General features: G+C 67.1%; 57 protein-coding genes and 2 pseudogenes (1 of these 59 only partly in view). 28 read left to right on the top strand and 31 right to left on the bottom strand.

Going from position 1 to position 55164, the window contains the following annotated elements:
* Positions 1 to 791, bottom strand: the 5' portion of a protein-coding gene (locus tag AB0L70_RS38050; RefSeq protein WP_363691734.1) for a methyltransferase. 232 nt of this gene lie to the left of the window's left edge; only the first 791 of its 1023 coding nucleotides appear in the window; its start codon is at positions 789 to 791; its stop codon lies beyond the left edge, outside the window.
* Positions 792 to 880: 89 nt separating this feature from the next.
* On the opposite strand from AB0L70_RS38050, the gene AB0L70_RS38045 reads away from it, so the two are divergent.
* On the top strand, positions 881 to 2023 hold the full coding sequence (locus AB0L70_RS38045) for a helix-turn-helix transcriptional regulator (protein ID WP_363691733.1): 1143 nt from the start codon (positions 881 to 883) through the stop codon (positions 2021 to 2023).
* Between the two features lie 679 nt (positions 2024 to 2702).
* Here AB0L70_RS38045 and AB0L70_RS38040 read toward each other — a convergent pair.
* Entirely contained in the window at positions 2703 to 3284 is a 582-nt protein-coding gene (locus AB0L70_RS38040) for a dihydrofolate reductase family protein (RefSeq protein WP_363691732.1), read from the bottom strand.
* Positions 3266 to 3400 (bottom strand): annotated as a pseudogene (locus AB0L70_RS38035) (hypothetical protein); the annotation flags it as partial. The pseudogene AB0L70_RS38035 and the gene AB0L70_RS38040, both read right to left, overlap by 19 nt.
* 50 nt (positions 3401 to 3450) lie before the next feature.
* On the opposite strand from AB0L70_RS38035, the pseudogene AB0L70_RS38030 reads away from it, so the two are divergent.
* Together AB0L70_RS38030 and ppgK are read left to right on the top strand one after the other, a co-directional pair.
* A pseudogene (locus tag AB0L70_RS38030) lies at positions 3451 to 4427 on the top strand (transposase).
* A gap of 578 nt (positions 4428 to 5005) precedes the next feature.
* Positions 5006 to 5758, top strand: coding sequence for a polyphosphate--glucose phosphotransferase (gene ppgK, locus AB0L70_RS38025; RefSeq protein WP_363691731.1), 753 nt, complete (start codon positions 5006 to 5008; stop codon positions 5756 to 5758).
* A 138-nt stretch (positions 5759 to 5896) separates the two neighbouring features.
* Here ppgK and AB0L70_RS38020 read toward each other — a convergent pair whose 3' ends face one another.
* From AB0L70_RS38020 to AB0L70_RS38005, 4 genes are all read right to left on the bottom strand, one after another.
* Complete coding sequence (locus AB0L70_RS38020; protein ID WP_363691730.1) at positions 5897 to 6700, bottom strand: alpha/beta hydrolase; 804 nt, start codon at positions 6698 to 6700, stop codon at positions 5897 to 5899.
* A gap of 29 nt (positions 6701 to 6729) precedes the next feature.
* Complete coding sequence (locus AB0L70_RS38015) at positions 6730 to 7887, bottom strand: enolase C-terminal domain-like protein (protein ID WP_363691729.1); 1158 nt, start codon at positions 7885 to 7887, stop codon at positions 6730 to 6732.
* Positions 7888 to 7891: 4 nt separating this feature from the next.
* A complete protein-coding gene (locus AB0L70_RS38010; protein ID WP_363691728.1) occupies positions 7892 to 9214 on the bottom strand; it encodes a hypothetical protein in 1323 nt (440 codons plus the stop codon).
* Between the two features lie 105 nt (positions 9215 to 9319).
* Positions 9320 to 9883, bottom strand: a complete 564-nt coding sequence (locus AB0L70_RS38005) for a TetR/AcrR family transcriptional regulator (protein ID WP_363691727.1) — start codon at positions 9881 to 9883, stop codon at positions 9320 to 9322.
* A gap of 123 nt (positions 9884 to 10006) precedes the next feature.
* On the opposite strand from AB0L70_RS38005, the gene AB0L70_RS38000 reads away from it, so the two are divergent.
* Together AB0L70_RS38000 and AB0L70_RS37995 are read left to right on the top strand one after the other, a co-directional pair.
* Positions 10007 to 10576, top strand: coding sequence for a hypothetical protein (locus tag AB0L70_RS38000; protein WP_363691726.1), 570 nt, complete (start codon positions 10007 to 10009; stop codon positions 10574 to 10576).
* A 1-nt stretch (position 10577) separates the two neighbouring features.
* A complete protein-coding gene (locus AB0L70_RS37995; protein WP_363691724.1) occupies positions 10578 to 12020 on the top strand; it encodes an NAD(P)/FAD-dependent oxidoreductase in 1443 nt (480 codons plus the stop codon).
* Position 12021: 1 nt separating this feature from the next.
* Here the strand turns inward: AB0L70_RS37995 and AB0L70_RS37990 are convergent, their stop codons facing one another.
* A complete protein-coding gene (locus AB0L70_RS37990) occupies positions 12022 to 12981 on the bottom strand; it encodes a pyridoxal-phosphate dependent enzyme (protein WP_363691722.1) in 960 nt (319 codons plus the stop codon).
* Positions 12982 to 13137: 156 nt separating this feature from the next.
* On the opposite strand from AB0L70_RS37990, the gene AB0L70_RS37985 reads away from it, so the two are divergent.
* The 6 genes from AB0L70_RS37985 (at position 13138) to AB0L70_RS37960 (ending at position 20331) form a co-directional block, all read left to right on the top strand.
* Positions 13138 to 14604 (top strand): MFS transporter, encoded by a 1467-nt coding sequence (locus tag AB0L70_RS37985; protein ID WP_363691721.1) that lies wholly within the window; start codon positions 13138 to 13140, stop codon positions 14602 to 14604.
* A 2-nt stretch (positions 14605 to 14606) separates the two neighbouring features.
* On the top strand, positions 14607 to 15509 hold the full coding sequence (locus tag AB0L70_RS37980) for an ABC transporter substrate-binding protein (RefSeq protein ID WP_363691720.1): 903 nt from the start codon (positions 14607 to 14609) through the stop codon (positions 15507 to 15509).
* Positions 15506 to 16516 (top strand): ornithine cyclodeaminase family protein, encoded by a 1011-nt coding sequence (locus tag AB0L70_RS37975; RefSeq protein ID WP_363691719.1) that lies wholly within the window; start codon positions 15506 to 15508, stop codon positions 16514 to 16516. Before AB0L70_RS37980 ends, AB0L70_RS37975 begins: the two co-directional genes overlap by 4 nt.
* A 90-nt stretch (positions 16517 to 16606) precedes the next feature.
* Positions 16607 to 17989 (top strand): NAD-dependent malic enzyme, encoded by a 1383-nt coding sequence (locus AB0L70_RS37970; protein ID WP_363691718.1) that lies wholly within the window; start codon positions 16607 to 16609, stop codon positions 17987 to 17989.
* A gap of 21 nt (positions 17990 to 18010) precedes the next feature.
* On the top strand, positions 18011 to 19582 hold the full coding sequence (gene aceB, locus AB0L70_RS37965; RefSeq protein ID WP_363691717.1) for a malate synthase A: 1572 nt from the start codon (positions 18011 to 18013) through the stop codon (positions 19580 to 19582).
* Positions 19579 to 20331, top strand: coding sequence for an aspartate/glutamate racemase family protein (locus tag AB0L70_RS37960; protein WP_363691716.1), 753 nt, complete (start codon positions 19579 to 19581; stop codon positions 20329 to 20331). The genes aceB and AB0L70_RS37960 overlap by 4 nt, the downstream gene beginning before the upstream one ends.
* A 7-nt stretch (positions 20332 to 20338) precedes the next feature.
* Here the strand turns inward: AB0L70_RS37960 and AB0L70_RS37955 are convergent, their stop codons facing one another.
* Positions 20339 to 20995, bottom strand: coding sequence for a FadR/GntR family transcriptional regulator (locus tag AB0L70_RS37955; RefSeq protein ID WP_363691715.1), 657 nt, complete (start codon positions 20993 to 20995; stop codon positions 20339 to 20341).
* 101 nt (positions 20996 to 21096) lie between these two features.
* On the opposite strand from AB0L70_RS37955, the gene AB0L70_RS37950 reads away from it, so the two are divergent.
* From AB0L70_RS37950 to AB0L70_RS37940, 3 genes are all read left to right on the top strand, one after another.
* Positions 21097 to 22551, top strand: a complete 1455-nt coding sequence (locus AB0L70_RS37950) for an MFS transporter (RefSeq protein ID WP_363691714.1) — start codon at positions 21097 to 21099, stop codon at positions 22549 to 22551.
* Between the two features lie 73 nt (positions 22552 to 22624).
* Positions 22625 to 24004, top strand: a complete 1380-nt coding sequence (locus tag AB0L70_RS37945; RefSeq protein ID WP_363691713.1) for a Xaa-Pro peptidase family protein — start codon at positions 22625 to 22627, stop codon at positions 24002 to 24004.
* Between the two features lie 29 nt (positions 24005 to 24033).
* Entirely contained in the window at positions 24034 to 24933 is a 900-nt protein-coding gene (locus AB0L70_RS37940; protein ID WP_363691712.1) for an ABC transporter substrate-binding protein, read from the top strand.
* Here the strand turns inward: AB0L70_RS37940 and AB0L70_RS37935 are convergent.
* The 3 genes from AB0L70_RS37935 to AB0L70_RS37925 are packed head-to-tail and all read right to left on the bottom strand — an operon-like array spanning position 24904 to position 28261.
* Positions 24904 to 26454, bottom strand: a complete 1551-nt coding sequence (locus tag AB0L70_RS37935; protein ID WP_363691711.1) for a nitric oxide synthase oxygenase — start codon at positions 26452 to 26454, stop codon at positions 24904 to 24906. The two genes, AB0L70_RS37940 and AB0L70_RS37935, sit on opposite strands and share 30 nt — an antisense overlap.
* 3 nt (positions 26455 to 26457) lie before the next feature.
* Entirely contained in the window at positions 26458 to 27015 is a 558-nt protein-coding gene (locus tag AB0L70_RS37930; protein ID WP_363691710.1) for a hypothetical protein, read from the bottom strand.
* The gene (locus AB0L70_RS37925) at positions 26963 to 28261 is read right to left on the bottom strand and encodes a globin domain-containing protein (RefSeq protein WP_363691708.1); all 1299 of its coding nucleotides are present in this window, start codon (positions 28259 to 28261) and stop codon (positions 26963 to 26965) included. Before AB0L70_RS37925 ends, AB0L70_RS37930 begins: the two co-directional genes overlap by 53 nt.
* Positions 28262 to 28669: 408 nt before the next feature.
* Here AB0L70_RS37925 and AB0L70_RS37920 point away from each other — a divergent pair, with 408 nt between their 5' ends.
* Positions 28670 to 29098 carry an RNHCP domain-containing protein gene (locus AB0L70_RS37920; protein ID WP_363691707.1) on the top strand — a complete coding sequence of 143 codons (429 nt, stop codon included), beginning with the start codon at positions 28670 to 28672 and terminating at the stop codon, positions 29096 to 29098.
* Positions 29099 to 29103: 5 nt separating this feature from the next.
* On the opposite strand, the gene AB0L70_RS37915 is transcribed toward AB0L70_RS37920, so the two are convergent.
* From AB0L70_RS37915 to AB0L70_RS37900, 4 genes are read right to left on the bottom strand one after another with little or no spacing between them, the layout of a single operon-like run.
* Complete coding sequence (locus AB0L70_RS37915) at positions 29104 to 29940, bottom strand: AraC family transcriptional regulator (protein ID WP_363691706.1); 837 nt, start codon at positions 29938 to 29940, stop codon at positions 29104 to 29106.
* Between the two features lie 9 nt (positions 29941 to 29949).
* Positions 29950 to 30747, bottom strand: a complete 798-nt coding sequence (locus tag AB0L70_RS37910; RefSeq protein ID WP_363691705.1) for an alpha/beta hydrolase — start codon at positions 30745 to 30747, stop codon at positions 29950 to 29952.
* A 51-nt stretch (positions 30748 to 30798) separates the two neighbouring features.
* Complete coding sequence (locus tag AB0L70_RS37905; protein WP_363691704.1) at positions 30799 to 31908, bottom strand: HAMP domain-containing sensor histidine kinase; 1110 nt, start codon at positions 31906 to 31908, stop codon at positions 30799 to 30801.
* 10 nt (positions 31909 to 31918) lie between these two features.
* Positions 31919 to 32593 (bottom strand): response regulator transcription factor, encoded by a 675-nt coding sequence (locus tag AB0L70_RS37900; protein WP_363691703.1) that lies wholly within the window; start codon positions 32591 to 32593, stop codon positions 31919 to 31921.
* Positions 32594 to 32680: 87 nt separating this feature from the next.
* Here AB0L70_RS37900 and AB0L70_RS37895 point away from each other — a divergent pair, with 87 nt between their 5' ends.
* Both AB0L70_RS37895 and AB0L70_RS37890 read left to right on the top strand, forming a co-directional pair.
* Positions 32681 to 33283 (top strand): M15 family metallopeptidase, encoded by a 603-nt coding sequence (locus AB0L70_RS37895; protein WP_363691702.1) that lies wholly within the window; start codon positions 32681 to 32683, stop codon positions 33281 to 33283.
* Positions 33280 to 34422 (top strand): peptidoglycan bridge formation glycyltransferase FemA/FemB family protein, encoded by a 1143-nt coding sequence (locus AB0L70_RS37890; RefSeq protein WP_363691701.1) that lies wholly within the window; start codon positions 33280 to 33282, stop codon positions 34420 to 34422. The genes AB0L70_RS37895 and AB0L70_RS37890 overlap by 4 nt, the downstream gene beginning before the upstream one ends.
* On the opposite strand, the gene murF is transcribed toward AB0L70_RS37890, so the two are convergent.
* Positions 34423 to 35766: a UDP-N-acetylmuramoyl-tripeptide--D-alanyl-D-alanine ligase gene (gene murF, locus AB0L70_RS37885; protein ID WP_363691700.1), complete on the bottom strand. Its 1344-nt coding sequence runs from the start codon at positions 35764 to 35766 to the stop codon at positions 34423 to 34425.
* Positions 35767 to 35852: 86 nt separating this feature from the next.
* Between murF and AB0L70_RS37880 the strand changes: the two genes are divergently transcribed.
* The 3 genes from AB0L70_RS37880 to AB0L70_RS37870 are packed head-to-tail and all read left to right on the top strand — an operon-like array spanning position 35853 to position 38406.
* Positions 35853 to 36875, top strand: coding sequence for a D-isomer specific 2-hydroxyacid dehydrogenase family protein (locus AB0L70_RS37880; RefSeq protein WP_363691699.1), 1023 nt, complete (start codon positions 35853 to 35855; stop codon positions 36873 to 36875).
* Positions 36872 to 37897 (top strand): D-alanine--(R)-lactate ligase, encoded by a 1026-nt coding sequence (gene vanA, locus AB0L70_RS37875; protein WP_363691698.1) that lies wholly within the window; start codon positions 36872 to 36874, stop codon positions 37895 to 37897. Before AB0L70_RS37880 ends, vanA begins: the two co-directional genes overlap by 4 nt.
* Positions 37894 to 38406, top strand: coding sequence for a GNAT family N-acetyltransferase (locus AB0L70_RS37870; protein ID WP_363691697.1), 513 nt, complete (start codon positions 37894 to 37896; stop codon positions 38404 to 38406). Before vanA ends, AB0L70_RS37870 begins: the two co-directional genes overlap by 4 nt.
* Here the strand turns inward: AB0L70_RS37870 and AB0L70_RS37865 are convergent.
* A complete protein-coding gene (locus tag AB0L70_RS37865) occupies positions 38302 to 38856 on the bottom strand; it encodes a TetR/AcrR family transcriptional regulator (protein WP_363691696.1) in 555 nt (184 codons plus the stop codon). The genes AB0L70_RS37870 and AB0L70_RS37865 overlap by 105 nt on opposite strands.
* An 83-nt stretch (positions 38857 to 38939) precedes the next feature.
* Between AB0L70_RS37865 and AB0L70_RS37860 the strand changes: the two genes are divergently transcribed.
* The 5 genes from AB0L70_RS37860 to AB0L70_RS37840 are packed head-to-tail and all read left to right on the top strand — an operon-like array spanning position 38940 to position 43766.
* Complete coding sequence (locus AB0L70_RS37860) at positions 38940 to 39314, top strand: nuclear transport factor 2 family protein (protein ID WP_363691695.1); 375 nt, start codon at positions 38940 to 38942, stop codon at positions 39312 to 39314.
* Positions 39315 to 39353: 39 nt separating this feature from the next.
* Positions 39354 to 39677 (top strand): hypothetical protein, encoded by a 324-nt coding sequence (locus AB0L70_RS37855; protein ID WP_363691694.1) that lies wholly within the window; start codon positions 39354 to 39356, stop codon positions 39675 to 39677.
* 32 nt (positions 39678 to 39709) lie between these two features.
* Positions 39710 to 41131: an alpha-amylase family protein gene (locus AB0L70_RS37850; RefSeq protein ID WP_363691692.1), complete on the top strand. Its 1422-nt coding sequence runs from the start codon at positions 39710 to 39712 to the stop codon at positions 41129 to 41131.
* 21 nt (positions 41132 to 41152) lie between these two features.
* Positions 41153 to 42868 carry a sodium:proton antiporter gene (locus AB0L70_RS37845; protein WP_363691691.1) on the top strand — a complete coding sequence of 572 codons (1716 nt, stop codon included), beginning with the start codon at positions 41153 to 41155 and terminating at the stop codon, positions 42866 to 42868.
* Positions 42869 to 42926: 58 nt separating this feature from the next.
* Entirely contained in the window at positions 42927 to 43766 is an 840-nt protein-coding gene (locus AB0L70_RS37840) for a nuclear transport factor 2 family protein (protein WP_363691690.1), read from the top strand.
* On the opposite strand, the gene AB0L70_RS37835 is transcribed toward AB0L70_RS37840, so the two are convergent.
* The 5 genes from AB0L70_RS37835 to AB0L70_RS37815 form a co-directional block, all read right to left on the bottom strand.
* Positions 43767 to 44510: an SDR family oxidoreductase gene (locus tag AB0L70_RS37835; protein ID WP_363691689.1), complete on the bottom strand. Its 744-nt coding sequence runs from the start codon at positions 44508 to 44510 to the stop codon at positions 43767 to 43769.
* Positions 44511 to 44578: 68 nt separating this feature from the next.
* Positions 44579 to 45148 (bottom strand): redoxin domain-containing protein, encoded by a 570-nt coding sequence (locus tag AB0L70_RS37830; RefSeq protein WP_363691688.1) that lies wholly within the window; start codon positions 45146 to 45148, stop codon positions 44579 to 44581.
* 43 nt (positions 45149 to 45191) lie between these two features.
* The gene (locus tag AB0L70_RS37825) at positions 45192 to 45881 is read right to left on the bottom strand and encodes a GAF and ANTAR domain-containing protein (RefSeq protein ID WP_363691687.1); all 690 of its coding nucleotides are present in this window, start codon (positions 45879 to 45881) and stop codon (positions 45192 to 45194) included.
* Between the two features lie 113 nt (positions 45882 to 45994).
* Complete coding sequence (locus tag AB0L70_RS37820; RefSeq protein WP_363691686.1) at positions 45995 to 46330, bottom strand: YnfA family protein; 336 nt, start codon at positions 46328 to 46330, stop codon at positions 45995 to 45997.
* A 2-nt stretch (positions 46331 to 46332) separates the two neighbouring features.
* A complete protein-coding gene (locus tag AB0L70_RS37815; protein ID WP_363691685.1) occupies positions 46333 to 46662 on the bottom strand; it encodes a hypothetical protein in 330 nt (109 codons plus the stop codon).
* A gap of 87 nt (positions 46663 to 46749) precedes the next feature.
* Here AB0L70_RS37815 and AB0L70_RS37810 point away from each other — a divergent pair, with 87 nt between their 5' ends.
* Together AB0L70_RS37810 and AB0L70_RS37805 are read left to right on the top strand one after the other, a co-directional pair.
* Positions 46750 to 47112 carry a metalloregulator ArsR/SmtB family transcription factor gene (locus AB0L70_RS37810; protein WP_363691741.1) on the top strand — a complete coding sequence of 121 codons (363 nt, stop codon included), beginning with the start codon at positions 46750 to 46752 and terminating at the stop codon, positions 47110 to 47112.
* Positions 47109 to 47825: a cation transporter gene (locus tag AB0L70_RS37805; protein ID WP_363691684.1), complete on the top strand. Its 717-nt coding sequence runs from the start codon at positions 47109 to 47111 to the stop codon at positions 47823 to 47825. Before AB0L70_RS37810 ends, AB0L70_RS37805 begins: the two co-directional genes overlap by 4 nt.
* A gap of 17 nt (positions 47826 to 47842) precedes the next feature.
* Here AB0L70_RS37805 and AB0L70_RS37800 read toward each other — a convergent pair whose 3' ends face one another.
* Both AB0L70_RS37800 and AB0L70_RS37795 read right to left on the bottom strand, forming a co-directional pair.
* Positions 47843 to 48700 carry a GNAT family N-acetyltransferase gene (locus AB0L70_RS37800; RefSeq protein ID WP_363691683.1) on the bottom strand — a complete coding sequence of 286 codons (858 nt, stop codon included), beginning with the start codon at positions 48698 to 48700 and terminating at the stop codon, positions 47843 to 47845.
* Between the two features lie 57 nt (positions 48701 to 48757).
* Entirely contained in the window at positions 48758 to 49321 is a 564-nt protein-coding gene (locus AB0L70_RS37795; RefSeq protein ID WP_363691682.1) for an alpha/beta hydrolase, read from the bottom strand.
* A gap of 112 nt (positions 49322 to 49433) precedes the next feature.
* Between AB0L70_RS37795 and AB0L70_RS37790 the strand changes: the two genes are divergently transcribed.
* Positions 49434 to 49889, top strand: coding sequence for an Lrp/AsnC family transcriptional regulator (locus AB0L70_RS37790; protein ID WP_363691681.1), 456 nt, complete (start codon positions 49434 to 49436; stop codon positions 49887 to 49889).
* A gap of 34 nt (positions 49890 to 49923) precedes the next feature.
* On the opposite strand, the gene AB0L70_RS37785 is transcribed toward AB0L70_RS37790, so the two are convergent.
* The 6 genes from AB0L70_RS37785 to AB0L70_RS37760 form a co-directional block, all read right to left on the bottom strand.
* Positions 49924 to 52062: an MMPL family transporter gene (locus AB0L70_RS37785; RefSeq protein WP_363691680.1), complete on the bottom strand. Its 2139-nt coding sequence runs from the start codon at positions 52060 to 52062 to the stop codon at positions 49924 to 49926.
* 102 nt (positions 52063 to 52164) lie between these two features.
* Complete coding sequence (locus AB0L70_RS37780) at positions 52165 to 52926, bottom strand: ABC transporter permease (protein ID WP_363691679.1); 762 nt, start codon at positions 52924 to 52926, stop codon at positions 52165 to 52167.
* Positions 52923 to 53696 carry an ATP-binding cassette domain-containing protein gene (locus AB0L70_RS37775; protein WP_363691678.1) on the bottom strand — a complete coding sequence of 258 codons (774 nt, stop codon included), beginning with the start codon at positions 53694 to 53696 and terminating at the stop codon, positions 52923 to 52925. Before AB0L70_RS37775 ends, AB0L70_RS37780 begins: the two co-directional genes overlap by 4 nt.
* Positions 53689 to 54063, bottom strand: coding sequence for a DUF1048 domain-containing protein (locus AB0L70_RS37770; protein WP_363691677.1), 375 nt, complete (start codon positions 54061 to 54063; stop codon positions 53689 to 53691). Before AB0L70_RS37770 ends, AB0L70_RS37775 begins: the two co-directional genes overlap by 8 nt.
* A gap of 2 nt (positions 54064 to 54065) precedes the next feature.
* On the bottom strand, positions 54066 to 54395 hold the full coding sequence (locus tag AB0L70_RS37765) for a PadR family transcriptional regulator (RefSeq protein WP_363691676.1): 330 nt from the start codon (positions 54393 to 54395) through the stop codon (positions 54066 to 54068).
* 122 nt (positions 54396 to 54517) lie between these two features.
* Positions 54518 to 55072, bottom strand: a complete 555-nt coding sequence (locus AB0L70_RS37760) for an ABC transporter ATP-binding protein (RefSeq protein ID WP_363691675.1) — start codon at positions 55070 to 55072, stop codon at positions 54518 to 54520.
* Positions 55073 to 55164: the final 92 nt, after the last annotated feature.

Here is a 55164-nt window from a genome sequence, read left to right as displayed (position 1 = left end):
GCGCGGATCCGGTGCAGGATCGACTGGTTGGTCTCCGGAGCGAAGCAGTGCACCAGGTTGGCAAGCAGGAAGGCGTCGTACCCCCGCGGCAGGTCGTCGGCCACGAGGATGTCACCGACGTGGACGTCAAGGCGGTCTGAGTACGCCGTCGCGCGCAGCTGTTCCCGTGCGACAGGCGCAACGAAGGGGAGTTCGAGGACGGTTGCGGTGAGGGCCGGGTCGGCCGCGGCCAGGGCGATCGACCAGGAACCGGTGCCGCCGCCGACGTCCAGCAGCCGGCTTCCTGCAGGCAGGGCGGCCGCCTCGGGAAGGGCATCGCAGGCCGCGGCGGTGGCGGCGGCGATGCCGGCAGACATGATCGGAACCAGGTCGTCGTCGATCTCGAAGATCTCATGGGCCGGTCGGCCGCGGCCGAGGGCGCCGGCGAGGTCCTCCCAGGCGGGGTAGCTGAGCCGGTCCCAGAACCTGAGCAGCGGCCGGAAGTCGGCCGGGGTCGCTCCGGACAGGAAGGTGGCCGCCACCGAGCTGTTCGCGTAGCGGTCGCCATGCCGCTCGAGCAGGCCGATCGCGACCATGGCGTCCGCGCTGATGCGTGCCGTACGCCGGGAGAGACCGGTGCGGGCGGCGAGACCGGCGAGATCCACCGGCCCTTCGCCCAGCGCCTCGAACACGCCGAGCTCGGACGCCGCGAACAAGTGCTTGCTGGCCATGAAGCCCTGCGCGATCTCGAAGATCCGGTTCGGCGTCATGTCGCGGAGATTCCCCGTGGAGGGTGTGTCTGTGGTCGTCATGCCCTCAGCGTGCTGAGCGGCTTCAGATGGCCGCAATCCCACGATTCTGGGGGTGCCGCCGGACATGGGCCGCGCCGTACTCTGCAGAGGTGACCGGGACTTTGGCACCGCGGATCCGCGACGAGATCCACCGGCTGGGTGGCGGCGGAATGACGTGGGTGGACTTCGGCTCCGCTGTAGCCGATGTGCTCGCGACCGCCATCCCCTTCCACGCCTGGTGCTGCCACACGGTCGACCCGGGAACGATCCTGTTCACCGGCAGCGTCAACCGGAACGTCGGCTGCTCCGGCTCATGGCTGGCCCATCACGAGTACGTCATCGAGGACGTCAACAAGTGGTCCTTCCTCGCCCGCAGCGGCCGGATCGCCGGTGCGACCAGCATCGACACCCACGGCGAGTTGTCCCGCTCGATTCGGCACCGGTCCCAGGAGAACCACGGATTCGGCGACGAGCTGCGCGTGTCGCTCGTTGCCGATGGCATCTACTGGGGCGCGGCGGCCTTCCTGCGTCGAGCCGGCGAAGCCTGGTTCACCGAGGGCGAGGTGCAGACGCTGGCCACGTTGGCTCCCGTGATCGCGACTGGTCTGCGCCGCGCCATGCTGGCGCGGCCGATCTCGCCGTACGTCGGAGGGCCGGTGGACCACGGCCCAGGGGTGGTCGTATTCGACGAGCACGGCGAGCCGGAGTCGATCTCCGGTGCCGCGGAGCGGTGGATCGGCGAGCTTGTCGAAGAGCCTCCACCGAGTTCACCGAGCGAGTCGAAGACCGTGCAGGCGATCGCTGCCCGCGCCCGCGCGATCACGCCCGGCACCGACCCCCTCGAGCTGGCCGCCCGAGCCAGGGTCCGGACCCGCTCCGGCGCCTGGCTCCTCCTGTACGGCACCCGGCTCAGCGGAGGCTCCGGCGACAGGACCGCGGTGATCATTCATCCCGCTACCCCGCAGGATGTCGCGCCGGTCATCGCCCTCTCGTACGGCCTGACCGACCGGGAGTGCCAGGTGGCCGTGCAGTGCGTTCAGGGTCGGGTAACCAAGGAGATCGCCCGCGCCTTGACCATGTCGCCGTACACCGTGCAGGACCACCTCAAGTCGATCTTCGACAAGACCGGCGTGCGCAGCCGGGGCGAGCTGGTCGGGCAGATCTTCCTCGACCATTACGCGACCCGCTGGGAGGCCCCGGCCGGCGCGACACCTGGCCTGCTGGTGCGCGGCATCTCACCCGACGAACCTTGACGCCGACCGTCCAGTGTGCCGTCCCGTGCTACAGCCCAGGCTGTGCCGGGTTCTCCCTGCATGGCGGGCGCAGGCCGATCAAAGTGAGCACACTGCGCGGATATGCACAGAGATACGCGAAATTGATCTGGATGTAGATCAAGTAACAACTTGTGGAGAGATTAAGCGCGATCCTCGACCGAATCGACCAACAGCGAATGGTCGACGTTCCCGCGCGCTCGGTCCTGTCGTCCAGCCTTCGGTGACAGCGCTGGTGGCCTGAGGGTCGAGCGCAAGGACCCAGCTGCTCGTGCCGGGGTTCCTTCCGGCCAGGGAACATGTGTCCCGAGGCCACCCCGCTCGCGGACGCTTCCGCGCCCGCATGACTGCCAACACGAAGGACCTCGGCCGTCTTTCTAATGGTCGAGGTTCGAAGCAGATGTCTGTGGGTGCCCCCGGCAGGATTCGACGTTCAGAGTTGCGGTCTGCAATGGACTGGGGTGGGTCGTGCCGCTTGACGCCGCAGAGCACCCGGTCCGAACGCTCGCCGGACCTCAGAACTCACTCCCGCGCTCTGGCGGCTCGGGGCTTGCTTTCCCTGGTACCCACGCAGTCGGCCTCGGGCGTGTAAGGGCCGTAGCCGTCGAGCGTGAAGAAGACACCAAAGGTGTAGGTCGCAGCCATCTCGTCACCTGATCTGTCAGGTGTCTTGTGTTGTGGCGTTGGGTGGACCATCGAGGACTCGTGGCGCGTATTCGAGCAGCTGGATGCGGCCGTCGAACGTACGGCTGCTGATCATGTCCAAAGCGACATCGGGATAGCCGTCGTAGATGCGCTCTCGACCGGTGCTGCCGGTGATGACTGGAAACACGCACACTCGGAAGCGGTCCACCAGTCCGGCGCGCAACAGCGAGCGGCACAGGGTCAGGCTGCCTATGGTGCGCATCGACACCGCGCCGTTGGCCTTCATGTCTGCCACTGCGGCGACCGCATCGCCCGTGACCAGCCGCGTGTTCGGCCACGACAGCGGTTCCTCGAGGGAGCTCGAAAACACGACCTTCGACAAGCCGGCGAGTCCCTCGGTTCCCGGCGCCCCGTCCGCAGCGACACCCGATATCAGCCGGTACGTGTTCGGACCCATCAGGACCAGGTAGCCGGCCGACGGGTCCTCCTCCAGCGAGGCGAGATACTCGGGTCCGGCGAGCCCCCAATGGCCCGGCCAGCCCTCGCCGGCGCCGTAACCGTCAAGCGAGGTGATGAAATCTACGAGTAGTTCTGGCACGAGTGCTCTCTCCTTGTTCGCGTCCTGTTTACGAGCTCTCCCATTTGAGGGTGTAGGGCCGGTTGGCGCGTCGGTTGGCGCGTCGGTTGGCGCGTCGGTTGGCGGGTAGGGATCGAGGTCTTCCGAGGATGGAAGCTCTCACACTGCCCATCCGGAAGACCTCGACGTGTCTGACGCTACCTTCGCCTGCCCTGATCTGACCACGTTCTGCCGGCTCGACGAGCTTGGCCTTGAAGTGGCCGGACAGCGACTCGATCGGGATCGTGCAGGCCTGGCCTGTCGGGTCATCGCCCCGGATCGGTGGTGTCGCCGCCGCGGGTGTGAGGGAGCGCCTCGGGACCCGGTGACGCGCCCTCTGGCGCACGAGCCGCTGGGGTACGTGACCGTGATCATCGACCTCACCCGTTCCGGGACCGGACCGGTCCGGCGAGGTTGCTGGACATGGTCGAAGGCGGCTCCAAGCAAGCGTTCCAACAGTGGCTCGCCGAACGCGCGGCGTTCTGGCGCGACGGCGTGGAATTCGTGGCGATGGACGGGTTCACCGGGTTCAAGACCGCCACCACCCAAGAGCTGCCGACGCGGTCGCTGTGATGGACCCCTTCCACGTCGTCCGCCTCGCCGGCGACATGCTGAACCGCTCCCGCCGCCGCGTCCAGCAAGGCCGTGGAACCCGACCGCGTCCAGACCAAGGCCGATGATGGAGCAGCTCATCGCCTCGATCAGCCGAGGCGTCCCGGCCCTCCTGAGCGAGGTCGCCCCCTCGGCCGGACGCTGGCTAAGCGCGCCGCCGACGTCGTGGCCTACTTCGACCGGCCAGGCACCTCCAACGGACCCACCGAAGCCATCAACGGCGGCCTCGAACACCTCCGCGGCTCCACCCTCGGGTTCCGCAACCTCACCAACTACATCGCCCGATCACTCCTGGAGACTGGCGACTTCAGACCCCGACACACCCTTGATCGTGAAGAGCCAGTTTCTGGCGTCGTACGGCAGTGCTACGTCCGGAAGGGCTGGGGAGGGCTACTCCCAGAAGCCGCCGTGGGTGGAGCACAGTTTGCCGGTGGATCGGCAGGTGCTGCAGGTGAGTTTGTCTCCGAGGATGGTTGTGTTCGTTTGACCATTGCAGTCGGAACATTCGTGTAGCGAGCTGTGGCACTTCCGGCATTCGTCCATTTGCGGTCTCCTCTAGCTGTCAGGAATTCTGGCGCGGGGCAGCATGGGTCACGCATGGTTATGTCAGAGTCAGCGATGTGAAACCGCTGGGCCTTAGCGGCCGATCAACCCCCTGCGAGAACGCAGAACCTGGCATTGTCTCCGATCGGCGACAACGTCCCCCCAAACTCTGCAACCAAGACCATGCTCCTCTGAACTAAAGATCACAAGTATCGGTATGAATTACCGGGGACTAGAAGAGTTTCGTCAACGACATTCAGGGGTTTGTTAGGCCCCGAATGGTAGAGCGTTCGGGGGAGATGCTTCTGTGTCAACAAACAGAGAGTGTGGACCCGACGAGGTGGGGCCGGCGGGCTGGAGGCGGGGCTGGTGCAAACGTGGGGCGTCGAGAAGGATTCCGGCGGGCGTCGCTGACGGGGTGGGAGGTTCGTGGCAGGGTGGGGAGTGTGTCTGGTCGATGCGCGTCGGTGTGCTGATGTGGTCGACGGCTGCGCGGGCGCTGAGCTGGTGCGGCAACTGCAGGTGACGGGAGAGAACGGGTGGCCAGGATGACGAAGTCGATGGCTTTTGGGGTTGATATTGGCGGTAGCGGGATCAAGGGCGCCATCGTTGACCTGGAGAAGGGTGACCTGGCGACGGAGCGGGTGAAGTATCTGACGCCTGATCCGTCGACCCCGGAGCCCGTTGCCGCGGTCGTGGCGCGGCTGGTGAAAGAGGCCGGGTGGAGCGGGGAGTTGGGTGCGACGTTCCCGGCTGTCATCAAGAACGGGGTGGCGAGGAGCGCCGCGAATGTCGACAAGAGCTGGATCGGGACGGACGTCGACAAGGTCCTCACCGACAGCACCCATTGCGACGTGACCGTGCTCAACGATGCCGACGCGGCAGGCATCGCTGAGGCTCGATTCGGCGCGGCCAAGGGCGTCGGCGGCGTGGTTATTCTGCTCACGTTCGGCACTGGTATCGGCAGTGCGCTGCTGCTCGACGGCCAGCTCGTGCCCAACACCGAGCTCGGGCACCTCGAGCTGGACGGAGAGGACGCGGAGAAGAAGGCATCCTCGGCGGCGAAGGACGATGAGGGCCTGTCTTACAAACAGTGGGTCAAGCGCGTACAGCGATACCTTCGGCACGTGGAGAACCTGTTCACACCCGACCTGTTCGTGGTCGGCGGTGGCATCAGCAAGCACGCCGACAAGTGGGTGCCGCTGCTTGAGATCTCCACTCCGGTCAAACCGGCCCAGCTGCTCAACAACGCCGGAATCGTCGGCGCCGCGATGGCCGCGCACGAGAAATTCACCGAGTAAGCGACTACAGCCTGGCGACGGCTGGCCCGCCGTACCGCGAGCGTCCGCGGCCGCCGGTGGCTCGAGAGCGTTTCCTCCGCGGCTGCAGATTGGCCGAGGTGAGGGCAGCGATCGTCCACCGACCAGGTTCGGGGACGGTTAGTGGTGGTGGTTGAGGAACGAGGTTAGTTCGGCGAGGTATTGGGGGCGGTTGTCTCGGCGGACTGAGTGGCCGGTGTTGGAGATGTGGGCGGCTTGGAAGTCGCCGGCTGCGGCTTGGCCACAGCGTTCTGCGTATTCGGTGGAGATCAAAGCGCCGCGAGCAGGGTCGCCGTGGATCAGCAGGACTGGGCACGTTGTTTCGGCCAGTAGGTCGGTCAGCGGGGTCGGGTCGGGGGATGGCAGGTCGAACAGGTGCGGGTTGAGTTGTGCCTTCGAGACTGCCCAGGACTCGAGCTCGTCCTCGGGCCAGTCGGGGTCCGCGGAGTGGCCGCGTGCGATGCGTGCCGGCAGATCGAGTTCTCGGAGCTCTGCAAGCCAATCGGGCATTGACGACGGGCCCCTTCGTCGGGCGGCAGACGGCTCTCCAGTCGGCGGGTCCTCAAGGACAACGGCACGAACGAGGTCTGGCCTCGACGCGGCCAGATAGGCGGCCGACAGCGCGCCCATCGAATGGCCGACAACCACCACTCCGCCGTCGCGAGGCTGGCTCGAGAGGACGAGGGCGGCATCGTCGCGGTGTGCCGCGTAGCCGAAAGGTTCCTCTGGCAGGCCGGACTCGCCATGGCCGCGCGCATCGATCGCAAGCGCCCGAATCCCAGGCATCGCGCCGATCAGTGGCTCCCAGCACTGCGCAGAGTCGGAGAACCCGTGCAGGAAGACGACCTCAGCCTCCGCCTCATCGGTCCGGTACCACGCCAGATGTTCCGTCGTACCTCGCACACCGAACATAGCTGCGGACATTAGCGCACCTCGCGGGAGATCGACCTCGGCTAGTGGAATGTGGTGTGGTCTGCGTTCAGGGTTGCGATGCGGTCCCAGGCGTAGGTGACGCCTAGGCCGGGGCCGGGTGGGATGCCGACGCAGCCGTCGGGTCCGGCTGCGGATAGGTCGTCGGTGTAGGTGTCTGCGAAGACGTTGGGGAGTAGGGGGTTGCCGGTGGTGGGGTCGAGGAGGCCTAGTTCGTAGTAGTTGGTGTTGCGGATTGCGGCCATGCAGTGGCGTTGGGCTGGGCCGGCTGCGTGGACTTCCAGGTCTAGGCCGAGGGCCTCGGCTGCGTGGGCGGTCTTCATGACGCCGGTGATGCCAAGGTCCAGTTCAGGGTCCGCGCGGAGGAAGTCGGTTGCTCCGTCCAGGGCTAACGCGGTCCGCAGTTCGAGGCCACGGACGAACTCGGTGATGAGCAGCGGCGTACGGACGCGTTCGCGGAGAATGCGGTGCGCGAGCGGGGCGTCGCCGCGCATCGGGTCCTCCCACCAGAATGCGCCGACCTCGTCGCAGAAGCGGCCGAGCTTGAGGGCCGCGGCCAGAGTGGGCAGGCTCTTGCCCGGGTCGGTCATGATGTCGCTGCGACCGGCCGACCCCTCCGCGGTGACGCCGAAGATCTCGATCTCGTCTTGCGCGGTCCCGGCCGATCGACCGTGGATCTTGAAGCCAGGCACGCCCCTGCGCGCACACTCGTCGGCGAAGTCGCGGTAGCTGTCCGCCGTCGCGAGGGTGCCCAGCCCGTGCCCGCCGCCGACAGTACTGACGTACGCCGGAAGCCGATCACGGAATCGCCCGAGCAACTGGGACACCCCGAGCCCGGCCAGTTTGCCGGCGACATCCCACAGCGCGATGTCGAGTGCGCCGGCGCCGATCCGGTCCGTCTTGGCGAACCCACCGTTGAAGCTGTCCCAGATCGCCTCCCGATCGTGCACGTCCCGCCCGACGAGGCTCGCCGCCATGGCTTTGACCTGCCCGATCGCGTACGGCGGTGCGCTCCACAAGACGACGTACTCGCCAACCGCGCCCTCGTCGGTGCGGATCCTGACCCCGAAACGACGCGTCGTCCGGCTCGTCGCTGCACTGAGGGGCTCACCCATCCGGTCGTACCCGTGCACGACTGTGTGGTCGAACTCGATCAGCTCAACCTCAGAGACGATGGACATGCCGCTACTCCGTCGGCGAATCGGACAGCGGCTGCCAGTCGCGCTCCCGCGCCTCCCACCGACGCAGACCGATCCGGACCGCCTCGAGCCGCTCCATCGTCGCGCCGTCGTAATGCCCCAACGAAAGGCCGTCAGCACCGGCCTCGACGGCCGCCTTGATGCTGTCGGTCAACGTTTGCGTTGTCGCATTCGGACGTACGCCGAGAGCCGCGATCAACTGCTGATCCTCACGCAACGCGCGTCGGCACTTCATCAACTTCGCCCGCTTCGTCGCCACCCCCTCGGCCGTGCCGAGCTGATCGGAGTAGTCGGACTCACGGACTGAATCGACATGAGCGAACGCCGAGGCGAAATCGAGCCCGGCACGCTCCGGCGAGGCCATGTAGGTGTTGTACCGGAACTCGACCTGCCGTCCGGAGCTCGCGAGTGCCTCCCGGACCAGCGCGAAGAGCCGGTTGATCGAGCGCTTGCGGAACTGCAGCCACGCGGTGAACGCCTCGTACTCGATCAGCAGCGCCGATTCGGAGTAGTTGGACTCGTCCAGCAATTGGCGCTCGTGCAGCTCCTCCAGCCCGATCCGGCGGGACAGATTGGCCAGATGGGTCACCTCGCGAACGACGGCGTCCCAGTCCAGCCCTTCGTCGATGGCTTTTGCCTTGCAGGCGGCGCAGAAGCAACCGCCGGTCGCCACGGCCAGCAGTTGCTGCCAGGCCGTCGGGCCGAAGCTGTGCGTGCCGCCGTCGTCGCGTCCGGCACCGAAGAGAACCAGGCAGGTCTGCACGTAGTCGACGTCGTGATTGGCCGCGACGTCGGCGAACAAGCCGTAGAGATATTCCTGTACGTCGGGATGGTTCAGGCAGGGGAGTGCGCGCTGTGCCTCGACCGCTTCGAAGGTGCCGACGAGGTTGCCGTAGACATCGCGCTGCAGTACGTCGGACAGATTCTCCCGCGCGTACTGCGCGTCGATGATCGTGTGGGAGATCTCGCACCCGGTGCGCATCCCGCGCTGCCGGGCACCGGCGACCAACTCGTCGAGCCAGTCATGACCGACGAGAAAGTCGCGCTCGGTGGTCAACGGCTTGATCCGCTGGTACTTGCCAGGGTCCGGCGCCCAGTACACCCGGCTGTCCTCCGGCACGTAGTAGCGACGGACGGGATTGTGCGGATAGTGCCGCGCGTGAAGCGGCCGCTTCTCCTTGTGCATAAGGCCGACCAGGTACGCCGAGTTCACCTCCGCGCGGCTACTCAGTACGTCGAGAACGTGCTCCACACCCTCGTCCGCCAGGTCCCACGGGTACAGGCTGGCGGCGATCTCGTTCAGAGGCACAGTGACCCTTCCGCGCGCGTTCGGTGTCGACCAACTCCGCGGAGCAATCCTCAGATCGGAAAACTTGTCTGTCAAGATTGCAGGCTAGACAGGCGTGCAGCGTTGCTAGGACTGGCTGCTGCGGTACTTCAGGAGGCCCTCGACCCCGCGCAGGAAGGTCTCGCAGATGGGTTTCGGATCGGTGAGGCAGCCGGCCGTCATCGCGCCGTCCCGCAGCATGACGAAGTGCTGGGCGGCGAACTCCGCATCGGGTTTCCCGGTGGCGGAGAAGAGTTCGGTGATCGTGTCGAGGAACCACTGGCGGTGGTTGAGGACCGCCTGGTGGACGGGATGGGCCGCGTCGGGGTACTCAGCGGCGGCGTTGAGGAACGCACAGCCCCGGAAGCCGGTGCGCTGGATGTCGTCGGCGATCGACTGAGCGGCAGTTCGGACGATGTCGTCGGGGGAGGCGTCCTGGGTCCGCGCGGTGGTCATTCGCTCGCGGATCGCCTCGTCGGCTTGGATGAGATAGGCGACGAGAAGGTCGTCCTTGCCCGGGAAGTGCCGGTACAGCGTTGACCGCGTCACTCCCGCGGTAGCGATGATGCGATCGATGCCGACCGCATGGAGCCCCTCGGAGTAGAACAGGTCGCTGGCCGTCGTGAGCAGTCTCGCTCGTGGTTCCGACATCCGCCTCTCCCTTTTCGAGATCCTGTGTCGAGATTAGCAGACAGAACGGTCTGTCTTGACATTGGCGAGAACCTGAGCCAAGCTCAGAGAGACCGATCGTTCTGTCTCTCGACAAGGAATCTGATGTCCACCTCTCTCGAAGCCGGCCGTAGCGGCACCACCAACGCGACCACCGGACTGCGCAACCTGTACGGCGCCCGCTTCGGATTCGCCGTTGTCTGGGCCGTCCTGGTCCTGCTCACCGCGTCGACGCTCAACCCGGTGAGCGTCACCCTGCTGGTGATCTACCCGCTGTTCGACCTGGCCGCGGCCGTGGTCGACTTCCGTTCCTCGGGTACGACGCGAGCACGCACCCCGCTGTACCTCAACATGGCACTGAGCCTGCTCGCGGCGATCGGCTTGGCCATCGCCGCGGCCTCCGGCATCCCGAGCGTGCTGCGGGTCTGGGGCGCCTGGGCGATCACGGCCGGCATCGTGCAGTTGGTCGTCGCGATCCAGCGCTACCGGCTCGGTGGGCAGTGGGCGATGATCCTCAGCGGCGGGATCTCCACCCTCGCCGGGACCAGTTTCATCGTCATGGCCGGCGCGGCGAAGCCTTCAGTCACCGGCATCGCCGGATATGCCATTCTTGGCGGCATCTTCTTCCTGATCTCGGCGCTCCGCCTGCGCCGCCTCGTAGGCAAGGCGATCTGACGTGACCTCCACCTTCGATGTCGTAATCATCGGCGCCGGCCCGGTCGGCGAGAACGTCGCCGACCGAGCGGTGCAAGGCGGCCTGAGCGCAGCGATCGTGGAGCGCGAACTCGTCGGCGGCGAGTGCTCCTACTGGGCGTGCATGCCGACCAAAGCCTTGCTCCGCGACGCAGCCGCGGTCCGAGCCGCACGAGCACTTCCGGCCGCCGGCAAGGCGGTCAGCGGTGACCTGGACGCATCCGCTGTACTCGCCCGGCGGGACCGGTTCGCCTCCGACTGGAGTGACGCCGGCCAGGTCGACTGGCTGAATCAGGCAGGGATCACCCTGGTCCGCGGACACGGACGCATCACCGACACCCGGACCGTCACGGTCACCGCCACCGATGGCACGACGACTGTCCTGCAAGCGCGTCATGCGGTTGTCGTCGCCACCGGCAGCAGTGCTCAACTGCCGCCCATCCGAGGTCTCTCGGACGTGACGCCGTGGACGAGTCGGGAAGCTGCGGCCGCGCACGCCATCCCGGATCGGTTGGCGATCATCGGTGGCGGAGTTGTCGGTTCCGAGATGGCCACCGCGTTCAACGCCCTCGGCTCGCAGGTCACGCTGCTCTCCCAGACCCGACTGCTTCCCGGTGTCGAGCCCTTCGCCGGCGAGTACGTCGCTGCCGCTCTCCGAGAGGCAGGTGTCTCGCTCCACCTGGGCACCGACGTCACCGAGGCGCGACGGGACGAGGACGGCGCCGTACACCTCGTCACCTCCGACGGTCGAAGCGTGACGGCCGACGAGGTCCTGGTCGCCACCGGACGTACGCCGAACTCCAAGGACCTCGGCCTCGACAGCCTCGGTCTCACCCCCGGCGACTGGCTCGACGTCGACGACACTCTCACTGTTGTCGACAGCAACGGCAAGCCGGTCGGCGACGGCTGGCTGTATGCCGCGGGCGACGTGAACAAGCGAGCCCTGCTGACCCATCACGGCAAGTACCAAGCCCGTGCCCTGGGCGACTCGATCGCCGCGCGTGCTCGCGGCGAGCAGCTCGACGTGAGGGCGTGGGGACGCCATGCGGTCACCGCCGACGAACGCGCCATCACGCAGGTGATCTTCACCGATCCCGAGGTCGCCGCCGTAGGTCTGTCAGCCGAGGCAGCGTCCGCGGCCGGCTTCAAGACCAGGGTCGTCGACCACGACCTCGGGGCAGTTGCCGGTGCGGCGCTGCACGCGGACGGCTATCGCGGCCAGGCTCGGATGATCGTCGACGAGGACCGCAACATCCTGATCGGCTTCACCGCGGTCGGACCCGATGTCGCCGAACTCCTGCACGCGGCCACGATCGCGGTCACCGCTGAGGTACCGCTCGACCGGCTCTGGCACGCGGTTCCCGCCTACCCGACCATGAGCGAGATCTGGCTCCGTCTGCTCGAGGCCGACGGACGCGACCGTTAGTTCAGCTGACCCACTGGTGGTAGGTGTCCGGGTTTACGTTGCTGCCGCAGATGATGGTTGCCACGTGCCGGCCGGCGAAGCGGGCGCGATCTTCCAAGATCGCTGCGATGCCCAGTGCGGCTGAGGGTTCGACGACGAGGCCGGCGTGGTGGAGGAGCATGCGCATGCCGGTGATGATCGACGTTTCCTGGACGAGTACGGCGTCATCGGCGACCAGGAGGAGGTCGTCCAGGACGGCCGGGATGGGGTAGCGGCCGGCGACGCCGTCGGCGATGGTGTTGGTGGTTGCGGTGGTGACAACGCGTCGTTCGTGCCATGACCGCGACAGCGCAGGTGCGCCAAGAGGCTGAACGCAGATCACCTCGACGTCGGGCGCCAACTCCTTCATCACATGACCGACCCCGGTGGCCAGCGCCCCGCCACCGAGGGCGATCAGCACGGCGTCGAACGCCGGCTTCGTGTCGACGAGTTCCAGTCCGATGGTCGCCGCGCCCTCGCAGGTCTCGAGGTCCAGACTGTCCTCCAGGAGCCGGATGCCGTCGTACGACGCGATCGCGGCCGCTCGCTCGCGCGCCAGCTCGTGGTCGCCGTCGACGAGTTCCAACTTGGCGCCGAGAGCGCGGATGCGATCAAGCTTCGTGGCGGTCGCGAACCGGGATGCCACCACGGTGACGTCGAGCCCTCGGCCGCGACCGGACCACGCGAGTGCCTGGCCGAGATTGCCCGCGCTGGCGCACACGACGGCCTGCGAGCCGTTCTCAGCGAGCTGACTCGCAACCAGCTCGGTGCCGCGGCCTTTGAAGCTGCGGATCGGGTTGGCGGTTTCGAGCTTGATGCTCACCGCACAGCCGAGCTCAGGCTCGAGCGCCTCACAGCAGTACAGCGGACTGTCGAGAAAGACCGGGTCGATGACCTGCCGCGCCGCCCGAATCCGCCCGGTATCGAGCCGCGTCTCCAACACACGACAGCACTGTAGTGCCGGGTCTCGGGTGGCGAGACGAGTCGGGGGTTTTCGGGTCGAGGCCTTTCGCAAAGGTCAGATGACTGATAAGCATATCATCACCCAACCCGAGATCCCGGCTCGGCTCGATCACTGTCCTTGAAGGAGGGCGACCCGATGCACAGTTCGGAAACCCGTAGCGAGGTTGGTCCGGCCGTCGTCGACGAGCGGCCGGCCGGCGATGCTGTCTCGGCGGTCGGCCGGGCGCTCGACGCGATCCCGTTGAACCGTGCGCACAAGCTGATCCTGTTGATGGTGCTGCTCGGCGCCTTCTTCGACGTGATGGAGGAGAACAGCCTCGGTGCGGTCGGGCCGGCGCTCAAGTCCGTCTGGAACATCTCCACGCCCGAGCTGGCGTTCCTGCAGACGGTGACCATCGGCGCGATGATCATCGGCAAGGTGGTCACCGGTGCGCTCGGCGACTACAAGGGCCGGCGTTTCGCGCTGGCGTTCAACCTGGGCGTCTACTGCATCGGCGCGCTGGTCTGTGCGCTCGCGCCGGGGTACACGGTGCTCGCCATCGGCCGCTTCATCGTCGGCGTCGGCCTCGGTGGCGAGATCGCCGCCGGTATGACGATGCTCAGCGAGCTGGTCTCGACCAAGTACCGCGGCGCGGTGGTCGCCTCGCTGAACATCGGCGCCGGTGGGTTCGGCAACGTGGTCTCCTTCGGCTTCGCCGCCGTCGTACTGGGTCCGCTCGGCAACTTCTTCGGCGGCCCCGGCACCAGCTGGCGGTGGATGTTCGGCCTGCTCGTGCTGCCGGCGATCCTGGTCCTGGCCTATCGGCGCTTCCTGCCGGAGACACCGCGCTACCTGGCGTCCCGCGGGCGAATCGACGAGGCCAACCAGGTGCTGACCCGCCTCGCCTCGGGCCGGCTGAAGGACAGCGGCCGTCCGGCCACGCCGTACGTCGAGAATGCGACTACGCGGGCCGTGAAGCCGGAGAAGGTTCGGCTGGGGGAGGTCTTCCAGGGAGTGCTGCTGCGCCGAACCGCCGCGCTCGCGGTTATCTCGTGGATGACGTTCGGTGCGCAGATCACGGTCCTGGTGCTGATGCCGACGATCCTGGTCGAGCAGGGCTACACGATCACCAAGAGCCTCGCGTTCACAATGGTGATGAACCTCGGCAGCCTGTTCGGCGCCGCCGCGGCCACCTACGCCGCGCTGCACCTGCCGCGTCGCCTGGTGATCACCGCCGGAGCCGTGATGGCCTGCGTGGCCGCGCTCGCGTTCGGGTTCCTGGCCAACTCGCCGGCTCTCGTTCTGTTGCTCGGGGCCCTTTTCCAGTTCTTCGTGCTGTTGCTGAACAGCACGATCTTCGCCTGGGCGCCGGAGCTGTACCCGACCCGGGTACGCGCCTTCGGCACCGCGATGGTGGCCGTTCAGGGCAACGTCGCCGGTGCGTTCGTTCCGATCCTCGCCGGCCTGCTGCTCGACCGGGCAGGCATGGTCGCGGTGTTCGTCCTGATCGCCGCCATGTACTCCGTGATGGCCATCGCGAGCCGGTTCGCGCCGGAGACGCACGGCCGCTCACTGGAGGACATCAACAACTCAGATTCGATCCCGACCTCCCAAGGAGTCTGACCATGGACCGTCTACATGTATCCGCCACGTCGCACTGGCCGAACTACTTACCGGAGTACGTCGCCCGCGAGTTCGGCTTCTACGCGGACGAAGGACTCGAGTTCTCGCGGACCGCGCCTGAGGACTGGACCAAGGTGCTGTCCGACCTGGACGGAGGCAGCGCCGACGTCGCGCTCGGCGGCCTCTGGGTTCCGGCGATGTACCACGGCCGCGGCCGTGAGTACCGGGCGTTCGCGCAGTTGAACGCCCGCAACCCGAAAGCGGTCATGACCCGCGAGCGGACGAACGCCTTCGGCTGGAAGGACCTCGAGGGCAAGATCGTGCTCGCCCCGGGGGCAGGCGGAACCGCGCCGTACGTGCACACCGCCGGGCTGATGCGGGCCGCCGGCGTGGACATGTCGAAGGTGCGGTGGGTCCGCGATCTGTCCGGATCGATGCTGACCGAACTGTTCCTCGGCGGCATGGGCGACGCCCTCGTCACCGACCTCGTGAACGCCGCGTTCCTCGAGCACCAGCAGAAGGCGTACGTCGCGGTCCGTGCCGACCGCGCCGGTGGGCTCATGCCCAACAGCGTCTACTACACGAACGAGGCGGTGCTGGCCCGGGAGGATCGTCTGACCGAGCGGTTCTGCCGCGCGCTGCAGCGCAGCCTGGACTGGCTCAAGGCACACGAGGCGGCTGAGCTGTCCGGCCTGCTGGCTCGCGAGTGGCCGGGGCTGGACACCGAGGTGCTGATCGGCGTCGTCGACGACCTTCGCGCGAGCGGGCTCTGGGACGACCTGCGGATCAACGAGGAAGGGTACGACGAGTGGATGCGCATCCTCGCCGAGGACGGGCTGCTCGACGCGCCGGTGCCCTATGCGGAACTCGTTGACCCGCGACCGGCCGCGGCGGTGACGTCGTGAGCGTGGCAGGTACTGCGTCCCGTCCGATCCTCGCGCTCAGCCGGGCCGAGATCGCCAAGACACTTGAGATGTCCGACGTGATCGAGGTCGTCGAGCAGGCGCACGCCGCGCTGAGCACCGGTGACGCGGTGCAGGCCGAGCGATCGGCGATCGAGGTTCCCGGCAGTACGACGCTGCTCGTGCCGATGACCGCCGCGATCGCGCCACAGGGCGTGGCTGGGATCAAGCTGCTCACCGATACCCCCGCCAATGCGGAGCGATCGCTGCCCGTGCAGCAGTCGACGGTCGTCCTGGTCGACGCGGAGACAGGCTCTTGCGAGGCGATCCTTGACGGGCCAGTGCTCACCCTGTTCCGTACCGCCGCGGCCTCCGCGGTAGCCACCCGACACCTGGCTCGCCCGGACTCGCGGACACTGGGCTTGGTCGGTGCGGGGGCTCAGGCCCGGGCACATCTGGACGCTCTCAGTTGTGTGCTCCCGATCGACAAGGTCGTCGTCTGGAGCCGGAGCCGGTCGACCGTCGAGGCCTTCGCCGCGTACGCGCGGGAACGGGTCGCCGAGGTAATCGTTGCCGAAGGCCCCGAAGAGGTGATTCGTACGGCGGATGTGCTGTGCACCCTGACGCCGTCACGTGAACCGTTGGTCCGGGGCGAGTGGTTCGAACCCGGACTGCACGTCAACGCCGTCGGTGCGCCGCCGCGACCCGATCACCGCGAGATCGACACCGAGGGCATCGTCCGCAGCCTGGTCGTGGTCGACAGCTACGACGTGGCGCGACGCGAATCGGGCGAGGTGCTGGTCCCGTTGAGCGAGGGCGCCATCACCGCCGAGCACTTCCGCACCGAGTTGGGCGACGTCATCACGGGTGCGCGCAAAGGACGCCGTACGGACGACGACGTGACGCTCTACGACTCCGTCGGACTGGGTATCCAGGACGTCGCCGCGGCACGACTCGCGGTCGACGCGGCACGACGTACCGGACTCGGCGTGGAGCTCAGACTGCGCTGATCCAACCCGAAGACGTGTGTCTCGTCTGCTCGCCGGGATCGGGCAGGCGAGACACACTCATCACAACGCACCCCAGAGATTGGAACCGCGATGCCGACACCCAGCCCGGGCTATTCGATCACCGCGCGCGTGGAGGCTCCGGCCTCCCCGCGCACTACTGCGTCCCTGACCAGCGCCGTCAGCCAGGCCGGCGGAGCCCTGACCGCGCTCGATGTCGTCGAGTCCCGCGCGGACCGGATCGTCGTCGACGTGACCTGCGATGCGGTCGATGCCGACCACGCGGCCGTCATCGAGAAGGCGCTGGCCGCGACCGCGGGTGTGGTCGTGCGCAAGGTCAGCGACCGGACGTTCCTGCTGCACCTGGGCGGGAAGCTGGAGGTGGTGCCGAAAGTACCGCTGAAGCACCGCGACGACCTGTCCCGCGCCTACACCCCGGGCGTCGCCCGGGTCTGTCAGGCCATCGCGAAGAATCCGGCCGACGCCCGCCGCCTGACGATCAAGCGCAACACGATCGCGGTGGTGACGGACGGTTCGGCCGTGCTCGGCCTCGGCAACATCGGGCCGGCCGCGGCGCTGCCGGTGATGGAGGGCAAGGCCGCACTCTTCAAGCAGTTCGCCGGTGTCGACGCCTGGCCGGTCTGCTTGGACACCCAGGACACCGACGAGATCGTCGAGATCGTGCGCGCGATCGCGCCGGTGTACGGCGGAGTCAACCTGGAGGACATCGCCGCACCACGCTGCTTCGAGATCGAACGCCGGCTGCGCGACCTGCTCGACATCCCGGTGTTCCACGACGACCAGCACGGTACGGCGATCGTCGTACTGGCCGCGCTGACGAACGCGCTGCGCGTGGTGGGCAAGCAGATCGAGGACGTACGCATCGTCGTGTCAGGTGTCGGCGCGGCCGGTCATGCGGTGATCCGGCTGCTGATGGCCCAGGGCGCGGGGGAGATCGTCGCCTGTGGTCGCACCGGCGTGGTGCACTCCGGACAGGAGGGGCTGGACGACTTCCGTGGCTGGATCGCGGCGAACACCAACCCGCGCGGCGAGACCGGTTCGTTGACCGACGTACTCGCCGGAGCGGACGTGTTCATCGGCGTTTCCGGGCCCGACCTGTTGACGGGCGACGACATCGCCACGATGGCCGACGACGCGATCGTGTTCGCGCTCGCCAACCCGGACCCGGAGGTGGATCCGGCGGCTGCCGGCGAGCACGCCGCGGTGGTGGCCACCGGCCGGTCCGACTACCCGAACCAGATCAACAACGTGCTCGCGTTCCCCGGCTTCTTCCGCGGCATGCTCGACGCCGGCGCGCACGAGATCACCGACACGGCGATGGTCGCCGCCGCGGCCGCCATCGCGGACGCGGTCACCGACGCTGAGCTGAACGCCAGCTACATCGTGCCCAGCGTGTTCGACGCCGCCGTCGCGCCGGCCGTCGCCGCTGCGGTGCGCGACGCAGTCACCCACTGACCTACGAGGAGAGTCACCACGATGGCAGACGTTGAAGTGCTGGGCGATCCGGTCGAGCGCGGCGAAGAGATCCTGACCCCGGCGGCGCTCGACTTCGTCGCGGCCCTGCACCGAGAGTTCGTTGCCCGTCGCAACGAACTCCTCAAGGCGCGATCCAGGCGGCGAGCCGAGGTCGCCCGGACCAGCCGGCTGGACTTCCTCGACGAGACCCGCGGGATTCGTACGTCGGAATGGTCGGTGGCACCCGCCCCCGCGGACCTGGTCGACCGCCGCGTCGAGATGACCGGCCCGACCGACCGGAAGATGACGATCAACGCGCTCAACTCCGGCGCTCGCGTCTGGCTCGCGGATCTCGAGGACGCCAGCACCCCGCACTGGCGGAACGTGGTCGGCGGCCAGGTGAACCTGTACGACGCGATCCGCCGGACGATCACCTTCACCTCCGAAGCCGGCAAGACGTACGCGCTGGCGACCGACCAGCGGCTCGCGACGATCGTGATGCGCCCACGCGGCTGGCACTTCGACGAGCGCCACCTGATCATCGACGGCGAGCCCGCGGTCGGCGCACTGGTCGACTTCGGGCTGTACTTCTTCCACAACGCCGCCGAGCTGATCGCCCGGGGGAGTGGACCGTACTTCTACCTGCCGAAGCTGGAGAGCCATCTCGAAGCGCGGTTGTGGAACGACGTGTTCGTCCGTGCCCAGGAGCGGCTCGGCATCCCGTACGGAACCGTCCGCGCCACCGTGCTGATCGAGACGATCCCGGCCGCGTTCGAGATGGACGAGATCCTGTACGAGCTCCGCGATCACGCCTCCGGGCTCAACGCGGGTCGCTGGGACTACCTGTTCAGCATGATCAAGTACTTCCGCGACTCCGGTCCGGACTTCGTCCTGCCGGACCGGAACTCGGTTGGGATGACCGCACCCTTCCTGCGTGCCTATACGCGGCTCCTGGTGAAGACCTGCCATCGTCGTGGCGCGTTTGCCATGGGTGGCATGGCAGCCTTCATTCCGAGCCGGAAGGATCCGGCGGTCAACGAGTCCGCGTTCGCGAAGGTCCGCGCGGACAAGCAACGCGAGGCGGCCGACGGCTTCGACGGGTCCTGGGTCGCTCACCCGGATCTGGTGCCGATCTGCCGCGAGGTCTTCGACCAGGCTCTCGGCCAGAACTCGCGTCAGGTCGGAAAGCCGATCGACCGAACACCTATCTCTGCCGGGGAGCTTCTCGACGTACGGTCGACTCCCGGTGAGGTCACCGAGCTGGGACTACGCAACAACGTTCGGGTCGGTGTGCTGTATCTGGAGGCGTGGTTGCAAGGCAACGGAGCCGTTGCCATCGACAACATGATGGAGGACGCCGCCACGGCCGAGATCGCGCGGTCTCAGATCTGGCAGTGGGTGCACAACCAGGTGAAGCTCGACACCGGTGAGCTGGCGACCGCCGAGCTCGTGCAGCGCATCCTCGACGAGGAGAGTCACGCTTCGGTCGGCGAGGAGGCCCGGCGGATCTTCGCCGAGGTGGCCCTTGCGGACGCGTTCGACGACTTCCTGACGCTGCCGGCGTACGACGCGATCGTGGCGGCCGGCGCATGACCGGGCAGCCGATCCGCATCCTGATCGCGAACGTCAACACGACGGCCTCGATGACGGAGACGATCCGCGCGCAGGCGGCGGCGTACGCGTCGCCAGGTACCGAGGTGATCGGTCTGACTCCCGCGTTCGGAGCTGAATCGGTCGAAGGGAACTTCGAGAGCTACCTCGCAGCGGTCGCCGTGATGGACGCGGTGGTGAGGTACGACGGGCCGTACGACGCGGTGATCCAGGCCGGGTACGGCGAGCACGGCCGCGAAGGACTTCAGGAACTGCTGGACGTGCCGGTCGTCGACATCACCGAGGCGGCTGCACAGATGGCCATGTTGGTCGGGCGCAGCTATTCGGTGGTGACGACGCTGGATCGAGCGGTCCCGCAGATTGAGGACCGGCTGAAGTTGGCGGGGTTGTTGGACCGCTGCGCATCGGTCCGGGCCAGCGGCCTGTCAGTGCTCGAGCTCGAGAAGGATCCGGACCGCGCAGTCGAGGCGATCGTCGAGCAGGCGCTGACGGCCGTCGAAGGTGACCGGGCCGAGGTGATCTGTCTCGGCTGCGGCGGGATGGCCGGCCTGGATCGCCGGATCAAGGAAGCCACCGGGGTTCCGGTGGTCGACGGCGTCGCGGCTGCGGTCACACTCGCGGAGTCGCTCGTACGGCTCGGACTCACCACCAGCAAGGTCCGTACGTACGCCACGCCCCGGCCCAAGGTGATCACCGGATGGCCGATCACCCGTGCGGGCGAGAACAGCTGAGGTCAGGTCAGCTGTTCTCCAGCAGTGCAAGGGATGCCGCCGAGGCGACGCTCGCGTCGCCGGCGTCGATGGCCTTGGCCAGGACGTCGTGCCAGCTGTCCTCGCCGCTCGCGAAGACCTGGAGGCAGCGGTCGTCGCGCACGCTCTCGGCGAGCGCCCGCGCGATGCTCGAGTACAGATCGACGAGCAGGGGGTTGTGGGCCGCGCGAGCGACACACAGGTGGAACTCCACGTCGGCCGCGACGAAGGCTTCCTCGTCGCGAGCCTGGCCGGCCGCTGCCCGCTCCTGCAACGCCGCCTGGAGTGCCGCGACATCGGACTCGGTACGTCGGGTCGCTGCAAGTCCGGCTGCGACGATGTCCAGTCCGCGACGCACCTCGATCACGTGCGAGTCGTCGGCAACCGTGAGCCGCCGACGGATCGCCACGTCAGTCGCATCGCTGGCGGTGACATACGTGCCGTCGCCCTGCCGGGTGGCGAGCAGCCCGGCCTGGACGAGACCGCGGACCGCCTCCCGGATCGAGGCACGGCTGACGCCGAGCCGCTCGGTCAGCTCACCCTCTGAGGGGATCCGGTCACCGAGCGCCCACCGCCCACTGGTGATCTCGTCCCGCAACTGCGCACCGACCGTCTCGACCAGCGAAACCCGCTGCACTTTTCTCACCGGAACCCCCTTCCAAAAACATCTGACGACTGGTAATCATATCATCAAGCATCCGAGATCCCGGCTCGGCTCGACAACGTTCCCTAGGGAAGGTCGGTCCGATGCAATCCTCAGATTCCCTGAACCCGCCACCCGCTCTTGCCGGCAGCGTCGCCGACGAGCCCACGGACACGTCCAGCGGCCGCCTCTCGGTCGTGATGGACCAGATCGGCTGGACCAAGGCCCATTGGGTCATCGTCTCGATGGTCCTGGCCGGCATGTTCTTCGACGCGCTGGAGCAGGACACCACCGGCGCGATCACCGAGGGCCTGAAAGCCAGCTTCGGCATGGACACCTCGGACCTCGCCTTCCTCAACACCGTGATGATCATCGGTGGTCTGGTGGGGCGCTTGACCACCGGCTACCTGGCCGACCGGAAGGGCCGGCGGTACGCGCTGTCGTTCAACCTGCTCCTGTACACACTCGGCGGAATCCTCAGTGCGATCGCGCCGACGCAGTTCCTGCTCGAGTGCTCACGATTCATCGTGGGTGTCGGCCTGGGTGGCGAGTTCACCGTCGGTCTCGCGCTGGTGTCCGAGGTGGTCGCGACCAAGTACCGCGGCACGGTCGCGGCGTCGCTGAACATCGGGTCCGGCGGAGTCGGCAACTTCGTGGCGTTCGGTCTGTTCCTGGTCGTGCTCGGTCCGCTGAACGACGTCCTCGGCGGCACCGACGCGAGCTGGCGCTGGTTGTACGTGCTGCTGGCGATCCCCGCCGTACTGGTCGTCTTCATCCGTCGTTACATGCCCGAGTCGCCCCGGTTCCTGTTGTCGAAGGGACGAGTCGATGAAGCGAATGCCGCGCTGACGGCACTCGCGACCGGGCGCCTGAGCCGGAAGGCCCAGGGGACGCCGACGCCGTATCTCACGGACGCCGACATACCGAACGTGGTCGGGCAGTCCGTGCCACTGAAGTCACTCGTCACCGGCAGGTCGTTGCGACGTACGGCGGCCATCGGCGCCGCGTCGTGGATGTCGTTCGGCGCCCAGATCACGTTGCTGGTGCTGATGCCCAGCATCTTGGTTGCCCAGGGCTACAGCATCAGCGACAGCCTGGCCTTCACGATGACGATGAACTTCGGGAGCCTGCTGGGCGCGTGTGCCGCGGCGCTCGTCGCCCGCAGGGTCGGACGTCGTACGACGGTCATCAGCGCCGCGATCCTCGGCTGCGGTGCTGCTGTCGCGTTCGCCACCTTCGCCTCGGGAACAGCGTTGATCCTGTTGCTCGGAGGCACGTTCCAATTCTTCGCCCTGCTGCTGAACACCACTCTCGCGGCCTGGTCTCCTGAGGTCTATCCCACGGAGGTCCGCGCGCTCGGCTGTTCGATCGTGAACGGCATCGGCAATGTGTCCGGAGCCGTCATGCCGCTGATCGCCGTACCGGTCTTCCATGTCTGGGGGATGGCGGGAGTGTTCCTGATGCTCGCGGTGATGTACGTCTTCCTCGCCTTCGCCGCCGGGTTCGCGCCCGAGACGCAGGGGCTGACGCTCGAGCAGATCAATCGCAGCCAGGTCTGACCAGCCGTTTCGTCCACTACTGAAAGGCCATAGTCCGTTGAGACAATATTCTGCCCCTGTCGATTACCGCCGGATGGAGTCGCTGCTCCACGACTTCGAACCGTCGTTCACCTTCGAGCCCGCAGAGCAGCTCGGCGCGGACGAGTACGCGGACCGGATCGAGCGGATCCGGCGCGATGCCACCGTCGCCGGCTTCGACGCCGTCCTGGTTCATGCCAGTCTGGTCGGCTGGTACCACACGTCGAATCCTTTCCTGCGCTACATCTGCGACTGGATGCGGGAGGGTGTGCTGATCCTGCCGACCGATGCCGACCAGGCTCCCGAGCTGCTGTCGTTCTGGACCGAATCCGCTGTCGTGCCGCCGGGCGGCGAGCCGCTCGAGGTGGGCGAGATCTGGCAGGTCTCCCCGTTCGGTCGCGAGAGCGTCGACCGGCCGGGATCGCCGCTGCGCAAGACCGTCGAGGCGTGCGCGAACATCCTGCGCCGGCTCGGTATCGAGGGCGGCCAGGTCGGGCTCATCGGCGACGAGACGGCCACGACCTGCTGGGCCGGGCTTCGGGACACGATGCCGACGACGGCGTTCAAGGACGCGACCGACATCGTGCTCCGGCTGCAGCGGGTCCGTTCGGAGGCAGAGATCGCGATCATTCGCTCGGCCGGGCAGTTGATCGACATCGCCTACGAGGCCGCGTGTCATGTCACCAGGCCGGGCGTGACCGACTACGAGATCTACGCGGCGTTCTCGTACGCGCAGATGTCGCGGGGTGGGGAGACGGGCGACGGTTACCAGATCGGCGTCAACCGGTACGGCACCCATTGCGGTAAGCCGTACGGGCACATCATTCGCCCGGGCGACCTGCTCAACCTGTACGTCTCCAACGTCACGTACCTGGGCTACAGCGCGCAGGCGGCGCGGATGATGGTGATCGGGTCGGCCACCGACACCCAGAACGAGGTCCTCGAGATGACGGTTGACGCCGTACGACGTGCCGAGGCGCTGATCAAGCCCGGCGTGAAGTTCAGCGAACTGCACGACGCGGCCTTCGAGGCGTACGTCGAGCGCGGTTATCTCAAGTCGAAGGAGACCCGGACGATGCCCTTCAACTGGGAGGCGATGCCGGACGGGTCGCCTCGGCCGGTTCAGCGTCAGTACGTCGAGGATCCGGACTGGGAGGCGCAGGGTCGTCAGCTGATGCACGTCTGGCCGGCGGCGCCCGGCCCACACAACCCGAACCTCGGGCATGCGATCGGGATGCCGAAGTTGCCGCAGTACAACGTGGCGTCGCACAACACCGACCGGATGGAACCCGGGATGGTCTTCGTCCTGCATGCACAGTGGGTCGAACCACTCGTGGCCGGCTCGAACCTCGGCGACCTGTACGTCGTCACCGAGGACGGCTTCGAGAACCTCACCTGCCGTACGTCGGTCGAGCCGCATCGGGTCGTCGTATGAGCAACCCCGCGGTGTTGAGGCTCAGCTCGATGGCGCACGGCGGAAACTACCTGCCCGAGTACGTCGCCCGCGGCGGCGGGATCTTCGCCGAGAACGGGCTCGAGGTCCCGTACACCCTGCGCGACCCATGGGACGGGATCGTCCACGACCTCGCCGACGGGACCTCGGACGTCGCACTGGGTGGCCTATGGGTGCCCGCGATGTACTCGAGACGGGGGCGCGATCTGGTCGCGATCGCGCAACTGAACGACCGGTTCCCGATGTGCATCGTCACCCGCGAGCCGGTGGCGGACTTCGAACTCTCGTGGCTCACTGGGAAGACGTTGCTCGTTCCGGGACAGGGTGGGTCGGCACCTGCCGAGTACACCCGCGGGCTGATGCGTGAGGCCGGCATCGATCCATGGCAGACCCGTTACTGCCATGAACTCTCGATGCCGATGCTTCGCGAGTTGTACGTCGGTGGACTGGGCGACGCGTTCGTCGCTGACCTCGGCACCGCCACCGAACTGCAGCGGTCGGGACAGGGGCACATCTCCTTCCGGCACGCCGAACGTGGCGGCCGGATGCCCAACAGCGTGTACTACGTGCTGCGTGAGCGCCTGGACGAGCTGACGCCGCGACTGATCCCGTTCGTCCGCTCGATCGATCAGGCCATGGCCCGGCTACGCAACGGCCCGACCGAGGACCTTGCCGACCTCCTTCGTGCGGAATGGCCCGGTGCGGACGTAGCTCTCCTCTCCGAAGTCACCGATCTCCTGATCGAGAACGGAACGTGGGCCACGACCCGGATCGACCGCGACGCGTGCAACCGGTGGACCGGCATCCTGCACACAGCCGGCCTGACCGTCTCGCACGTCGACTACGACGACATCATCGACACCCGGGCCATGGACCGGGTGCTAGTGGAAGGCGGGAGGGCCTCCTTGTAGGCCTCGGTGGATGGTTTCGGGGTCGGCGACGAAGTTGGGGAGTTGGTCCTCGGCCGTGTAGTAGCGGTGGAAGACCGGGGTCTGGGAGCCCGAGAGGGGTGGGACTATCCAGGTCCAGTCGGCGGGGCAGCGGCGGCCGGCTCGTTCCTCGCGTTCGAGATGGATGAGGAACCTGCGCGACTCGGTGTGGTGATCGGTGATGCTGACGCCGTTCGCCTGGAACGAGTGCAGTACGGCGCGGTTGATCTCGACCAGGGCCCGGTCGCGCCACAGCGTTGCCTCGTCGGAGGTGTCGAGACCCATCCGTTCCGCGACCTCGGGGACCATGGCGTAGCGGTCGTTGTCGCCGAGGTTGCGGGCGCCGATCTCCGTGCCCATGTACCAACCGTTGAAGGGCGCGGCCGGGTACGAGACGCCGCCGATGAGCAGCGTGTTGTTGCTGATCACCGGAACCGCATGCCACCGCATGCCTAGGTCGGCGAACCACGCCAGCTCGGGGTGCTCGAGGGGAACCTCCTGCACCGCTTGTCCGGGAAGCTGGAACATCCGCGGGCCTTCCTCGACGGTCTCCACGACCAACGGGAGTACGTCGAAGGCTCCTGGGTGGTCGGGCGGGCGCCAGCCGCGCTGGACGAGTTCGCTCGTGAAGGCTCGGTAGCGAGGGTCTCCGAGGACGCGCCCGTCGGGCTGCTCGTGTCCGGCGTACCGGATGAGTTGTTCGTTCCAGATCCGGGGGGCAGGTCTGGTCGGGGTCTCGGGGGCGAAGACGCTGATCATCGGGCGGATCTTCCCGCCGTTGTGTGCCACGCGTAGGTGGTCGAAGCAGTGCCTGGCGACGCCCTCGGCGTCGGCGACGGTCCTAAGGTCGCGCACCTGCAGGCTGTGCCAGTACAGGCGTCCGATGCAGCGTGCGTTGTTGCGCCAAGCGACGCGGGCGCCGAAGGTCAGCTCCTCAGCGGTGTGCCAGTACGTCCCGGTGAGGTCGATCTCGCGCATCACCGCGGCGATCCGCGGTCCCATCCGCTCGGCCTTGGGATTCTCGGCGTAGAAGAGCTCGAGGAACTCCTGGGCCGCGGCCCGAACCTCTTCGATATCGACGCTCCCGGGACGGGGTTCGGGCGGGCTCACCGGGGGATCGGGCCGCACCAGGGGCTCGGTCCGCGCCGGATGGTCGGCCCTCGCCCGGACCCGACCGGGGCCTGGTGACGCTCGCCGGCCGGTCCGCGGGGACTTGTGCCACGGCCCGACCTGGAGCAGCCGTTCGCCGCCATGCGACGCGTCGAGATGGTAGGCGTAGATCCGAACGGCCAGAAGAAGGATTGCCAGACTCAGTACGACGACGGCCGGGCGGCTCGGCGGTACGTTCCAACCGAGTTCGACCGCGCCGACGGCAGCACCGGGCGCGGCAAGTCCGACGGCTGCGAGCAGGAGAACCACAAGCCGTCGGTTCGGTGTCGCCGGCCGGTCGGCGGCGACGTGATGGACAGGGCAGGTCTGCTGTGACTGGGCGGGTCTCAGCATCGGTCAATCCGTTCCCCGAGAGTGCGTGCCGTTCCCGTTCCGCAAGCGGGTCTGCCAGTCCCGGTTGCTGTCGAACAGCGGGTCGTCCGGGCGAGGCGCCGCGGGATCCGGATCGCCGGCCTGCAGGTTGCTGCCGAGCTGGTCGACCTCGGTGGCGAACGAGTTCACGATCGACTGCATCTGCGCCTGGGCGGTCTGCGCGTACGAGCGAACCTGCTGGCCGGCCGTGTCCATGGCCTCGGCGACGATCTTGCGTTCGTGTTCGCGCGCCTGGCCGATCCGCTCGCGGGCGTCCCGGCTGACGTCCTGCACCATCTCCTCGACCACGAGTTGCGCCTGGCTGAACATCTGGACGACCTGTTCGTTCACGCGGTCGCCGGCCTGCTCGTAGTGGTCCAGCTCGGCCTGCATGCGTTGCAGTTCCGCGCGCCCGCGCTGCAGCTCGGACTGGAGCCGTTCGTTCTTGGCCCGGCTGTCGTTGAGCTCCTGCTCCGTGGCTTGGATCTGGTCAGCCAGCAGATCGAGGTATCCGTAGACCTTGCCGGCGTCCAAGCCCCGCATCCGCCGTTGGAATCTCTCGTCCCGGATCGACCGGGGTGTCTGATGTCGAGAGCCGTGGCGCTGGTGGTTGATCGTCACTTGCTGTCTCCTGACCTGGTAGAGCCGCCCCGACGGTGCGCTCGCCCGCGGCTGCGTAGTAGAAGTGCTCGTACTTGATGTGCTCGGGACGCATGCCGGCCGCAGCCAGCTGCTCGAGGGTGTGCGCGACCATCTGCGGGCCGCCGCACACCATCGCCGTACGCCCGTACAGCACCTGCCGGGCTGCGACCGTGCCGACCTTCCCGCGCTGTCCGGGATAGGACGGGTCGTCGGACACGACTTCGGTGTAGTCGAACCAGGGCCGCTCCTGGGCGAGTGCTCGCAGCCGGGGGCGGTCGTAGAGATGCCAGGGCATCCGGACGCCGTGGAGCAGATGGACCAGAGGTCCGGCGCCCGTCCGTTGCCACTCGTTGTCGATCTGTTCGAGTACGGCGAGGAGCGGTGCGAGACCGGTTCCACCGGCGACCAGGAGCAGCTCCCTCGCCGCACCTTGCAGAGTCAGCCGCTCGCCGACGGGCGCTCCGAGCTTCACGGTGTCGCCGGCTTTCAGGGATCGCACCACGGTCGGGCTCACCTGGCCGCCGTCGATCTGTTGCACATGCAGATCGATGGAGCCATCCGGACGTGGCGCGTTGGCCGGGCTGAAGTACCGCCATTGCCGCGGCCGTTGCGGGATCTCCATCGAGACCGATTGGCCCACGCGGAACTGGAACGCTCGTCTGGGCCGGACAGTGAGCAGGGTGAGGTCCATGGTCCGTCGCTCGGCCGAGATCACATCGGCGTCCCACCAGTCCGGGCTGGACTCCGACGACATCTCCGCCGCCTCGACCATGATCCGTGCGACCACCTGGTACGCCGCCGTCCAGTCCGCGGCGAGTTCCTCGTCCCATTCGGACCCCAGGAAGTGCATCAGGGTCGCGCAGAGCGAAGCGCCGACCGCGTTGTAGTGCTCCGCGAGTACGGCGTACTTGCGGTGGTCACGGCCCAGGTGCTGCAGGAAGGCCGCGTCGTTCTCGATCTGGTCGGCGTGGCTGACGATCCGGCCGAGTGCGCCGACGAACTTGTCCCGCTGATGCGACATCGACAGGGGGAACATCGAGCGCACCTCGGGATGAGACACGAAGAGGTGCGAATAGAAGTACAGCGGAACCTGTTCACCGTGTCGTGTGACCTGGTCCCAGCTGCGTTGCAGGGCGTTGGCATCCATCGGGATTCGCTATCCGTCTCGGAACGGCAGCTCCTCGAGGGTCGGGGACGGCCCATCACTGGGGACCAGCCGGTCCCGGTCGTGGGCAGCTCGAGCCGACAGTTGCTGTGTTGACAAGGGTTTCCCTCCCAATCGAATCCCCGAGTCCAAGTCCTGTGTAATTCCCCCGACTTACCCCGGGCAACCGGGTTGAAACCGTGGATCGGACTCAATCGTCTCGAAAATCTCGGCATACCGACAGGGGCTACTGACAAGGAGTCGCGACGGGCTCAGCTGTTAATCGTTTGACCCAGCTGGAGGCGTGCTGATCTGCTGTGAGCAGGTGCGCCGGACCAGCCGGCGCGGACCGGAAGGAGGAGAGCCGATGTCTGTCCTGTCCAGCAGCTTTGCTCTGAAAGGTTCTTCGGTTTGGCATTCGCACGTTCGTTCAGTTGTGAGCATTGCGGCGTAGAGGTCTCCCTCGACGCCCCCGGAACCACCCATCGAAATCACTGCCCGGGTTGCCTGTGGTCGCGCCATCTCGACCGCAACGTACCGGGCGATCGCAAGGCCGATTGCGCCGGCGGCATGGAGCCGATCGCGGTAACGGTCCGCGGCGAGGGCCGTTGGGTCCTCGTGCACAGATGCACCAATTGTGGCCGCCTTCGTCTCAACAAGACCGCCGGTGACGACAACGTCCTCCTCCTGATGCGATTGGCGGCCCTGCCGCTGACCATGCCCTTCATTCCCTTCGCGGCCGAACCTGAAACCGGGGGAAACGGGAATGGTTCGCATCCGCCTGCTCGCAAGCCCAGAGCACGCAAGGCCAAGGCCCAGGTGCGGCCGGCCGCCGAATAGTTGCGCTAGGCAACAGAGTGCCCGGTCACGGCTGGCCATGCGACATCGTCGATGGCCAGCCAGGGAGCGGTGGCCAGCGTGGCCGGGGTTGCCTTGGCGAAGGCGGTGACTTCGCGGTGGAGGTGGGACTGGTCGGTGTAGCCGCTGGCCGCGGCGGTGGTGGCGGGGGACCGGCCGGCGGCCAGGAGGTGGGCGGCGTAGTCGAAGCGGACCAGTTGGGCGGCTCGTTTGGGCGTGACGCCCAGTTGGGACCGGAAGCGGGACCACAGGCGCTTGCGGCTCCAGCCGGTTTCGGCTGCCAGGCGATCGATCCGCAGCCGGCCTTGACTGTCAAACGTTCGATGCCAGGTATGGGCGACCTCCGGATCGACGGCGGGGGAGTTGTCCAGCCGTCGAGCGAGGACGTCAACGACGATGTCGAATCGCTGAGTCCAGGACGGCGCGAGCCGCAGCCGGTCCTCGAAGCGGGATCCCCATACGTCCGCGAGCGCCGCCACCGTCCCGGCGAGGTCGATCGAGGTGCCGAACACCCGGGCTGCCAGGACCGGTGAGAGCCGAACCTGCAGACAGTCGCCCATCGTCCCGGCGGCACGGAGTTCGCCGGGAAGCAGGCCGATGAAGGCGCTGCCCTTGGCCCGGCGGCCGTGGGTGTCGTCGTACACGATGCCGTCGCCTTCACTCAGATCGACGATCAGGGTGACCGACGGGTGCGCGACCATGGCGATGTCCGCGGGCGCCTCGGCCCGGTGGCGGAATCCGGCCATGCTGAGGCCGGGCAGCCGCCCCGGTTGCCGGGGGACTGCGACGTCCACCAGCGCCCAGTCAATCCCGGTCGCTCCCATAGGACGATGCTAGGCCTGGCGTGAGCGGTCCGTCGCGGTGAAGTCGAGCAGCAGCCGGCTCGTTGTGTCGGGCGCCTCGAGCATCGGGACGTGCCCGATTCCCGGCAGCAGCTCGACCCGTCCGCGCGGCAGTACGTCGTACTCGTGTGCCGACTGCGGATCCCAGCGCGGGTCCGCGCCGCCGAAGCCCACCAGCATCGGTACGTCGATCTTGGTCAGCCTGTCGGGAACGCTTCGCTCGGCGATGTACGCGCCGTTGTGTCGCAACACCGACGAGAAGGTCTTGTAGGTGAGGCCGCGGAGTTCGGCGACCAAGGCGTCCGGGATCTCCACCGGGCGGACGCAGGTCACTCTGATTCCCTTGCGGACCAGCTTGTCCGAGCGCAGTGCCCAGACGAGCCGGCCGATCGGCGGGCTGGTGAGAGCGCGCAGGAGCGCGGGCTGTGGAAGGAGTGCGGCGGGACTGGGGCCGGTGCTGATCAACGCGATCGCACTCACGAGTTCGGGACGCTGCTCGGCGAGCGAAGTGGCGACGTACCCGCCGCTCGAATGTCCGACCAGCGTGACAGGTCCGACGTCGAGGCTGTCGATCAGCTCCGCCACCCGGCTCGCCTGCGAAGGGACGTCGTACGACGTCGGGGGTTCGGACTGACCCATCCCGGGCAGGTCGACACAGATGACGTCGTGGTGCTCGGCGAGCGCCGGGATCACTGGCGCCCACGTCGCTCCGGACGCTCCCGAGCCGTGGATGAGCACCATCGGAGACGTCTGCCGGGAGCCGGCGCGCACTACATGAAGTCCACTCATGCGCCCAGGATGCGCGGCCGTCGACTGTCCGGTCTTGTACAAATGTCCGCGCTAAGAGGGGGCGGGGGAGGTTGAGCGCCTCGGTCTCCAGCGGTTGGGCTCAGGTGGGGCGGTGGGTAGCTGCACTGTGACGCGGAGGCCGCCCGCGGGGCGCGGCGTGAGGGTGAGCGTGCCGTTGTGGGCCTGGGTGATGCTCTTCGCGATGGCGAGACCAAGGCCGACGCCTGCGTGGTCGCTGCGGATTCGTTGGGTGCCGCGCTGGAACGGCTCGATCAGCGTGGAGACCAGGTACGGGCTGAGCTTCTCGCCGGTGTTCTCGACCGTGAGTACGACGGTCTTGGGGTGAACGCTGGTCGTGATCCACACGGTGCCTTGGTCGGGCAGATTGTGGACGATCGCATTGTGGACGAGGTTCGTGGTCAGCTGCAGGAGGAGCGTTTGCGAGCCCATCGTGCGGGCGATCTCACCGGAGGTTTCGATGGTGAGGCCGCGCTTTTCCGCGAGGGGGAGGAGGGCTTCGGTGGCTTCTTCGGCCGCGAGGGACAGGTCCACGTGTTCGCGGGTGAAGGACCGCTGGTTGGCTCGGCTGAGCAGGAGCAAGGCTTCGGTGAGGTCGATCGCCCGGGTGTTGACGTACTGGAGGCGCTCGACGAGTTCGACGGGGTCGCGGTCCAGGTCCTTGCTGGCCACGTCGAGAAGAGTCTGGGTGATCGCCAGCGGGGTGCGTAGTTCGTGCGAGGCGTTGGCCGCGAATCTCTGCTGCTCGGCGTCGTGTGCTTCGAGCCGCGCGAGCATGGCGTCGAAGGCGTCGGCGAGTTCGCGGAACTCGTCCTGGCGGCCTTCCAGCTGGATCCGGTGCGACAGCGATCCGTTCGTGGCCAGGCGGGTGGCGCTTGTGATGCGAGCCAGCGGAGCGAGCATGCTGCCGGCGAGAAGCCACCCTCCCAGGAGGCCGAACACCAGCAGGAGAGCCAGCGCCAGCACCGCCTTCGGGACGAAGGCGGCCACCAGGTCGGAGCGGTCGGGCATGCGCATCACCGGGGCCGCGATCACATCCGGCACATAGCGCAGCAGGAACACCCACACGACCGCGAGCAGCAACGCACCGGCAGCCATGATGCACGCGGCATAGCTGAGCGTGAGTTTGAGGCGAATGCTCAAACCGGGGGCTCTATCCATGGTCCCCTCCGGTGTCGATGCGATACCCGGCGCCGGCCACGGTCGTGATGACCCACGGCTCGCCGAGTCGTTTGCGCAGTGCCGAGACGGTGATGCGGACGGCGTTGGTGAACGGGTCGGCGTTCTCGTCCCAGGCCCGTTCCAGCAGCTCTTCCGCGCTGATCACACCGCCCTCGGCGCCGATGAGGACCTCGAGGACGGCGAACTGTTTCCGGGTGAGCGCCACGTACCGGCCGTCGCGGAAGACCTCGCGGCGGAACGGATCCAGCCGCAGGCCCGCGATCTCTCGCACCGGCGGTCGGTTGTGGGCGCGCCGACGGTCGAGGGCCCGGAGCCGGAGCACGAGCTCCCGGAAGGCGAAGGGCTTGGTCAGGTAGTCGTCGGCGCCGAGTTCGAATCCGGAGGCCTTGTCGTCGAGCCGGTCGGCCGCGGTGAGCATGAGAATCGGCATACCGCTGCCGGAGGCAACGATCCGTTTGGCCACCTCGTCACCGGAAGGCCCCGGAATGTCGCGATCCAGTACGGCGATGTCGTACGCGTTGATGCTCAGCAGTTCCAGCGCGGTGTCACCGTCACCGGCGATATCGGCCGCGATCGCTTCCAGCCGCAGGCCGTCGCGAATGGCGTCTGCCATCTCGGGTTCGTCCTCGACGATCAACACACGCACACTATCGATGGTACGAGGCGAACATATCGTCGGCGTATCCAAAACCCCATACGTACTGACAACACCGCGCTGCCTTGACTGGATGGCATGTCCGTCAGTGAACCGGCACAGCTAACAGGCCGCCGTACCAAATTGGCCCTCCGCGCGGCGTTCGTGGTCGCCAACGTAGCGCTTATCGGCATCTTCATTCATCAGACACTTTCGGCTCCGGTCCTGTCGGGCGGCGGCTCCGGCCAGCGTGCGCTGGGGGAGGCGGACGGCGCCGTACCTGAGGGCACGACGGTCTTCGACGACGAGGTTGCCGGGGTGGCGAATCTCGACCCGTCGCTGCTCGGCGCGCTGCGGCAGGCATCGACCGATGCCGGGATCAAGTTCTTCGTCAACAGTGGCTGGCGTTCTCCGGCGTACCAGGAGCAGCTGCTGAACGAGGCGATCTCGAAGTACGGGTCGAAGGAGGAGGCCGCTCGGTGGGTGGCCACGCCGGAGACGTCTCCGCATGTGTCGGGGCACGCGGTTGACCTTGGGCGGTCTGACGCGTTGGCGTGGTTGTCCAAGCATGGCGCTGCGTACGGGCTGTGTCAGATCTACAAGAACGAGCCGTGGCACTACGAGCTGCGGCCTGAGGCCATCGAGCACGGGTGTCCACCGATGTACGCCGACCCTTCGCACGATCCGAGGATGCAGCGGTGACTCTGACCGTGCGGCAGATCCACGCCGGCGAGCATCTGGAGTTTGTGCAGCGGCAGCGGTCGGTCAGTTTTCTGCAGACGCCAGCCTGGGGTGGCGTCAAGACGGAGTGGCGTAGCGAGTCTCTTGGTTGGTTCGATGGGCAGCGGCTGGTCGGGGTTGGGCTCGTCCTGCATCGCCCGGTACCTCGGTTTGAGCGCTATACGTTGGCCTATCTGCCTGAGGGGCCGGTAATCGATTGGACCGGTGAGATCTCCGAGTGGCTTGGCCCGTTGGCGGCGTACCTGAAGGGGCAGGGCGCGTTTGCGATCCGGCTCGGTCCGCCGGTACGCACGGATACGTGGAGCGCTGCGCAGGTCAAAGCAGGTATCGCGGATCCGGCCGTTCGGCGGCTCACGGACCTGCCCAGCCAGGAGGTCGACCCGGTTGGTGCTCGGGTGACCAGGCAGCTGCGTGATGGTGGGTGGTTGCCACAGAGTCCGGAGAACGGGTTCGGTGCGGGGCATCCGCAGTACAACTTCGAGCTTCCGCTGATAGGTGGGACCGAAGATGATGTGCTCACGGGCATGAACCAGTTGTGGCGGCGCAACCTCAAAAGGGCGGTGAAAGAGGGCGTCGAGGTGACGGTTGGCGAGGAGTTGAAGGCGTTTCACGATCTCTATGTCCACACCGCCGAGCGCGACCACTTCACCCCCCGGCCGCTGCGGTACTTCGAGACCATGTTCGCGGCGATGGCTCCTGAGGACCGCGATCGGATTCGCCTCTACCTGGCCCGGCACCAGGGCGATCTCGTTGCCGCGACGATCCTGGTCCGCGTCGGTGCGCAGGCCTGGTACTCGTACGGCGCCTCCTCGACGGAGAAGCGTGAGGTGCGTGGGTCCAACGCCTGCCAGTGGGCGATGATCCGCGACTCGCTGGCGGCCGGCTGTGACGTCTACAACCTGCGCGGCATCACACCGACCCTCGACGCCGACGACCCGCACGTCGGGCTGATCCAGTTCAAGGTCGGCACGGGCGGTCAGGCCGTACGGTACGTCGGTGAGTGGGACCTCCCGCTACGACCCATCGTCTACCGGGCGTTCGACCTGTACATGCGGCGACGCGAGACCCTGAGGCGGCGCGCGCGAGCGGAGGTTGAGTGATCACGCGAGCGCGGCGGCGACCTCGTCAAGGTGTGCGCCGCGAGAAGCCTTGATGAGTACGACGTCGCCGGGTGCGAGGTGATTGCGCAGCCAATCGATGGCCGCGTCGTTGTCCGCCAGCGGCACGCCTCGCTCACCTGCACCGCCGGCGATGGCGCCGGCGCCCGTGCCGACCGCGACCACGACGTCGGCCCGAGAGACGGCGTACTCGCCGATAGCGCGGTGCTCGGCCTCGCTGTCGTCGCCGAGCTCGAGCATCTCGCCGAGTACGGCGATGCGGCGCTTGCCCTCGATCGCCGCCAGTGCGTCCAGGCCGGCGAGGGTCGATTCGGGGTGGGCGTTGTACGAGTCGTTGAGCAGCGTCGCGCCACTGTCCAGCTCGCGAAGCTCTAGTCGCCACTTCGACAGCGTGGTTGTGGCCAAGGCTTTGGCGATCGCGTCGAGAGTGATGCCGGCCGCCAGCCCCGCCGCCGCGGCAGCCGACGCGTTGAGCGCCTGGTGGGCGCCGAGGAGGGGCAGTGCCACAGGTGCCGCGGCGTCGGCGGTCTGCAGTGTGAAAGACGGTCGGGCGAGCCGGTCCAGGGTCACATCAAGCACCCGTACGTCGGCATGCTCTGCCCGACCGAACGTCAGCACCTGCCCATCGGTGAGCGCGCGCATCGCGACCACCCGCGGATCGTCGGCGTTCAGTACGGCGGTGCCGCCGGGCGCCAGCCCCTGCACGAGTTCGCCCTTGGCCGTGGCGATCGCCGTACGCGATCCGAACTTGCCCAGGTGAGCCCGGCCGACGTTGAGGACGACGGCGATGTCGGGCGCAGCCAGGCTTGCGAGGTGGGCGATGTGACCGATGTGGCGGGCACCCATCTCGAGGACAAGGAACCGGGTGGCCGCATCGGCGCGCAGCATGGTGAGCGGTACGCCGAGCTCGTTGTTGAGCGAGCCGATCGTCGCGATCGTCGGCCCGGCGCTCGAGAGCACCGCAGCCAGCAGGTCCTTGGTGCTGGTCTTGCCCTGAGAGCCGGTCACCCCGGCGACGACGAGGCTGTCACGCAGTTGAGCCACGACATGAGCGGCGAGCTTTTGGAGCGCGGCCTGGACGTCCGCCACGACGACGGTCGGCAGCGCCGTGGGCCGGGAGCCGAGCACGGCGACGGCACCGACCCGGCCGGCCTGGTCTGCGTAATCGTGGCCGTCGACGTACTCGCCGGCGAAGGCCACGAAGAGCCCGCCCGGCTCGGCCTGCCGGCTGTCGAGCACGGCGGGCGCGGTCACTGTCACCGAGCCGTTGCCCGTGACCGTCCCGTCGACGACCGAGGCGATCTCGCTGAGGCTGATCGGAATCATGCGTCCACCCAAGAACGACCGGTGTTGCCGGAACGTATCGGGATTTCAATACGCCGACGATAGGTACGGCGTCCTTCACTAGGCGGATGACCTACAGCGAACCAGCGGCTCTGCGCCGATGGCTGGCGTCCGCGTCCTCCCCGGCCGTGCCGATCACGGTGTTCGGCTGCGGGTCGGACGAGGCGGTCCTGTTCCGGGAGTTGGCACCTCGGCTTGGCGTCGTACCGAACCTCACGGCGGCGGCCGTCACTGAGGTGAATGCCGAACTGGCGTTGGGGAATCGGTGCATCAGCGTCGGTCACAAGACTCCGATCACCAACGCCGCTCTGCTGGCGCTGAGCCGGGCCGGCGTGGAGTACATCTCCACGCGGAGCATCGGCTACAACCACCTCGACGTGCCGTACGCCGAGAGCGTCGGGATCCTCGTCGAGAACGTCGACTACTCACCCGACAGCGTGGCCGACTACACGTTGATGCTGATGTTGATGGCGGTGCGCGACGCGAAATCGATGCTTCGGCGTACCGAAGTTCACGATTATCGGCTGAGTGAGCTGCGCGGGAGGGAACTGCGCGATCTGACCGTCGGGGTGATCGGAACCGGTCGCATCGGCAGCGCAGTGATGGATCGGCTCCGGGGCTTCGGCAGCCGGGTACTTGCTCATGACAACTTTCCGACGACCCCCGCCGACTACGTTCCGCTCGATGAATTGCTCGAGCAGAGCGACATCGTCACGCTCCATACGCCGCTCACCGCGGATACCCACCACCTTTTGGATCGTCGCCGGATCGAGCGGATGAAGCCTGGCGCTTTCGTGGTCAACACCGGACGTGGGGCTCTCCTTGATACCGAGGCGCTGGTTTCGGCCTTGCAGGACGGGCGATTAGGTGGTGCCGCGCTGGACGTCCTCGAAGAGGAGGAAGGAATCTTCTACGCCGATCGCAGAAATGAACCCATCGAGAGCAAGTTGTTGTTGCGGCTGCACGAGCTGCCCACTGTGATCATCAGTCCGCATACCGCCTTCTACACCGACCGTGCCTTGAGCGACACGGTTGAGAACTCCCTGACCAATTGTCTGAACTTCGAACGCAGAAAGCAGCAATGGATATGAAGATCGGCATCATCTTCGGCGGTTGTTCCGAAGAACACCCCATTTCGATCAAGTCCGCGCAGCAGGTGGCGAAGCATCTCGACCGTGACAAGTACGAGCCGTACTTCATCGGGATCACGAAGAGCGGAGCCTGGAGGCTCTGCGACGGCCCGGGCGCCGGTTGGGAAAACGGCGATCCGGTCGCACTGTCGCCGGACCGGGATGTCCATGGACTGCTGGTTCTGAGGCCGGACGGCTACGAGACGATCAGCTTGGACGCGGTGCTGCCGGTGCTGCACGGCAAGTTCGGCGAAGACGGTGCGATTCAGGGCCTGCTGGAGCTCGCCGGGATTCCGTACGCCGGGTGCGACATCCAGAGCTCGGCGCTGTGTTTGGACAAGACCCTTGCCTACACAGTTGTCAGGAGCGCGGGGATCGCTACACCGGAGTTCTGGACCGTCGCGGCGGACGAGAGCGTCGATGCCGACCAGTTCACCTATCCGATCTTCGTGAAGCCGGCGCGATCCGGGTCGTCCTTCGGGGTCAGCAAGGTGTTGAGCAAGGAGGAGTTGGCGAGTGCGTTGGAGTTCGCGGCGCAGTACGACTCGAAGGTGTTGATCGAGGCGCCCGTGGTCGGCAGTGAGGTCGGGTGTGCTGTCCTGGGCAACGATCCGGACCTGGTCGTCGGCGAGGTGGATCGGATCGCGCTCACGCACGGCTTCTTCAAGATCCACCAGGAGGCCTCGCCCGAAACGGGTTCTGACAACTCGACTCCGGTGGTCCCCGCTGACATCTCGCCGGCGGCGCGCTCGCTCGTTCAGGACACTGCCAAGGCGATCTATCGGGCGTTGGGTTGCAAGGGACTGGCCCGGGTGGACCTGTTCCTCACCGACGCGGGGGAGGTCGTCCTGAACGAGGTCAACACGTTCCCCGGCATGACGTCGTACAGCCGCTACCCGCGGATGATGGCAGCCGCCGGGATGTCGATGTCCGAGCTGATCGACGCCATGGTGTCGTTGGCGGTGACGGGCAAGCTTCGATGAGCGCGCAGATTCGACCGGCCCGCGCGACCGATGCGGCGGCGATCACGGAGCTGCTCCGGCAGTTGGGCTATGGGGCGGTCAATCGGGTCGGGAGCTGGGGTGAGGACCCGTCGAGCGCGGCGTACGTGGCCGAAGTTCGCGGCGAGGTGCTCGGCGTGGTGGCGGTTCACGTCTGTCCGTTCTTCGAGCGTGCGGGCTCCTGGGGACGGATCGTGGCGCTGGTCGTCTCCGAGCACGCGCGGGGGGAGGGCATCGGCGATCAGTTGGTGCTGGCAGCGGAGTCGTTCGTGATGAGTCGTGGAGGCTTGCGTATGGAGGTGACCAGCTCGGATCACCGCCAAGCGGCCCACGCGTTCTATCGAGGCCGCGGCTACATCGACCAGGCCGGCACGTCTTCCCGGTTCCTACGCGATCTCGCCGAGGATGGTGGCGGCGAGGGCTCGGGCCGCGCGGGCGGGGTGCGGGCTGTCCTGGGTGGTGCCCATGACCAGGGTGCCCTCGATCAGTAGGTGGAGCTGTTCTGCGGTGGCCTCGGGGTGGGGGAGCGCTCCTAGCTCGCGGACGAGGAGGGCTCGGAGGCGCCGGCGGAAGGACTCCGTTTCCGCGTGGGCCGGGTGGCCCGGGTCGGCGAAGGCCAGGTCGGTGGCGAAGTATCTGCAGCCGCGGAAATCCGGGGTTGCGGTGAGTTCGTCGAGGCGGTCGAAGAGCTGGAGGAGACGGGCTCGGGGGTCGGCGGGGCCTGCGAGCGCGGTCTCGTACCAGGCGAGGTCTTCGTCAGCCGCACGGCGGAGCACCTCCGTGATCAGGCCGTCCTTGTCGCCGAAGTGTTCGTACAGCGACCTCCGGGCGACGTTCGCCTCCTTGAGCAGCGCGTCCACGCCGACGGCAGCGCCCTGGGTGTAGAAGAGCTGCTGCCCCGCGGTGAGAAGCCGCTCCCGCGGACCCGTCTTCGAGCTCATCTGCGTCCTCCGATTGACAGTAGAACGATCAGTCTATACGGTCGAGAAAGTAGATCGATCGGTCTACATCTGAGGAGGATCACATGACCACGACCGCTGAGACCATCGACCGCTTCAACGAGGCGTTTCGGCTTCGCGACAAGGAGGCGATGGCCGCCCTCGTCCACGACGACTGCGTGATGGTGGCCGCACAGCCGGCCCCGGACGGCGCCTCGTACGTCGGGAAGGACGCCTGCGTCGCGTTCTGGGCCGAACTGATGGACGACGAGTCGACGACCTTCGAAGTCCAGCACGTCTTTTCGGAAGGCGACTGGGCCACCGTCCGCTGGCGCTTCCGCTTCGGCCCGACCGACGCCGAATCCGTGCTCGGCGTGAACGTGACCCGGGTCAGCGACGGACGCGTGCGCGAACAACTCGGCTACACCAAGACCCCAGGCGGCCTCCCACTTCCGGACTGACCCTGACACTGGGGCCGGTTCGTGTGCCAGACTCCGATCGTGCGCAGTCTCTCGTTGTGGTCGGAAGACTCGTTTCTCTCGATCGCCAGCCGTGGATCGGTCCTGTCGATCGGCTCGGCCGGTTCGGTCCTGAGCATCGGGTCGGTCGGCTCTGCCCTGTCGGTGGCTTCGGTCGGTTCGACCTTGTCGGCCTTCTCCGCCGGTTCGGTCCTCTCCGTCGGCTCGGCGCTGTCGGCCCGGTCGCGGTGGTCGTTGTTGAGCAGCGACGGTGATCGCGACGTACTGCGCAAGCCGCCGCTGCCCGGATTCGCCGGGGGAGTGGCGCTGGCCGTCCTGCTGATGGCGTTCGCGCACAGGAGGTAGCCGAACCTTTCCCTACGCCCCGAGGGAGTCCGATGATCCGCAGAGCTTTGGTCCTGCTGTTGTGCCTGTCGCTGGTCCCGTTGAACGCGGAGGCGGCGCCACCCGGAGACCGTGACGTCATCGTCCAGCTGTTCGAGTGGAACTGGAACAGCGTCGGGCGGGAGTGTGGCTCAACGCTCGGCCCCAAGGGGTACGGCGCAGTGCAGGTCTCGCCGCCCCAGGAACACGTCGTGCTCCCGGGGTCCGGGTATCCGTGGTGGCAGGACTACCAGCCTGTGAGCTACAAGCTCGACAACACCCGCCGCGGCACCCGCAGCGAGTTCGTTGCCATGGTCAACAGTTGCCACGCGGCCGGCGTCAAGGTGTACGTCGACTCCGTCATCAACCACATGACCGGCGGCTCGTCGGGTGGGGTCGGTAGTGCGGGTTCGTCGTACACCCACTACGACTACCCGGGGACGTACCAGACGCAGGACTTCCATCACTGCGGGCGCAACGGGAACGACGACATCGTCAACTACGGCGACCGCTACGAGGTGCAGAACTGCGAGCTCGTCGACCTGGCCGACCTCGCGACCGTGACCGACTACGTGCGCGGGCGGATTGCGGCGTACCTGAACGATCTGCTGTCGATCGGCGTGGACGGATTCCGGCTGGACGCGTCCAAGCACATGCCGGCCGAGGACATCGCCGCGATCAAGTCCCGGTTGTCGCGTCCGGCGTACCTGTACCAGGAGGTCATCTACGGCGCGGGTGAGCCGATCACACCGGACGAGTACGTCGGCAACGGCGACGTACTCGAGTTCCGCTACGGCAAGGACCTCGCCAAGATCTTCCACACCGAGCGACTGGCCTACCTGAAGACGTTCGCCGAGCCGTTGCCGTCCGATGACGCGGTCGTGTTCACCGACAATCACGACACCCAGCGGGGGAGCGGCGTACTGACATTCCGCGACAACGGCCGTTATGCGATGGCGAACGCGTTCATGCTGGCGTGGACGTACGGGACGCCGAAGGTGATGTCGAGCTACGAGTACAGCTCGAACGACGAGGGACCGCCGTCGACGAGCACCGGGAAGACCGTCGACTCGACCTGCTTCACCAACCGATGGCGGTGTGAGCACGCCTGGCGCGTGATCGCCAACATGGTCGGCTTCCACAACACCGTCCGGGGAACGGCTGTGACGCAGTGGTGGGACAACGGCAACGACGCGATCGCGTTCGGCCGGGGCAACAAGGGCTACCTCGTCCTGAACGACGAGAGCTCGGCACTGACCGGCCGTGGCTTCCACACCGACCTTCCGGCCGGGGTGTACTGCGACGTCTTCCACGGCGATTACACATCCGGCAGTTGCAGCGGTCCGACGTATACAGTCGACTCAGGCGGCTGGTTCCGCGCCGACATCGCCGCCACCGACGGCCTGGCCCTGCACGCTGCCGCCAAGGTCTCGTAGACTGCCCTAGAGTCTCGTTGCGTGGAGCATCAATTTCTGGCGGTTGCCGGAGCCGGGCTGGCGATCATGATCGCGGCGTCGGTCTTTGCCCGGCGTACCGGCGTGGCGGCGCCGTTGTTGCTGGTGGCCTTGGGGATCGCGGCCAGCTACCTGCCGAGTACGCCGGTGATTCACATCGAGCCGGAGATCATCCTGGCCGGCGTACTGCCACCGCTGCTGTACTCGTCGGCGGTCCAGTTGCCGGTTCTCGACGTACGACGGAACTTCGGGCTGATCTCGTGGTTGTCGGTCGTGATGGTCATCGTGTCGGCGTTGACGATCGGCGCGCTGGTGCATGCGGTGTTCCCGAGCATCTCGTTCGCCCTGGCCACGGCGCTCGGGGCGGTGGTGAGTCCGACGGACGCGGTCGCGGCGACGGCGATCGGCCATCGGGTCGGGCTGCCGCCACGCCTGATGACCGTGCTGGAGGGGGAGAGCCTCGTCAACGACGCGTCGGCCCTCGTCGTCCTCCGTACGGCGATCGCCGCGATCGCGGCCACCACGGGGTTCGACCTCGGCGGGACGATCCTCGACTTCGTCTGGGCAGTGGTCGGCGCAGGGCTGATCGGGGTGCTTGTCGGATTGTTGACAGCACGGCTGCGCCAGCGTCTCGACGATCCGGTGCTCAACACCACGATCTCGTTCGCGGTGCCCTTCCTCGCGTACTTCCCGGCCGAGGCGGCGCACGCGTCCGGCGTACTCGCGGTCGTGGTCGCCGGCCTGTTGACCGGTGCCGTCGGCAGTCGCCGGTTCAGCGCGCGCGACCGGCAGACCCAGGCGACGACGTGGACGACGATCAGCTTCATCCTCGAGAGCGGCGTCTTCCTCGCGATGGGTTACCAGTTGCCCGAGTTGGTCGACGACGCCCGAGCGGACACGACGGTCGGCGAGATCACCTTCCTGGTCGTGCTCGTGGTGGTGCTGCTGATCGCGTTGCGGTTCCTCGGCCTGGCCTGGCCCGCGGTGCTGAGCCGGCTCAATCCGGGTGATCGCGGCGAGCAGGCTCGGGCCAAGCTGAGTCAGTTCGAGGAGCGGCTCGACGCCATGACGCCGGAGACCGAGCGGGCCGAGAACCGCCTCGCCTGGGCGCGCAAGCGACTCGCACGCAGCCAGGCGGACGTGGACTTCGAGGAGCGCGAGCCGATCACCGGACGCGGTCTCCTGGTACTGGCCTGGGCCGGGATGCGCGGCGTGGTCACGGTCGCCGCTGCCCAAACGATCCCGGCCGGTACGCCACACCGGGCCACCGTCGTACTCGCGGCCTTTCTCGTCGCGCTGATCACCCTGGTGCTCTTCGGGCTCAGCCTGCCGGCGGTGATCGCGCGGATGAACTTCCGGTCGGAGGACGCGGCGGACAAGCGGGACTCGGTCCAGGCCCTGCTGCGTCAGGTCGGTGAGTCGGCGATCGACACGCTCGGCCCGTTGGAGGAGCAGACCGTGGACGGCGAACCGATCGATCCGGACGTCGTCAGCGCGATGAAGGATCGCGTCGTACCGCGGATCGTCTCCGCCAGTCAGCAGACGCGGGAGGCGCGACCGGACGCCATCGAGCAGACGCTCGTCCTGCAGCGTCGCTACCTGGACGCGATGCGCGAGGCTCTCGTCGCGGAGCGCAGCATCGGTGCCTACAGCTCGGAGACGTACCGCCAGGTCGAGAGCCTGCTCGACAGCCTCGAGCAACGGTTCCGCGCCGCCTGAGCCGGTGGTCCGGGGAGTACCGTACGTTGACGATGTCTTTCGGACGTTGGGGGCGGTCATGCCGTGGTTCCCGGAGTTTTCGACTGCGATCGAACTGGCGCGGCGTGATGCGAAGGAAGCGGGGCAGAGCGATCCCGTTGCGCAGTACCTGAAGGCGTTCGAGGACGGCAGAGCGGGTGCGCTGGAGCGGGTGTGGCCCGGCGAGGTGATCATCCACGATCCCCGGGCGGGTGAGGTGCGCGGGCATCGGGAGTTGCGGAGTTTCGTGCACAGCAACAAGGTCTGGCTGAGCGAGCACCAGTCCCGGATCTCGGTGCTGACGTCGATCAGCGTCGGCCGACGGGCTGTGGTCGAGCTCGAGGCGCATGTACTGCACGAGGGTCGTGAGGTGGCGTGGCCGATGGCGGTCGTGGCTGATTCCACGGACGAGCGGTCGGTGGACTTCCGCACGTACTGCAGTCAATGGCCCGTCGACGGGCGCCGGCATGTGCGGCCACCTGTCCTCGAGGCGGGGGAGGTCGAGACGCCGGAAATCGTTGCGCAGTACCTGAGCGCGCTCGCCGGTGGTGACGCGGAGTCGATCGTCAAGACGTTCGCGCCGGATGGCTATCTGCGGGAGCCGATCGGGCCGGACGACGTACACCGCGGCTCCGGCGAGCTCAGCGAGCTGTACAGCAGGTGGTTCAGCGACGGCGGGATCAAACTCGAGTACTGCGCAACTCTCGACGACGGAGCGAATTGCGCCCTGGAGTACAACCTCCTCGCGTGGGGCGGCGACCCATTACCTCCCCAAGCCGGCCTGGCCGTCTTCGAGCGCGGCCCGCAGGGACGACTCGCCGCAGTCCGCCTGTACGACGACGTCGAACCACCGCGAACCGCCCCCGAAACTGCTACCTAGTCACCAGGCGACCGGGCCGAGGCGGTCGATGAAGGTGCCGGTCGGACCGTCGGCGTCGAGCGTCGCGAGCTTGACGAACGAGTCGGTGCCCTCGGTCACCGTCAACTGGCCGGTGTGGTTGTTCATGTCGGTGGCGGCAAAGGTGCGATTCCTGACCTCGCCGGGAGTCACGACGTTGAACTTGATCTGCGGCAGCGCCTGGGCGTAGCGAACCGTGAGCATGTTCAGCGCGGCCTTCGACGTGCTGTAGGCGAGCTCGTGCATCTTCGAGAAGGGCTGCTCCGGATCGGTCACGACCGCGAACGAACCGCCGGCGCTGGACACCATCACGACCCGCGGGTTGGCGGACGCTTGCAGCAACGGAAGGAACGCCTGCGTGACCCGGATCGGTCCGTACACGTTGGTGTCGAAGACGGGATGAATGTCCTCGACCGTCGCCTCCGCCGGCGCGATGCCCTGTCCCGGCGCACCCGCGTTGTTGATGAGCACGTCCAGCCGGTCGGTATGTTCCCGAACGAGGCTCAAGGCGCCGGCCACCGACTCGTCCGAGGTCACGTCCAGCGGGACCATGATCACCTTCGCGCCGCCGTCGATCAGCTTGTCGGCAGCAGCCTTTCCGCGGCCCTCGTCGCGCGAGCCGAGGAAGATCGTCCAGCCCAGCTCCCCGAGTCGCCGAGCGGTCTCGAACCCAAGTCCCTTGTTCGCCCCGGTGATCAACACCGAGGTCTGTTCCGAGTTGTCCATGCCCTCATGACGAGAGCCTCACCTGATCTGTAACCGGATGTGAACCACTTCACGGCCGGCTGGTCGGGCTACTTCTTGTTCCAGCCGTGGAACGAGGTGAGGTCACCGGTGGTCCACGCTTCGCGGAGTCCCGGCCTACCGAGGTCCCAGTCGGGGCGGACCTGGCGGCTGACCTCGCGCAGGTCGGTCCACAGGTCGGAGATCGACGGGCGGCCCCAGAACCAGTACCCGTTGTAGATGCTGTGGACGACGAGGCCCGGCCCGAGCACCAGCGTGTACGGGATCATCGGGTTGTTGTCGGGGTCGGTGTACTCCTGGATGTCGAGGTCACGCTGGACGATCCGGTCGGGGTCGGACAGGAACGGCCACTGCGCGCCGACCGAGGCGCGGAACTCCTGCAGGGTGTGGTGCTCGTCCGTCGCGATCGTGACGATCTTCGTGTAGGCCACGGCGATCTTGGGGTAGAAGGCGGCGAGCTCGAGATGCTGCTGATGTTCCTTCGGGCAGTAGTGCCCGCGGGCCAGCGTGAGGATCATCGGGTCGTCACCCTGCAGGTCGCTGAGCCGGCGCGGGACGTTCTCGTGGTCGGGTAGCTCGTAGTCCGGGAAGGTGGCACCGGGCACGATGTCTGATCGCATGAGTCACGCCCTTTCGCGGTCGAGGCTCACAGTAGACCTGTCGTCAGTCGCTGTGCGGCAAGCGACGGGTGTTGATGAGCTCCTGGGCCACGTCGCGGAGTTTCCGGTTGTTGTGCTGCGAGTACCGCTTCAGGACCTCGAACGCGCGGGTGCTGTCCAGGTCGTAGCGCTCCATCAGAATGCCCATGGCCTGTCCGACCAGTTTGCGGGCGTCGACGGCCTGGGCCATGGACGCCTCGTGGCGTGCGGAGGCGATCGCGACGGAGGCGTGGCGGGCCAGGATGTGGGCAACCGCGACGTCGTCGTCGTCGAAGCTGTCGGGCTGTTCGCCGTACAGGCTCAGGACGGCCTGGGCGCGGCCGGCGAGCATCAACGGGACGTGCAGGGCGGAGCGGATGCCGGCGCCCGTGACCACCTCGACCCACTGCGCCGGCCAGCGCGTCTCCGTGGCGACATCGGTGATGAGCAGGACTTCTTCGTGCTCGATGGTGGTGAGCAGTGGTCCGGCGCCGGCGGCGATCTGGAGCTGGTAAAGGTCGGCGAGGCCCGGATCGGTGAGGGCGACGACCTCGGGCCGTCGGCCGTGGGTGATCAGTACGACGGAGGCGTGCTTGCAGCGGACTGCTTGCCGGGCGAACTGGACGACGGCGTCAACTGTCTCTTCCACGCCGCCGAGGTCGAAGAGTTCGGTGGCCAGACGCCCGAAAGTCTCGGCCAGCGGATCGAACGGCATTTCACTGCTCCCAGGGGTCACCAAAGACGGTGCGCACCCACCTTCCGGAGCCAACGCGAGGACCATAATGCACCGAACCCCCGCCCTCGCGCTATCCGCTCAGCGGCCCGATTTCAGGCCCCCCGAGGGGCGTACATGATGACCGCTACGCCGAGCAAGCAGAGGGTCGCGCCGGTGAGGTCGTACCGGTCCGGACGGAACTTGTCGACGAGCACACCCCAGAGCAGAGAACCGGCCACGAAGACGCCGCCGTACGCCGCGAGGATGCGGCCGAAGTTGGGGTCGGGCTGGAAGGTGGCGACGAAACCGTAGGCGCCGAGGGCGACGATTCCGGCGGCGATCCACCACAGGCCGCGGTGTTCGCGCCATCCCTGCCAGATCAGCCAGGCGCCGCCGATCTCGGCGATGGCTGCCAGGACGAACAACACGATCGACTTCGCGACGGTCATGCTCAGAAGGTACTCAAAGCTGTCGCTCGGGCGGCCAAGGCGTCTAGTACGGCGGTGTGGGCCGGGGGGACCGTGGTCTCGAGGTGTAGCTGGCCGTCGGCGGTTGGGGTGTAGGTGAAGGTGAAGAAGGAGCAGCAGGCGGTTTCGCGGGTGGTGAGGTCAGCGGCGGTTTCCTCCGCCACCGCGTCCAGGACCAGCTCGAGGGTGGTCGGGCTGGTGCGGGTGATGGCGCGGAGTGCGGTGGTGAAGAGGTCGTCGAACTCGGCCAGGCGTAGTGGCTGGTCGGCGGTTGGCAGGGTGCAGGCCTCGGGGACCCAGTCGGAGATCGTCATACGGTGACGGTAAGTTCGTACCTAGGTACCGGACGCAAGCCCTTCTTCCCATCCTGGCGAATGTGTCGATAACATCGCCACATGGCGATGAGACCACCGGCGATCGAGCCGTCCGTCGACGAGGCCGCGGCGCTGTCCGTGGCTGCCTGTCTGTTCAATGGGTTCAGTGACGCGTCGCGACTCGCGATCGTGCGGCACCTCGCACTGGGTGAGCATCGCGTCGTCGACCTCACCGCGCATCTCGGATTGGCGCAGTCGACCGTCTCGAAGCACCTGGCCTGCCTGCGTGACTGCGGTTTGGTCGAGTCGAGGCCGCAGGGTAGGGCGTCGCTGTTCAGCCTCACCCACCCCGAAGCCACCATCGAACTACTCTCCGCCGCCGAGCGCCTCCTCGGCCTCACCGGCGACGCGGTCGCCCTCTGCCCCAACTACGGCCAGGCCGCGCGATGACCGATCCGGTACGACGCCAGTCCACCAGCGTCGAGCTCTCCATCACACCGCTGGTCCCGCCCAGCACGTGGACCGTGGATCCCGAGCAGCGGCGCCGGCTCGGCCGTCGCGCCCAGTTGCTGGCCGGCGCGTCAGTCACCTACAACGTGATCGAGGCGATCATCGCGATCAGCGCCGGCCTGACCGCCGGTTCCGTCGCGCTGGTCGGCTTCGGGCTGGACTCTGTGGTCGAGGTCTCCAGCGGCCTCATCATCCTGTGGCAGTTCCGTCATCGCCTGCCCGAGACCCGTGAACGCCAGGCCCTCCGGCTGCTCGCCTTCTCGTTCTTCGGCCTGGCCGCCTACGTGACCTTCGAGTCGATCCGGTCCCTCATCACCGGCAGCCACGCGGACACGTCTCGGGTCGGAATCGGCCTGGCGATCGCCTCGCTGATCGTGATGCCGGTCCTCTCGTGGGCTCAGCGCCGTACCGGCAAGGCTCTCGGCTCCAACGCAGTCGTTGCCGACGGCACCCAAACCCTCCTGTGTACCTACCTCTCGGCCGTCCTGCTCGTCGGCCTCGTCCTCAACGCCACCCTCGGCTGGGGCTGGGCCGACCCCATCGCCGGCCTGATCATCGCCGCGGTCGCCACCCGCGAGGGCGTCGAAGCCTGGCGTGGCGAAGGCTGCTGTTCTCCCACCACAACCTGCACCGACGCCTGCTGCACCGACTGATTGGCCAGAAGGAGCACCTATCCGCGGTGGCTCGGCGGGTGTTTGACGAGTACGGCGCGGGTGTAGAGGAGGTCGAAGCCGCTGCGCTGGGCGTTTTGCTGAGACTTCGAGGCGGGCTGGGTGGTGATGACGCCGACGTCGCAACCGGCTGCGGCGGCGTCGGCGAGGCGGGCTGAGAGGAGGGCGGACTGGATGCCGTGCCGCCGGTGTGCGGGAGCCGTTCCAGCCCCGGCGAATTGGGCGATGCCCTCGGCTGTCCGTAGTCCCGCTCCGCCGGCGATGCTGTCGTCCCGGATTGCGACGTACCGGGCGATGTCCGCCGCGGCGGCGTCGCGTTCGGCCGCGAGATAGACGTCGCGCGGGAACTCCTCCCGCCACGCAACACCTTGTGTGTCCGGGGTAGCGACAGCGTCGGCCATCACCTCGAGCCAGCTCTCGAACTCGTCGTCGCCACTCGGCCGGATCACGATTCCGTCCGGCGCGGTCGCGTCGTACCGGTCCTCGATCGCAATGCCGAGCACGTTCTCGAAGGACTCCAGCCGATAGCCGCGGTCGGTGAGCAGCATGCCGATCTCCGGATCGGCGAGATGTGGCAGCTCGACCTGCACCGGCGCGCCGCAACCGGCGTACGCGTCCTCGATCTCGGTCAGCTCCTTGGCGGTCGGCACGCCACCGAAGCCGAGCCCGACCACCTTGTTGAACGGCGAGTCGTCGGCGGCGAAGCTCGCCAGCCCACCGGCAACCGGGATCACGAAGCCTCGTCCATCGCCCGTACGACGATGCGCCGCCCGCGCCGAGATCTCGATCAGGTCCCGCTCCACCCGCTCGATCCGCTCCGCCAACCCGACGTCACAGAACAGCGACCGCTGGTTCATACATCCGACCCCCTCCAGAACCGCCAGGCGACCGCCCGGCACTGATACCGCCCAGTGTCACGAGGGTCCGAACGCGTTACACCCGAGTCCAGCAAGAAAAGCTGTGAGGAGATCCTGCCCCTGCGGCCAGACGCCGAGGTTGCTGTCGGAGTTGATGTGCCCAAGCTTGCCCGCGGTGATGAGCGGAACGGCCCACCCGGCGGCGAGACGGGTCGCTGCGTCGACCGTGCAGTACGGGTCGTTGTCGCTGACAACCAGTACGCCGGGAACGCCGAGCGGACCCGGCTCCGAACCGGTGAAGGTCTGCAGGAGCTCATGGGGGAAGGTGGATGCGAGCTCGTCAGGCGGAGCGACGAGGAACGCGCCACGGACAGCTGATCCGGGGTTGGCGCTGAGCCACTGCGCGGCGGTGAGGCAGCCGAGGCTGTGGGCGATGAGGACCACGTCGGGGCCGGTCTGGTCGATGGCAGTCGTGAGGGCCTCGGTCCATTCGGAGAACAGGGGAGCGGTCCAGGAGGAGGGCTCGATCCGGGTCGCATCGGGGAGCCAGTCGGCTTCCCAGTGGGACTGCCAGTGGTCGTGGTCGGAGCCGTCGATGCCGGGGACGATGACGAAGGGCATGGTGAGTGTCCTGTGGAGTGATAGAGGAGAGGGCGGGATCGCGCCGCCCAGGTCTTGTCATCATGGACGAGGTCATCGGCTGAGGAACGCCGTACTGATGGAATGAAGGCGGATGAGCGAATCAACGACGAATGCATTGGACGACGTCGACCGGGAGATCCTGGCGATCCTGCAGACCAACGGGCGGCTGAGCGGCGCGGACATCGGCCGTAAGGTGAACCTGTCCCAGCCGGCGGTATCGGCCCGCATTCAGCGCCTCGAGCGCTCCGGCGTCATCACCGGTTACCGCGCCGTCGTCGACCCCGCGCGGATCGGCCTCAACATCCATGCCGTCGTTCGCCTTCGGACCGTCCACGCCCGGATACCAGAAGCGATCGAACTCTTCGAAACCCTTCCCGAGGTCACCGCGACCTACCGCCTCACCGGCGAGGACTGCTTCCTCCTGGACGTTCACGCCGCCAACGCCGGCCGCCTCGAACAGGTTGTGGACACCATCGGTCGCCTCGGCCCGATCAGCACCTCCCTGGTCCTCCGCGACTACTCGAACAAACCCCTCACACCCGGTTGAGCCGGGCTGTCCGTGGGGACAGCCCGGCCTGGGGTCAGCTGATGCTGGCTGGTTCCCGGTCGGGAGCTTCCTCGGTCTTCGGGTGGGCGGCGTCCCCGTGGCCCGGCCACCAGGCTCGGTGACCGATCAGGGCCGTGAGGGCCGGGGTGAAGAACATCGCCATCACGAAGGCCGCGATCGCGATGCCGAACGAGATCGCGAAGCCCATCTGGGACAGGCTGGTGTTCCCGGCCAGCATCATCGAGGCGAAGGTGCCCGCCAGGATGAGGCCCGCAGCGGCGACGGTCGGACCGGTGTGGCGCAGGGCCAGGGCGGCGGCCTGGCGCGGATCGTGGCCTTCCCGCGCCTCTTCCCGCAGGCGGGCGATCATCAGGATGTTGTAATCGGTGCCGAGGGCAACGACGAACAGGTACATGATCACCGGCAGCGTGAAGATCAGCCCGGACTCGCTCCGCAGGTGCTGGAACACCAGGACCGACGATCCCAGGGTGGCTGCGAAGCCCAGGAACACCGACGCCATCAGGTACCAGGGCGCCACCAGGCTGCGCAGCAACAGCGCGAGCACGATCATGATCAACACCGCGGCAACCGGGAACACGACCGCATAGTCATGATTCATCGCGTCCTGGAAGTCGACGAACACGGAGGTCAGTCCGCCGACGACTGCCGTCGTACCGGCTGGTGCCGCCGCGTGCGCAGCGTCGCGCAGGGGACCACGGACCGTCGCGATCGCCTGATCCGACTCCGGTGCGGACTTCAGCGTGACCTTGAAGTCGGCGACCGAACCGTCCTGCGACAGCGTCGGCTGTGACACCTCGCCGACACCGTCGACCTGGGTCAATGCGGTCCGGTAGGAGTCGAGTTGCGGCTTGCCCAACGCGCTCGACGACTGCAGCAGGACGTCCGACGGCTGGGTGACGCCGGCGGGCATGCCCTTGAGCAGTTCCTTGCTGTACACCGTGGATTCAGAGGCGTCGGAGGTCGAGCCGGACGTGAGGTCGAAGGTCGGGTTGAATCCGATCGAGAACAGGCCCAGTACGACGAGAACGCCACCGGCAGCCAGTGCGAACACAGCCGGTCGCCGACCGAGGCCACGGCCCAGTCCCGTGAACACAGCACCCTTCGGGGCAGTGCGCCACGCCTTCGACGGCCAGAACACCTTGGTCCCCAGCAGCGAAACGATCGCCGGCACCAGAGTGAGCCCGGCCAGTAGCGCCACCGCTACCGAGATCGCCAGCGCAGGTCCCATCGAGCGGAACATGCCGAGCGTCGACAGCGTGAGTGCCATGAAGGCGATGATCACCGCGCCGGCCGCGGAGGTGATCGCCTCGCCGACCCGGGTGACGGCGCTGACCATCGCGGTCTTCGGATCCTCTCCGGCCCGCAGGCGTTCCCGGTAGCGGAACATCAGGAACAGGATGTAGTCGGTGCCGACGCCGTACAGTACGACCAACAGGATCGAGCTGATCGAGCTGTCGATCTTCAGGTCGAACGCCTTGCTCACCATGGCGATCAGACCGTTGACGACCATCGAGATCCCACCGATCACCACGATCGGCAGCAAGGCGATCACCGGACTGCGGAAGATCACCAGCAGCAGCACCAGAATCAGTAGGACCGTGGCGACTCCGACGATGACCAGGCCCTTGGTCGAGGACTCCGTCGCGTCGAGAGTCTGCGCGGCCGAACCCGTGACGCCGGCCTTCAAATCGGTGTTGTGCACCTTGTCCTGCAGGGCCTGACGCAGTGCCTTCACGGCGTCGCTCTGGCGGGTGTCACTGGGGTTGGTGACCTTGGTCATCTGTACGGCGGCGATCTGGATCAGCCGGTTGCCCGAGGCCGGGACCGCCTGGACGCCGGTGACGTCCTTCAGACCGGCCTGGTTCAGCTGCTGGGCGACCGTTCCGACGGCTGCCTCGTCGGCCGGGGTCAACGCCGCGCCGTCGGTCCGTTCGAACACCACGATCGCGGCGGGCGCGGTGGCGTTGGGAAAGGCCTTCTCCTGCAGTTTGGCCGCCTGGATCGACTCGTAGTGCGACGGGAGGAAATCGGATTGGTCCGTGGTGGCGGTCAGCGTCGGAGCCGTCGCGACCACCGCGACGATGATCACCACCCAGGCACCGATCGTGCGCCAGGGATGGCGAACGACCAGCGATCCCAGTCGTGCGAACATGACAAAGTCCTTTCGGGGTTCCTTCAGTGGAGCTGATGCGACGACACTCGCCGACCGACCTGACATACGCCTGACACGGCCCAGACATGGGCCGGGGCGGGACTAGCTGATCTTCCGTCGGTACATCACGATCGCGAGGGCGTAGGCGACAACGAGCAGGCCGACACACCAAGCGAGGGCGACCCAGATGTCGTTGCCGATCGGCTGCTGGGCGAACAGGGCGCGGATCGTGTTGACGATCGACGTCACCGGCTGATTCTCGGCGAACGCGCGGACCGGGCCGGGCATTGTGCCGGTGGGTACGAACGCCGAGCTGAGGAACGGCAGGAAGATGAGCGGATACGAGAACGCGCTCGCGCCGTCCACGGACTTCGCGGACAGGCCCGCGATCACGGCGAGCCAGGTCACGGCCAGGGTGAACAGGACGAGGATTCCGGCCACCGCGAGCCAGGCACCGATTCCCGCACCGGAGCGGAAGCCCATGATCAGCGCGACGCCGATGACGATCACGAGTGAGATCAGGTTGGCGATCAGCGAGGTCAGCACGTGCGCCCACAACACGCCGGAGCGGGCGATCGGCAAGGACTGGAAGCGCTCGAAGATTCCGCTCTGCAGGTCCGTGAACAGGCGGAACGCGGTGTAGGCGACGCCCGAGGCGATCGTGATGAGCAGGATGCCGGGCAGCATGTAGTTCACGTACTGGTCCGACCCGGTCTGGATCGCACCGCCGAAGACGTAGACGAACAGCAGCATGATGGCGACGGGCATGAGCGCGGTCGTGATGATGGTGTCCGGGCTGCGCGAGATGTGGCGCAGGGACCGCCCGGTCAGATTGGCCGTGTCACTGACGAACTGCGCGCTCATGATTTGTCTCCGCTTTCCGGGCCATCGCCGACGAGCGTAAGGAAGACGTCCTCGAGCGTCGGCTGCTTCTCGACGTACTCGACCTTGGCGGGCGGGAGGAGCCGCTTGAGCTCGGCGAGGGTGCCGTCCACGATGATCCGGCCCTGGTGCAGGATCGCGATCCGGTCGGCGAGTTGTTCGGCCTCGTCCAGGTACTGCGTGGTGAGCAGCACCGTCGTACCCTGCCCGGCGAGCTCTTTGACGCTGTTCCACACCTCGATGCGCGCCTGTGGGTCCAGGCCGGTCGTCGGCTCGTCGAGGAAGATGACCGGCGGGCTGCCGATCAGGCTCATCGCGATGTCGAGCCGACGGCGCATACCTCCCGAGTACGTCGCCACCCGCCGCCCACCCGCATCCGTCAACGAGAACCGAGCGAGCAGGTCGTCGGCGATCTTCCCCGGGCCCTCGAGGTGTCTCAGCTTGGCGACCAGGACGAGGTTCTCGCGTCCGCTGAGGATCTCGTCCACCGCGGCGAACTGCCCGGTGAGGCTGAAGGACTGGCGCACCTCCGCGGCTTGCGTGCCGACGTCGAAGCCGTTGACCGTCGCCGTCCCCGCGTCCGCCTTGAGTAGGGTCGACAGGATGCGTACGACGGTGGTCTTGCCGGCACCGTTCGACCCGAGCAGGGCGAAGATGCTGCCGCGCTCAACCTCGAAGTCCACGCCCCGCAGGACCTGGAGTTCCTTGTAGGCCTTCTCGAGGCCCTGTACCCGGATCGTTGCCTCAGTCATCGACGGAGTCCTCGCCGGCGGCCCGCGCGATCGCCTTGTTCAGCCGGTCGCGTTCCTTCAGTCGCCACTGCCCGTCCGGGTAGTTGGCCACGAACGCCTCGATGAACTCCACCGGGTCCGCGCCGACCACCTCGCGGATCGGCGTGTTGTTCGCGGCGCTCTGCTCGAACAGCTCGACCAGGTCCTCGAGCATCGTCTGCGCCTCGGCGCCGTCGCCGCCAGGCCCGAGATACATCAGGTACCGGTGGATGGCCTCCACCGCCGTCCGGTAGTTCGCCGGCAGTTGCCGGGTGCGCTCCCGGTACTGCCGGTAGCGCTTCTTCTCGTCGAGTGGTCCGGTGACCTTCTCGATCCATCGTGCGGCCATTGCTACTTCCCTCCTTCGCGGAGCTGTTCGAGACGTTCGGCGAGGAAGCCCCAGGTCCTCCAGAACTCGTCGAGGTCTTCCCGACCCCGGGCGTTGAGCGTGTACACCTTGCGTGGCGGCCCCTTCTCGGACGGGATCTTCGCCACGTCCACGAGACCGCGTTTCTCGATCCGGAGGAGCAGCGCGTAGACCGTGCCCTCGGCGATATCGGTGAAGCCCTGCTCCCGCAGCCACGCGGTGATCTCGTAGCCGTACGCCGGCCGCTGGAGCAGGATCGCGAGCACGATCCCTTCCAGCGTTCCCTTCAGCATCTCCGTCACGAGCTTGCCCACGAGCCGTCCTTAGCTATTCAGTGTCACTGACTACCAGTAGATAGTAACGCTGACTAGCTGGAACGCAAAGAAGCGCCCCCGCGATCCGTGATCGCGGGGGCGCTTCTTCGGGCGGACAGGCTCTAGCCGGTTGCCACGGTGAGTTGGTTGCGGAGGCCGGCTCGGAGGGGGATACACATGGGTTTGCCGCTGACCGGATGTGGGACGACCTTGGACTCGACGCCGAAGACATCGCGGATGATGTCGTAGGTGAAGACGTCCTCGGGCGTTCCCTCGGTGACCAGGGCGCCGGTCTTCATGACGAAGACGTGATCGGCGTACTCGGCGGCCATGTTGAAGTCGTGCAGCACCATCGCCACCGTCTTGCCCTGCTCCTGGTTGAGCTGATGCAGCAGGTCAAGGACCTCGAGCTGATAGGCCACATCGAGGTACGTCGTGGGTTCGTCCAGCAGGATCAGATCCGTGCCTTGGGCCAGACAGAGTGCGATCCAGACCCGCTGACGCTGACCACCCGACAGTTGGTCCACGTGCTGATGCCGCAACTGCGTCGTACTGGTCACCGACATCGCCCACTCGACCGCCTCCTTGTCGGCGGAGCTCGGCACCTTGAGCGACGTACGGTGCGGATGGCGGCCGAACCAGACCAGATCCTCGACCGAGATGGACTCGGGCGTCATGACAGTTTAGATGTTCTTGAAAGCATCGTTTATCTAAATTTGATGTCCGATCCTGAAGAATATCGCGAGACTGATCACGAAGGAAGCGCCGC

The sequence above is a fragment of the Kribbella sp. NPDC051952 genome (assembly GCF_040680855.1).
Classification (GTDB): Bacteria; Actinomycetota; Actinomycetes; order Propionibacteriales; family Kribbellaceae; genus Kribbella.
This window is presented reverse-complemented; position numbering and strand designations above follow the sequence as displayed.

Coding starts and splice junctions, on each gene's coding strand:
- ppgK (WP_363691731.1), top strand. CDS start 5,006: ATGACGAAGTCGATGGCTTTTGGGGTTGATATTGGCGGTAGCGGGATC.
- AB0L70_RS38020 (WP_363691730.1), bottom strand. CDS start 6,700: ATGTCCGCAGCTATGTTCGGTGTGCGAGGTACGACGGAACATCTGGCG.
- AB0L70_RS38015 (WP_363691729.1), bottom strand. CDS start 7,887: ATGTCCATCGTCTCTGAGGTTGAGCTGATCGAGTTCGACCACACAGTC.
- AB0L70_RS38005 (WP_363691727.1), bottom strand. CDS start 9,883: ATGTCGGAACCACGAGCGAGACTGCTCACGACGGCCAGCGACCTGTTC.
- AB0L70_RS38000 (WP_363691726.1), top strand. CDS start 10,007: ATGTCCACCTCTCTCGAAGCCGGCCGTAGCGGCACCACCAACGCGACC.
- AB0L70_RS37985 (WP_363691721.1), top strand. CDS start 13,138: ATGCACAGTTCGGAAACCCGTAGCGAGGTTGGTCCGGCCGTCGTCGAC.
- AB0L70_RS37980 (WP_363691720.1), top strand. CDS start 14,607: ATGGACCGTCTACATGTATCCGCCACGTCGCACTGGCCGAACTACTTA.
- AB0L70_RS37970 (WP_363691718.1), top strand. CDS start 16,607: ATGCCGACACCCAGCCCGGGCTATTCGATCACCGCGCGCGTGGAGGCT.
- aceB (WP_363691717.1), top strand. CDS start 18,011: ATGGCAGACGTTGAAGTGCTGGGCGATCCGGTCGAGCGCGGCGAAGAG.
- AB0L70_RS37960 (WP_363691716.1), top strand. CDS start 19,579: ATGACCGGGCAGCCGATCCGCATCCTGATCGCGAACGTCAACACGACG.
- AB0L70_RS37950 (WP_363691714.1), top strand. CDS start 21,097: ATGCAATCCTCAGATTCCCTGAACCCGCCACCCGCTCTTGCCGGCAGC.
- AB0L70_RS37945 (WP_363691713.1), top strand. CDS start 22,625: ATGGAGTCGCTGCTCCACGACTTCGAACCGTCGTTCACCTTCGAGCCC.
- AB0L70_RS37940 (WP_363691712.1), top strand. CDS start 24,034: ATGGCGCACGGCGGAAACTACCTGCCCGAGTACGTCGCCCGCGGCGGC.
- AB0L70_RS37935 (WP_363691711.1), bottom strand. CDS start 26,454: ATGCTGAGACCCGCCCAGTCACAGCAGACCTGCCCTGTCCATCACGTC.
- AB0L70_RS37930 (WP_363691710.1), bottom strand. CDS start 27,015: ATGCGGGGCTTGGACGCCGGCAAGGTCTACGGATACCTCGATCTGCTG.
- AB0L70_RS37925 (WP_363691708.1), bottom strand. CDS start 28,261: ATGGATGCCAACGCCCTGCAACGCAGCTGGGACCAGGTCACACGACAC.
- AB0L70_RS37915 (WP_363691706.1), bottom strand. CDS start 29,940: ATGGGAGCGACCGGGATTGACTGGGCGCTGGTGGACGTCGCAGTCCCC.
- AB0L70_RS37910 (WP_363691705.1), bottom strand. CDS start 30,747: ATGAGTGGACTTCATGTAGTGCGCGCCGGCTCCCGGCAGACGTCTCCG.
- AB0L70_RS37895 (WP_363691702.1), top strand. CDS start 32,681: ATGTCCGTCAGTGAACCGGCACAGCTAACAGGCCGCCGTACCAAATTG.
- murF (WP_363691700.1), bottom strand. CDS start 35,766: ATGATTCCGATCAGCCTCAGCGAGATCGCCTCGGTCGTCGACGGGACG.
- AB0L70_RS37880 (WP_363691699.1), top strand. CDS start 35,853: ATGACCTACAGCGAACCAGCGGCTCTGCGCCGATGGCTGGCGTCCGCG.
- vanA (WP_363691698.1), top strand. CDS start 36,872: ATGAAGATCGGCATCATCTTCGGCGGTTGTTCCGAAGAACACCCCATT.
- AB0L70_RS37870 (WP_363691697.1), top strand. CDS start 37,894: ATGAGCGCGCAGATTCGACCGGCCCGCGCGACCGATGCGGCGGCGATC.
- AB0L70_RS37865 (WP_363691696.1), bottom strand. CDS start 38,856: ATGAGCTCGAAGACGGGTCCGCGGGAGCGGCTTCTCACCGCGGGGCAG.
- AB0L70_RS37860 (WP_363691695.1), top strand. CDS start 38,940: ATGACCACGACCGCTGAGACCATCGACCGCTTCAACGAGGCGTTTCGG.
- AB0L70_RS37850 (WP_363691692.1), top strand. CDS start 39,710: ATGATCCGCAGAGCTTTGGTCCTGCTGTTGTGCCTGTCGCTGGTCCCG.
- AB0L70_RS37840 (WP_363691690.1), top strand. CDS start 42,927: ATGCCGTGGTTCCCGGAGTTTTCGACTGCGATCGAACTGGCGCGGCGT.
- AB0L70_RS37835 (WP_363691689.1), bottom strand. CDS start 44,510: ATGGACAACTCGGAACAGACCTCGGTGTTGATCACCGGGGCGAACAAG.
- AB0L70_RS37830 (WP_363691688.1), bottom strand. CDS start 45,148: ATGCGATCAGACATCGTGCCCGGTGCCACCTTCCCGGACTACGAGCTA.
- AB0L70_RS37825 (WP_363691687.1), bottom strand. CDS start 45,881: ATGCCGTTCGATCCGCTGGCCGAGACTTTCGGGCGTCTGGCCACCGAA.
- AB0L70_RS37820 (WP_363691686.1), bottom strand. CDS start 46,330: ATGACCGTCGCGAAGTCGATCGTGTTGTTCGTCCTGGCAGCCATCGCC.
- AB0L70_RS37815 (WP_363691685.1), bottom strand. CDS start 46,662: ATGACGATCTCCGACTGGGTCCCCGAGGCCTGCACCCTGCCAACCGCC.
- AB0L70_RS37810 (WP_363691741.1), top strand. CDS start 46,750: ATGAGACCACCGGCGATCGAGCCGTCCGTCGACGAGGCCGCGGCGCTG.
- AB0L70_RS37805 (WP_363691684.1), top strand. CDS start 47,109: ATGACCGATCCGGTACGACGCCAGTCCACCAGCGTCGAGCTCTCCATC.
- AB0L70_RS37800 (WP_363691683.1), bottom strand. CDS start 48,700: ATGAACCAGCGGTCGCTGTTCTGTGACGTCGGGTTGGCGGAGCGGATC.
- AB0L70_RS37795 (WP_363691682.1), bottom strand. CDS start 49,321: ATGCCCTTCGTCATCGTCCCCGGCATCGACGGCTCCGACCACGACCAC.
- AB0L70_RS37790 (WP_363691681.1), top strand. CDS start 49,434: ATGAGCGAATCAACGACGAATGCATTGGACGACGTCGACCGGGAGATC.
- AB0L70_RS37785 (WP_363691680.1), bottom strand. CDS start 52,062: ATGTTCGCACGACTGGGATCGCTGGTCGTTCGCCATCCCTGGCGCACG.
- AB0L70_RS37780 (WP_363691679.1), bottom strand. CDS start 52,926: ATGAGCGCGCAGTTCGTCAGTGACACGGCCAATCTGACCGGGCGGTCC.
- AB0L70_RS37775 (WP_363691678.1), bottom strand. CDS start 53,696: ATGACTGAGGCAACGATCCGGGTACAGGGCCTCGAGAAGGCCTACAAG.
- AB0L70_RS37770 (WP_363691677.1), bottom strand. CDS start 54,063: ATGGCCGCACGATGGATCGAGAAGGTCACCGGACCACTCGACGAGAAG.
- AB0L70_RS37760 (WP_363691675.1), bottom strand. CDS start 55,072: ATGACGCCCGAGTCCATCTCGGTCGAGGATCTGGTCTGGTTCGGCCGC.